This window comes from Bradyrhizobium sp. 197 (assembly GCF_023073375.1).
In the GTDB taxonomy this organism is placed as follows: domain Bacteria; phylum Pseudomonadota; class Alphaproteobacteria; order Rhizobiales; family Xanthobacteraceae; genus Bradyrhizobium.
Map to the genome: position 1 here is coordinate 56336 of NZ_JADPJJ010000010.1, position 56312 is coordinate 112647.

Consider the following 56312-nt stretch of genomic DNA (forward strand, 5'->3'; position numbering starts at 1 on the left):
CATGGGACCTCAGGGGATGATGGCAGTTGTCGAAGCAAGCTATTCCCTCACCGTCGTCCCGGCGAAGGCCGGGACCCATAGCCACCGAATGTGGTTTGGCGAGGACTCGGAGTTATCGGTTTTGCGCGACAACTCTCACTCTGGGTCCCGGCCTTCGCCGGGACGACATAGTAGATGCAGCGAGCCGTCGGGCCTAACCAACCGCCCCCTTCGACCGCAGCTGCTTGATCGCGGCCTCGTCATATCCCGCGCCACGCAAAATCTCGTCGCTGTGCTCGCCGACGCCGGGCGGCTTGCGTGGCTGCACTTTCTTGGCGCCGTCGATCCAGATCGGGCTGGAGATGGTTAGCATGGTGTCGTTCTCGAACGGCACCAGAACCTCGTTGTCGAGCATCTGCTTGTCGTTCGGGATGTCGTCCAAAATGCCGACGATGCCGAACACAAGGCCGTTGCCATCGAGGAGCTTGCGCCATTCGGCGAGATCTTTGGTCGCAAAGGTTTCGTCAAAAATCTTGATCAGCTCGACCGAGCGGGCGTGACGATCGGGTTTGGTGGCGAAACGCGGATCGGTGATGAGGTCTTCGCGGCCCAGACATTTGGCGAGCGTCGGAAACTGCTTCTCCTCGCTCAGCAGCGACAGGATCAGCCAGCGGCCGTCCTTGCACTGGTAGTGGTTGGCCACCGCGTTCAACGCGCGTTCGCGCGGCCGCCGCTCGGCGAACTTGGCGCCGCAGAGCTTTGCCTGCGCCAGCACGCTCGCAGCCCACACGCCATTCGCCATCAGGTTCGAGGCGACATGCGAGCCCTTGCCGGTCTTCTCGCGCTGATACAGCGCGGTGACGATGGCTCCATAGAACGCCATGGCGCAGGGATGGTCGCCCATGCCGGCGACCGAACGGGCCGGCGTCGTGTCGGTGTCGGCGCGGACGAGATCCATCAAGCCGGAGCGCGCCCAATAGGCGTTGCTGTCGAAGCCGGGTTTGTTGGCTTCCTCGCCCTTCTCGCCATAGCCGGTGAAGGAGGCGTAGATCAGCCGGTCATTGAGATGGGCGAGGTGATCATAGGTGATGCCGAGCTTTGTCCGCACCGGCGGCGGCATGTTGGTGATGAAGACGTCGGCCTCTTCCACGAGCTTGTAGAGCACGGCCTGCGCTTCCGCCTTGGAGAGGTCGAGCGCGATGCTCTTCTTGTTGCGGGCCTCCAGCAGCCAGGCGAAATTGTGCTCGCTGCTCGGATAGCCCGGAATGTTGGGCAGATTGCGGTAGGGATCGCCGGCGCCGGGCGGCTCGATCTTGACGACATCGGCGCCGAAATCCGACAGCACGGTCGCGGCCGCGGGCGCTGCGATGAAGCTCGCGCAGTCCAGAACCTTGAGCCCTGCAAAAATGCCCTTTTCCATCGCGGCGTTGCTCCCTCGCTCTTGTTGTTTCCGCGCGCTGGAATTGGCGCGGGGCACGTCATGGGCAGCATTAGACCGATGTTTTGCCGGGATGCAACGGCGCCGGGCGCAGGGCTTTGCTGCGGTGTCCCGTCACCCTGAGGTGGCCGCTTCTTTAGCGGCCCTCGAAGGGCGACGGCCCGGCTGCATCTAGGCCGTCCATCCTTCGAGGCTCCCCATGGTGCACTTCGCGCCCCACGGCTCGCACCTCAGGATGACGGAACTGAGGTCGCGCGTTGTTGTGAGGGCTCCAGAAGCAGCCTCACTCATCCCCTGCGAGCAGGGCGGCGTTGCCGCCGGCTGCTGCGGTGTTGATCGTCACGGTCTGCTCGGTCGCAAAACGCGCGAGGTAGTGCGGGCCACCGGCTTTCGGGCCGGTTCCGGACAGGCCGTTGCCGCCGAACGGCTGCACGCCGACCACGGCGCCGATCATGTTGCGGTTGACATAGATGTTGCCGATCTGGAGACGGTCGATGATCGCCTCGATCGTATCGTCGATGCGGGAATGGACGCCGAGCGTCAGCCCGTAGCCGCTGCGCTCGATGGCTTGCAGGACGCGTTCGAGATTTTCGGCTGGGTAGCGCACGACATGCAGGATCGGGCCAAACACCTCCTCGGTGAGCTGGCCGGCATCCGTAAGCTCGAAAATATGCGGCGCGACGAAGCAGCCCTCCGGGGCGGTGCCGGCAAAGTGCAGCCGCGCCGCGGTCTTCATTCGCGCGATATGCGCATCGAGGCGCTGCTTGGCCTCAACGTCGATTACCGGACCGACATGGGTCGCGACGTCGCTCGCGTCGCCGATCTTCAGCTCGCGCGCCGCACCCGCGATCATCTCGATCATGCGGTCGGCGACGTCCTCCTGCACGAACAGCAGCCGCAGCGCCGAGCAGCGCTGGCCGGCAGAACGAAACGCCGAGGTGACGACGTCGTCTGCGACCTGCTCGGGCAACGCAGTCGCATCCGCGATCATGGTGTTGATGCCGCCGGTCTCCGCGATCAACGGCAGGATGGGCCCATCCTTGGCCGCCAGCGCCCGATTGATGCTGCGCGCGACCTCGGTCGAGCCGGTGAAGACGATTCCGGCGATATCGGGGTGCGCGGCCAGCGCGGCGCCGATCCGGCCGTCGCCGGTGACGAGGTGCAGCGCGCTTGCGGGGATGCCGGCCTCGTGCAGCAGAGCTACGGCTTCGCGCGCGATGCGCGGCGTCTGCTCTGCGGGTTTTGCGACCACGCTGTTGCCGGCAATGAGCGCGGCCGTGACCTGGCCCAGGAAAATCGCCAGCGGAAAATTCCATGGCGAGATCGCCACGAAGACGCCGCGGCCGCGCAGGGCGAGCGCATTGCTCTCGCCGGTCGGGCCGCGCATCGCGACCTCGTTGCCGAACAGCTTGCGGCCCTGCGCGGCATAATAGCGGCAGAAGTCGGCGGCCTCACGCAGCTCCGACAGCGCATCGTCGAGCGTCTTGCCGCCCTCGCGTTGCAGCAGCGCGATGAAATGGGGCGCGCGGTTCTCAAGAAGATGCGCGGCCTGCTCGAGCGCTGCCGCGCGCGCGGCTGCCGGAGTCCGGCTCCAGGCGGCAAAGCCCGCGCGCGCCGCGGCCACTGCCGCGTTGGCCTGATCCGGCGTTGCCTCAGTGACAGGCTTGAGGTCGGCCGTCTCGGCCTCGACGTCCGCCAGCAACCGGTCGAGCGCTGCGCGCGCGCCGAATTCGACGCCGCGCGAATTGCGGCGCTCCGGCGCGTAGAGATCGCAGGGAAGCGGAATTTTTGGATGGGCCGCCTGCTGCGGCCGGACGATGGCGTCGGCCGGCCGTTGCAACAGCGCCGGGAGCGGCACACGATAATCGGCCGCTTGGGCTACGAAGGAGGAGTTGGCACCGTTCTCCAACAGGCGCCGCACCAGATAGGCAAGCAGGTCGCGATGGCTGCCGACCGGCGCATAGGTGCGGTAGGCAATGTCGGGGTGGTTCTTGGCATGATCCTTGGCAAGCTGCTCGTAGAGCGCCTCGCCCATGCCGTGCAGGCGCTGGAATTCGAAGCCGCCGCTCTCGCCGGCAAGCTCCAGAACGGTCGCGACGCTCAGCGCGTTGTGGGTGGCGAATTGCGGGAAGATCCGCGGCCGCAGACTCAAAAGCTTTTGAGCACAGGCGACGTAGTTCAGATCCGTCATCGTCTTGCGCGTGAACACGGGATAGCCGTCGAGCCCGCGCTCCTGCGCGCGCTTGATCTCGGTGTCCCAATAGGCGCCTTTCACCAGCCGCACCATCAGCTTGCGGTCATGCGCGCGGGCGAGCGCATCGACATAGTCGATCACGGCGCTTGCGCGCTTCTGATAGGCCTGGATCGCGAGCCCGAACCCGTCCCAACCGGCAAGGGAGGGATCGGCGAGCGTTGCCGCGATCACGTCGAGCGACAGCTCCAGCCGGTCGGCTTCCTCGGCATCGACGGTGAAGTTGAGATCATGGGCCCTGGCGCGCTGCGCGAGGTCCAGCAGTTGCGGCACCAGCTCGCGCATCACGCGGTCGCGGCTGATCGCCTCGAAGCGTGGATGCAGCGCCGAGAGCTTGACGGAGATGCCGGGCCGGTCGGGCAGGGGATGGTTACCGGCCGCCTTGCCGATCGTCTCGATGGCGCTGGCATAGGCGTCGAAATAGCGCTTGGCGTCAGTGGCCGTGCGCGCGCCTTCGCCGAGCATGTCGAAGGAATAGCGCGGTGTCTCGCCGGAGCGCGGCCGGCCCCGCTCCAGCGCCTGCTCGATGGTCTCCCCCAGCACGAAATGATTACCCATCAGCCGCATCGCCTGGCGCGTGGCGGTGCGCACGGCCGGCGCGCCCAGCCGCTTCACCAGTCGGCCGATGGTGCCGTCGGGCGTCTCGCCGGGCTGGATCACCCGTGCCGAGAGGCCGAGCGCCCAGGCCGAGGCGTTGACCAGGAAGGCGGTGGACCTGGTCTCGTGATGGATGAAGTCGCCTTCGCCGAGCTTGTCCTCGATGAACTGGTCGGCGGTGCGCGCGTCCGGCACGCGCAGCAGCGCCTCGGCCAACACCATCAAGGCGAGACCCTCCTTGGTCGAGAGCGCGAACTCCCGCAGCATGTCCTCGACCCCACCAAGCCGGTCGTCACGCTTGCGGATGGCCTCGATCAGCCGCGTCGCGGTGCGATCGATCCGCGCCTCCTGTGGCGGGTTGAGATGTGCAGCCGGCAAAAGACGCGCGGCGATCTCAGCATCATCGGGCGCGTAAGCGGCGGAGAAGGGAGGCGGAATGTTCGGCATGGCGTGTCCTGTGGCTGGAATCCAGGATAATGCCCGCGCTACCGTAGCTCGATAGACAAATGAGCTGATCTGCCTTAGAAAACGAAGTATACCAGCGACTTGGCCTTACAAAATATGGAACTTGATCGAACCGACCGGAAAATCCTCTCGATTTTGCAGCAGGATGGGCGCATCGCCAATGTCGAGCTCGCCGAACGCATCGGGCTGTCTCCGACCTCGATCGGCGAGCGGCTGAAGCGGTTGCAGCGCGAGGGCTTTATCGAAGGCTATGGCGCGCGGCTCAACCCGCACCGGCTCGGCCTCGGGCTCCTGGTGTTCGTCGAGGTGCTGCTCGACAAGACCACGCCAGACAATTTCGAGCGTTTTGCGCGCGCTGTGAAACTCGCGCCCGAAGTGCTGGAGTGTCACATGGTTGCCGGCGGCTTCGACTATCTTGTGAAGGCGCGGCTGGCGGACATGACCGCGTATCGGCGGTTTCTCGGCGAGACCTTGCTGTCGATGCCGGGCGTGCGCGAGACCCGAACCTATGCGGTGATGGAAGAGATCAAGCGCGACGCACCGTTGCCGGTGGATTAACGAAGTGCTGTCGCGATTGTCATTGCTGCGGCGTTGAACGAGCGGTGTTCGCGGGGAAAATAGTTCTCCGTGTGCAATCGCAACGCCTGTCGTCGAATGCACTGACCGTCTTCTAAAATTCTCTTGGCCCGGCTCCCGGATCGACCCGGGAGGTCGCAAAAGCTGGCGGGCTTATACTTTGAGGTTCTCTGCGGAGCTTTTGCCTCGGTTTGCGATCTCTTCGTATTCCACCGTCTGTCCTTCGTTCAGGGACGACAGACCGGCTTTCTGCACTGCCGAGATATGCACGAACACATCCTTGCCGCCCGACGCAGGCTGGATAAATCCATAACCCTTCGTCGGGTTGAACCACTTGACCGTACCTTTAGCCATCACGACTTCTCCGCGGGTCTTCCTCCGAGATATCGAACCGCCAGTCCCCGCCAACCGGCCGGTTCGGTCCTAACAGGATACGCGGAATGTGGCCGGCTTGGTAGATCAAACCACATCGGCCTTTCGCCGAATTCCGCTCAACTTCGCGGCGTTTTTACCGGTTTTGCCCGTTTCGCGGTCAATCGGTCCGCGCGCCGCGCGCCATCCGTCAATAAGTCGCGGCCAGGTAATCGACGATCTTGCCGACATCGGCATCGTCGATCGGCGCGCCATAGACCTTGATCATCTTTGTGACCTCGGCCTGCCAAAAACCTTTCTTGTCCTTCATCGGCGGCTGCGTGTTGATGTAGTCGGACGAGTGGCAGGCCGTGCAATTGCCCTGAACCACTTCAAGATTGGGCCCGGGCTTGAACGCCGCGACCTCATCGGGGGTCTTGTAATTGACCGGTGCTGCAAGTGCCGAGCCCACCACGGCGGCGAGGGCGAGCGTGATGGCGGGGAAAACGGTGCGCTGCATGATCATTCCCCTCAGGCCACGGTGACGCGGACGGTTTCGACGACGTTGCGTAGATAGCCCGCCGGATTCCAGCGCGGTGTATCCGGCTGGGTTTCGCCGCCATTGCCGGTGGCGCGTACCTTGAGCTCGTGGGAGCCGGCCGCGAGCTTCACCGGCAGCTTCCATTCACGGAACGAGTATTTGCCAAGATCCTTGCCGAGCCTGGCGCTGGTCCAGGTCTTGCCACCGTCGGTGGAGACCGCGACCTCCTTGATGCCCTTGCCGCCGTCGAAGGCGATGCCGCGCAGCGTCGTGCCGCCTGATTTCAGCTTGGCTCCGTCACTGACGCTGGTGATGAAGGAGCGGATGGTGAAGCGGTTGATCGGGATCGTCGCCTTCGGCGCTGTGCCGGGCTCGATCGCATTGTTCGGGGTGTCCGGAATGCGATAGGCCGACTTCATCCAGAAGCCGTCATAGACATTGTCGATGACGGTGATCTCGTTGAGATGCTTGACCCAGTAGGTGCCGTAATAGCCGGGCACGATCAGGCGCAGCGGGAAGCCGTTGAGGAACGGCAGATCCTCGCCGTTCATGCCATAGGCCAGCATCACCTCGCCGTCGGTGGCGTGGTCGAGGTCGAGCGCCTTGGCGAAATCCGGTGTCTTGTCGCTGACCGGGCCGTCCAAGCCCCCGAACACGACTTGCTTGGCGCCGGCCTGCACGCCCGCCATCTCCAGCACGGCCTTTAGCGGCACGCCGCGCCAGCGCGCATTGCCCATCGCGCCGTTGGCGAGTTGGCCGCCGGCGACGCGCGGCTCTACGAGGCCGCGGCTGTTGCCGGAGCACTGGTTGACTGCGACGATCTCGCTCGCCTTCATTTTCTTGATGTCCTTCAGCGACAGCTTGAGCGGCTTGTCGACCTTGCCCTTGATCTCGAGCGTGAACTTGTCGGGGTCGAGATTGTAGGGCAGGTCGGAAAGGTGATAGCGCACGAAGAACGCGTTGTTCGGCGTGATCGGGCCATCGTTGAACACCGCGAACGGCGTCTCGAGCTGCGGCGGCCGGGCGGTCAGGCCGATCATCGGCCGCTTCTGCGGATATTTCACCAACGGCCGTTCGCCATTGGCGAAGGGCAGGGTGACGGTGTCGAGTGCCAGCGCCTTGCTTGAGTTCAATGCGGCCGTAATAGCGGCAAGGCCCGCTCCTTTGAGCAGGTCGCGTCGATCGAACATGTGGTCTCCTCCCGGAGCTTGTCGTTGGATCGCGGTCATCACCGCGTTCCTGCGCTCATCTGTCGCAACGACTCAGTTGAAGTCAATTCGTGCTTTCGCAGCAGGCCCATGCCGCTGCGTTGCAGCAAGCCGGTGTTACGTTTGTAACGAGATTGAGCCGAGCCGTAGCCGCAGGCGGCGGTGCACCTCTCCCGCTTGCGGGAGAGGTCGCGCCGAAGGCGCGGGTGAGGGCTTTCTCCTCTAGGGGATCGTCCCTACGCGGAGACACCCTCTCCCCAACCCTCTCCCGCAAGCGGGAGAGGGAGCGCACCTCTCGCGCGGCTTACGCGGCCACGCGCTCGCTCCGGTCAACGAGCGCCGACAGCTCCCTGGCGTCCGCGACGACGCGCACGGCCATCGGTTCGTCGCGGCCACGGATCGCGACCTCCTGCTGCGGCAGCGCGTCGTCGGCGAGGCCCGCGGTGCGGCGGACTTCCTCCGAGACGATCGCTTCGCAGGCCAGTGTCTTGGTCATATCCTGGAGGCGGGCCGCGACGTTGACGGCATCGCCCAGTGCCGTGAAGACGATGTGATCCCGATAGCCGATGTCGCCGATGATGACCTCGCCGCCGTGAATGCCGATGCCGAAGCGGATCGGCTGGCGCAGATCGTGGCCCAGCAGCTCGTTGAGCTCGTCGATCTGCATGGCGATCCCGGCGGCGGCCTTCAGCGCCTGCCGGCAGGCGTTCTGCGGATCGGCGGAGAGCCCGAACAGCGCCAGCATGCCGTCGCCGACGAACTGGTTCGGCTGGCCGCCGTTCTCGATCACGGCCTGCGAGACGGCGCCGAGGAAGCGGTTGACGATGAACACGGTATCGAACGGCAGCCGCTTCTCGGCCAGCTGCGTCGAGCCGCGCATGTCCACGAACAGGCTGACGAGATAGCGCTCCTGGCCGATTCTGGCGGGCGTCGAGGCCTGCGCGTTCGCCGGTAGAGTGTACGAGGTGAAGAGCTGGAAGAAGGAGAGGTCCGATGTCGGCCGCAGCTGGCAGGCCAGTCTGATCGAGGGATCGCTGGTGCCGACACGGGTGAGCACGAACGCCTCGCGCTGCGACGGCTCGGGCAGGGCGCCATGATCGCCGATGATGCGGATGCGGCAGGTCGAGCAGCGGGCGCGGCCACCGCAGACGCTGGCATGCGGCACATTGTGGCGCAAGCTCGCTTCCAGCACGGAGAGGCCCTTGGGGACGCGCACCGTCTTGCCGTTGCCGTAGGACAGCGCGATCATGCCACCGCGCCGCTCGCGCAAGGCGCGTGCGCCGCGCGCCAGCAGCGCCAGGGCGAGCAGTCCGAGATAACCGGCGGTGAGGCCGCCGGTGACGCGGTCGAGCGTCGCGGCCTCGGCAGCGGTGCCGACCTGGCGGTGCGTGAGATTATGCGTCCGCCATTCCCCGTCGTCGGCCTCGACCTCGACGCTGCGGCCACCCTGGTAGACACCAAGCAGCGACAGCGTCGGGATCAGCACAGCCGCCGCGAGCAGATAGGGCGCCGCGCGCGTGAAGAATGATTTGAGGCGGAGCCAGAAAAAGATGCCGATGCAGCCGTGCACCCAGGCAATGATCAGCAGGATCGTCATGGTCCAGATTCGGTTCGACGCGACGAAGAACAGATAGAGTTCCTGCGGATAGAGTTTTTGGTGTCCGTAAAGCGTCTGGCCGAGCCGCACGCCGATCACATGCGCCATGACCAGCGCGGGGATGCTTAAGCCCAGCACGAGTTGCAGCGGCTCGACCGTCCGCCAGCGGAACTGCCGGCGCTGATACAGCGCGTAGATGCCGAGCCCCATATGCGTGAGCGCCGCCGCGTAGAACACGATCGCAACCGGCAGGAACTGCCAGAACAGCGTGTGGTAATAGACTCCGATCTCCATGGCATCGACCGAGATGTTGCCGAGCGCATGGTTGAGGAAATGGCTGACCACATAGGCGAACAAAATGACGCCGCAGACCAGCCGCACCTGCCGCAAGCTGATGGCGCGGGAAAGCTCGAAAAATCGCGAGGATGCGGTGGCGGCCATGATTCTGTTCTATCAGTTCATGAAGGAGAACAGCCAGCGTCGCGTTTAATTCCGGGGCTGGACAGCTTGCGGGATCACATACGCGGCACGGTTACGAAATCGTAGGTTGGGCCGAGGCGCCGTGGCGCCGTGCCCACCAATCGGCATTTATGGTGGGCACGCTTCGCTTTGCCCACTCTACGGTCTCCTCGTCGGGGCTGGGATCGTCGCTCGCTTGTCCGGCGCGACACCAGGTGCACGGTACCCCCGCATTGACTCCCCGTCCCAGGTTGGCGAAAAGCGCGGCCGTGACGACAGCTCCCGATATCACCGTGCTCCCCAATGGCGCCGCGCGCCGGCCGCTCGTCATGGCCGCTGCGATCATTGCCGCGATGACGCTGCTGCGCATCGTCTACGCCTCCGCAATCGAGCTGCGCACGGATGAGGCCTATTACTGGACCTGGTCGCAGGAGACAGCCCTCAGCTTCCTCGATCATCCCCCGGGCATCGCCTGGCTGATCCGGTTCGGCACCGCCATCTTCGGCGACACCACGCTCGGTGTGCGCTTCGGCGGCATCGTCGCGATGCTGGTGATGCAGCTCCTGCTCGCCGATATCGTCCGCCGCCTCACCCATGATGTGCGCGCCGTCGTGCTCGCGGTGCTGATGCCGGAGGCCGCGCTCTATTACGGCCTGCTGATGGCCAAGGTCGCGCCCGATGTCGCCATGATCCCGTTTGCGGTGGCGATGATATGGTCCCTGGTGCGGCTTGCGCAGGGCGGCGACGGCCGCTGGTGGCTTGCGGCCGGCCTGTTCGCCGGGTTGGCGATGCTGTCGAAATTCACCGTGATCATGTTCGCGCCGGCGGTTGCCGCCTTTCTGCTGGTGCCGGATTGGCGCTGGCGCTGGCTGCGCAGCCCCTATCCGTACCTCGCGGTCCTGATCGCAATCGCCGTGTTCTCTCCGGTCCTGATCTGGAACGTGCAGCACGACTGGGCCGCGATCCGCTTTCAGGGCGTGCGCGCCACCACCAGCTACGGCATCTCGCTCCGCACGGTCGGCGATTACATCGGCCTGCAATTCGGGTTGGTCGGTTTCGTCATGCTGCCGGTGGTGATGACAGGGCTGGTGCTGACGGCATGGCGCGGCTATCGCACGCGCGAGCCGGTCGCGATTTTGCTGTCGACCGCGGTCTTGGTGCCGTTTTTCTATTTCCTGGCGAAATCGCTGACGCTTCGGGTCGGCGACACCTGGCCGATGTTCATGTGGCCGGTCGGCTTCGCCGCTGCCGCTGTCAACCTCACCATGATGACGCGTGAAAAATGGTCGGCGCGGATGCTCAGATCGTCGCTGTTCTGGGTCAACACGGCGGTGGTGTCGGGCATCGCTTTCGTCGTGGTCGTGTTCCTCTATTACGTCGCCGCGCCCTGGAATTTGCTCGGCAAGATCGATCCGATCGGTGCCGAGTCCGGTTACGAGCAGGTCGCAGCGCGCGCGCAGGCCGCGCTGGATGAGACCGGCGCAACCTGGATCGCAACCACGGACTACCGCACCTACGCCATGATGCGCTGGCTGTTCAGGGGCCGCGTGCCCGTGATCGAGATCAACGAGCGCGGCCGCTTCCAGGATTTCCGCGATCCCGGCATGGACCGGATCAGAGAACACGCGGGCATTTATGTCGGGCGAGAGCCGGACAATCGCTCATCGCTATGGGATTCGATCCCGGCCAAGCGCGAGCAACTCGGTCAGGTCGAACGACGCTGGCGCGGCCTCGTGATGGACAATTATGTGGTAGAGAAGCTGACTGGCTGGACCCCGGAGCTGTCGCCGCCGAAGGACTCGCCGCTATTCCAGTGGCGCGTGCTGGCGGGCGAGTTCGAGAAGCGCGTGTTAGCCTGACGAGCGAAGCGAGCGCGCGCAAGCAAAGCGCTACTCCTCGTCGTCCCTCTTCCGCAACAGATCCGTCGCGAGATCCGACAACTTCGGCGGCGGCAGTGCCGCGAACGGCAGCGGCCGTGTGACGTCGATCGCAGCGAGGCCCAGCCGCGCCGTCAGCAATCCATTCAGCACGCCTTCGCCCAGCCGCTGCGATAGCTTCGCCGCAATTCCGTGGCCGAGCATCTGCTGCACCAGGCTGTCGCTAGCGGCCATGCCGCCGGTGATGGCGAGATGAGCGATGACGTGGCGGAGCAGGCGGATCATGCCGAGCGCGCCGGGGCGGCCGCCATAGAGCCGGGCAAGTTGGCGGATCAGGCGCAGCGACGCCACGAACACGAACAGCACATCGATCAGCGCGCGGGGCGAGACCGCTGTGACGATCGAGACTTTTTGCGCAGCCGACGACACCAGCCGCCGTGCCTCGATGTCCAGCGGCGACATCAATTCGCGCTCGGCAAGCCGGATCATGTCAGCGCCGTCGATGATCTCGCCGGCATGGCTCTCCAGCGCGGCGCGGGCGCGCGCGAGCCGCGGGTTCTGATGCGCGATCTTGAGCAGATCCTGCACGATGATGCGGCTCTCCTTGCGGTCGTCGCTGGCGAGCACGGCTGCTGCACGCTGATGCAGCTTCTCGATCGTTGCGAGGCGCGCCAGCCCGAACGCCTCGCGTCCGATCACCACCGCGAGCGCAAGCGCGGTGACAAACGCAAGAGCCAGTCCGACAAAGCCGAGGCTCTCGCTGCGCGCAAACAAATCCTCGATCAGATGCACCACGCCGAGCCCGATGCCGAGCAGCGTCAACCCGGCGACGCCCGACCAGAACAATGCGCCCCAGGGAAAGCCGCGTCGCGCCGGAAGCGCCGGCGCGATCGGCACCGGCAAGTTCGCCGGATCGGGCTCCGGCGTGATCTGGATGGTGGTGCGGCCGAGGCGCGCCGTCTCGTCGCCTTCGGTGACGACGACGCCGGGATCGTCGAGCCGGAACGTCGCCGGCCGCCGTGGCTTCGATCGGTTGTTCATGACAGCTTGTCTCCGATCAGGAACTGCAAGGCACGGTCGAGGCGGATGTGAGGCAGCACCGGCGCGTCGGAACCCTCGCGCTCGAGCTTTGGCGGGCGGAAGCGCAGAAAGCGAAAATCGCTCTTCGCGGCGGCCTCGGTCGAGAGCCCGCGAAACGCATCGATGCCGTTGAACAGCGGCTCGGGGTCGAGCGGCAGGTCGCCCGGAAAGGTCGCGACCTCGGTGTTGCCGTCGAAGAACTCGCCGCCGGCGCTTTCGCCCGCGGCCGGTGTCCCCAAAATCGACGGCAATTTGTCACGGCCATGCGCGACCTGCGCCTCGCGGGTAGCGCGGACGGCGGCGAGCGCGACGACGTCGATCTCCGCGCCGGTATTTTCCGCGCGCGCAACGGCACCCGAGACGGCGCGGCGCAGCACCGCCTCGAGCCGGTCGTGGCTGGAATGATGCAGATGGTCGGCCTTGGTCGCCGCGAACAGGATGCGGTCGATGCGCGGCCTGAACAGGCCGGAGAGGAACGTGCTGCGGCCGATGCGAAAGCAGTCGAGAATGCCGGCGAGTGCGGCTTCGAGATCGTGCAGCGCTTCGGGGCCGGAGTTGAATGCCGCGAGCGCATCGGCCAGCACGATCTGGCGATCGAGCCGGGCAAAATGATCCCTGAAGAACGGCCGCACCACGACGTCCTTGTAGGCCTCAAAGCGGCGCACCATCATCGCCCACAGCGATCCCTCCGGCGCCTGGCCGCCAATCGGAACGTCGAGCGGTGCAAAGGTCAGCGCCGGTGTGTCGGCGAGATTGCCCGGCATCAGGAAGCGGCCGGGCGGCAGCAGGCTCATCGCAAACCGCTCGTCGCGGCAACCTTGCAGATAGCCCCTGAAAAGCTTTGCGGCCGCCAGCGTCGCCTGCTCGTCCTCGCACGCGTCGGGCTTGAGCGTTGCGAGATGCGCGTGCCAATCCGCGGCCAGATGCGCGCGCGGCGCCTCGCGCGACAGCGCCAGGCTTTCGGCCGACCATTGCTCAAAACTCTTGTGGAGCAGCGGCAGGTCGAGCAACCATTCGCCGGGATAATCGACGATGTCGAGCGTCAGCGTGCGATCCGCGCCGTTCTGGCGCTGGTAGTCGATCACGAGCCTGAGCTCGCTGATGTCGACCGTCGAGTTCGGCCAGCGCCGCTCCTCGATCAGCGCGCGCAAATGGCTCTCATAGGCAAAGCGCGGCACGGCATCGTCCGGCTGCGGCGCCAGATGCGCCCGCGCGATCCGGCCCGATGAATAGGCCTCGAACACCGGAAACCGGCCGCCACGGGTGAGGCCGTGGATCAGCGCGGTGATGAACACCGTCTTGCCGGCCCGGGACAGGCCGGTAACCCCCAATCGTACCGTCGGATTGAAGAAATGCTCGCCGTAGTCGATCAGCGCCCGAGCCGACAGGCGCGCCTCCTCGACCATATCCTGGAAACTAAATGCCATATGAACGTCGGGAATCCCGGGCGAGGGCGAATACGCAAAAAGGACTAGTCACAAAAGTGGAAACTGTCTGAGGAAAATCAAGTTTCATACTTTCACCGCCTTTGTCGGCAAATCACCCGTTTGAACGACGCGCCGATCCCGAAACACCCATACCAGAGCGTATTGTCTCGCCTTGCGGATTGCCATGACCGTCTTCCAGTTGAAACAGCTCGCATCCACCTCCGTCCATGCCGCCGCCGACGCGATCGGCCGGAATTTTGATCGCGCCGAACTGATTGCCGATGGCGTCGTCCACGCGATCGGCGTGCTCTGCGGCATCATCGCCGCGACCGTGCTGGTGGTGCTGACGGTGCTCTATGCCGACGCGACCGACATCGTGGGGGTCTCGATCTACGTCGCCGGCCTGCTCTCGATGCTGGTGTTTTCGGCGTCCTATAATCTCTGGCCGGTCTCGCCGGCAAAATCGCTGCTGCGGCGGTTCGACCATTCCGCGATCTATCTCCTGATCGCCGCGACCTACACGCCGTTCATCCTGGAGGTGAAGGACAGCGGGTTCGCGCTGGTGCTGCTCGCCGGCGTCTGGTGCGTGGCGATGCTCGGCATCGTGCTGAAACTTCTCTACCCCGGCCGGTTCGACCGCGTGGCGGTCGGCATCTACCTCGCCATGGGCTGGAGCGGCGTGATGCTCTACGATTCCGTGGTCAAGGCGCTGCCTGCGCTGGTGCTGAGCTTCATCCTGGCGGGCGGCCTGCTCTACAGTTTTGGCGTGATCTTCCATACCTGGCGGCGGCTGCGCTTCCAGAATGCGATCTGGCACGGCTTTGTCTTGGCCGGGGCGGCGTGCCATTATACCGCGGTGCTCGACCTCGTGTTGAGCTGAGCAAGATCCGCGAAGCGGAATAAGCGAAGCGGTATAAGACAAGAGGAGACGTCGCATGCAGGTGACCGGCAAGGTCGTGGTCGTCACGGGCGGCGCCAACGGCATCGGCAAGGCGTTGTGCGAGGCGTTTCACAAGGCTGGTGCGGCCAAGGTCGTCGTCGCCGACATGGACGCCGCCAACGCGAGGGCGGTTGCAGCTACAATGAATGGCGCGGCCTTCAAATGCGACGTCGCGCAGGAAAAGGATATTTCCCACGTCATCGAGGAGACCGAGCGGCAGTTCGGCCCGATCGAATTGTTCTGCTCCAATGCCGGGATCGGCGGCGGTTTCGATCCGACGTCGGAAAATGCCGGCGGCGCGTCAGACGAGCCGTGGCAGCGAAGCTGGGCTATCCACGTCATGGCGCATGTCTATGCGGCGCGGCATCTGATCCCCCGCATGAAGGCGCGCGGCGGCGGCTATTTCCTCAACACGATCTCGGCCGCAGGCCTGCTGTCGCAGGTCGGCAGTCCCGCTTACTCCACCACCAAGCATGCGGCGGTCGGCTTTGCCGAAAACCTCGCGATCTCGCACAAGGCCCACAACATCCGCGTCTCGATCCTCTGCCCGCAGGGCGTCGACACCAACATGCTGCGCGCGATCCCCAAGGGCCCGCAATCCGGCGACGGCGATCTCACTCCGGAGCAGGTCGCGAAGGACGTGCTCGCCGGCCTCGATCAGGAGACCTTTTTGATCCTGCCGCACCCGCAGGTGCTCGGCTACATGCGCAAGAAGACCGAGAATTACGACCGCTGGATCGGCGGTATGGCCAAGATCCAGGCGAAGATGCGGGACGAATTCGGGACGTAGGGAGCGCGCACGACAACTTCAGTGTCGTCCTGGCGAAGGCCAGGACCCATACCGCGTGATCTAACTGGAGCGCGCGGTCGCAATACCAAATGAAAAGCCTTCGCCAAGCTACCTCTTGGGGTAATGGGTCCTGGCTTTCGCCAGGACGACGACATGAAATCGCAGCGCGCTGCTAATGCTTCTGCCCGTACAGCACCGGCACCGCCGAATCCACGACCACCTCCACAAGGCTCGTCCCCGCAAACGCCAGCCCGCGCTTCAGCGCCTCGCCAAGCTCCGCCGCCTTGCTCACCCGCACTGCATGGCAACCCATGCCTTCGGCGAGCCGCACGAAATCGATCCCCGGCAGCTCGAGCCCCGGCACGTTGCGCACCTGCATCACCTGGCTGAACGAACGCATCGCGCCGTAGCCGGAATTGTTGATGACGACGATCGTGAGCGGCAGCTTGCGCTGCGCTGCGGTCCACAGCGCCTGGATCGAGTACATCGCCGAGCCATCGCCGATCAGGCACACCGTGCGGCTCTTCGGCTTGCCGAGCGCCATGCCGACCGCGGCGGGCAGGGAGTGGCCGAGGCCGCCGCTTGCCATGGTGTAAAAGCTGTCCTGGCCGCGCATCGGCATGAATTTTTGCATCGCCGGCCGGTGCGAGGGCGCTTCCTCGACCAGTGACGCGCCTTCCGGCATCGCCTGCGACAACGAGTGCAACAGAAATTCGACCGGCAGCGGATCGGCAGCCTGTGGCGCCGGCGGCAGCGTGCGGCCGGTCGGCATGGCGCGTTTGCTCTCCGGCAACAGGTCGAGCAACGCGCTTAGCGCCGGCTTCATCGTCGCGATGATGCTGGTGCCGACCGGCGTCACCGCCGCGGCATCCGGGTCATCGGTGATCTGGAAAATCGCCGCACTGCCGTCGAAGATCGCGGCGTGGCCTTCGACGTGGAAGGTGAAAACCGGCGCGCCGATGACGACAATGAGATCGTGCTCGCGCAGCGCGTCCGATAATTGCGCCGGCGACGCATGCAGGAAACCTGCGAACTGCGGATGCCGCTCGGGGAACGAGCAGCGCGCCGAGAACGGGCTAACCCAGACGCTGGCCTTCGCCTTCTCGGCGACGCGCACCATCAGGTCGACGGCGCCGGCGCGGTCGACGCCGGGCCCAACGACGACGGCGGGGTGCTTGGCCGAGGCCAGTGCTGCGACCAGCGCCTTCATTGCATCAGGCTCGGGGCCGATCTCGCGGCTGACCTTGCGCGCTTCGACGGGAGCTGCCGCATGGGCCCAGTCGTCGACCGGGATCGACACGAAGGTCGGCCCGCATGGCGGCTGCATCGCTGTGTAATAAGCGCGCGCGATCGCCGCCGGCACGTCCTCGGGCCGCGCCGGCTCGACGCTGTACTTTACGTAGGGCCGCGGAAATTCGGACGCGCGCTCCGCAAACAGGAACGCCTGCAAGGGAAGGATCGAACGTGCCTGCTGGCCCGCGGTGATCACCAGCGGCGTCTGGTTGCGATGCGCGGTGTAGATGTTGCCCAGTGCGTTGCCGACGCCGGCCGCCGAATGAAGATTGACGAAGCCGGCATTGTGTGTCGCCTGCGCGTAGCCGTCGGCCATGCCGACGGCGCTCGCTTCTTGCAGCGCCAGCACGTAGTCGATGTCATCGGGCCAGTCGCTCAGGAACGGCAGCTCGGTCGAGCCGGGATTGCCGAACACCCTGTCGATGCCGAACGAGCGCAGCAGGTCGAGCGTCGCCTGCTTCACGGTGACGGATTTGCTGCCGGTCCTGCCGTTCTTGGACATTGGTTTCCGTCCCCTGTTATTTATCGACGCTCCCAGCCCCACGTCATTGCGAGGAGCCCTTGCGACGAAGCAATCCAGACTATCTCCGCGGAAAGATTCTGGATTGCTTCGCTGCGCTCGCAATGACGAGGATTACCACACCGCCGTGCCCTTCATGGTCGGCTGTCCCTCCGCGTTCGCGGTCCACAGCTCCATGCCGGCCTCGGTCTCGTTGGCGTTGATGGAAAACTCGCTGCCTTCGAACAGCGGCTGCACGCCGCGATAGGTGAACTTCGTCGGCGCCTTGCCGCCGCGCAGCTTCGCCGCCATCTCGATGATGAACGTGGCCTGCAACGGTCCGTGGAAGATCAGGCCCGGATAGCCCTCGACCGCAGTGACGTAATCGCGGTCGTAATGGATGCGGTGGCCGTTGAAGGTCAGTGCAGAATAACGAAACAGCAGCACGGGATCCGACACGTAGGTCTCGCGATGCTGCGCCTGCGCCTGCGCCTGCGGCGGCGGAGGCGGGGCCTTTGTGGTCGTGGCCTGCGTGGTTGTCATCTCGCGATAGACGATGTCCTGGCGCTCGCGGATGGCGACGCCGCGCGGCGAGGAGATGCTGTGCTCGACCGAGACGAAGCACAGCGTGCCGGTCGATCCTGTCTTTACCTGCACATCGACGATGCGCGAGGTCCGCGTCGATTCATCACCGACGCGCAGGGGCTGAAAAAATTCGATCTCGCCGCCGGCCCACATCCGGCGCGGCAGCGGCACCGGCGGCAGGAAGCCGCCGCGGGTGGGGTGGCCGTCTGGGCCGAGCATCGACATCGGAAACACCGGCTGGGCCAGGCACCAATGCACCGTGAACGGCGCCGCATCGCCAGCCTTGGGCGCGCCGACCTCCTGGAACAGCGTCGCGCGCAAACCCTTGACGAGCTGCGCGGTGACGGTGTCGGTCGCTTCTTCGCTGCGGCCGATCCATTGCCTGAGATGATCGATGTCGAGCTTCCCGGTCATGACGCCTCGCTCTGGTTATTTCCTGGATTGGGGATTTTCGCCGATGCCGGGCACCGCGCCATAGGCGCGCGTCTCGCCGACAATGATCGGCGCCGGCGCGGGATAGCTGACACGTCCCTGCGGCGTGTCGACCTCGATGCGGCGCAGATGCGGATGGTTGGTGAGGTCGGCCATGGTGTTGACCTCGGCAAAGGCGATATCGGCATCGGACAGCCGCTTCAGCAATTCATCGCGCGTCATCTTGCCGAAGGCATCCGCGACCGTCTGGTCGGTGAAGTCGCGGTTGCGCACGCGCTCGACCATATTGGCGACGCGGGGATCGGAGGACAAATCCGGTTGGTCCAGCACTTTTGCGCAAAGCGTCTTCCACTCGCGCTCGCTCTGGATCGAAATCAGAATGTCCTTGCCGTCGCTGGAGGTGAACACGCCGTAGGGTGCGATCGAGGGATGACGCAGGCCCATGCGCTTCGGTGGATTGCCGGCTTCGGAGTTGAGCAGCGGCACGGTGCACCAGTCCGCCATCACGTCGAACATGGAGATGCGGATGTCGGCGCCCTTGCCGGTGCGCCCGCGCCCGATCAGCGCTTCCAAAATCGCCGCATGCGCCGTGGCACCAGTTGCAACGTCGACAATCGACATGCCGACGCGCGAGGCGCCGTCGGGATTGCCCGTGATCGAAGCCAGTCCGCTCTCGGCCTGGATCAAGAGATCATAGGCCTTGCGGTGCGCGTAGGGGCCCTCGTCGCCATAGCCGGTGATCGTGCACGAGATCAGTTTTGGATAATCCTGCAGCAGCCGCTCGCGCGAAAAGCCGAGCTTGTCCATCGAGCCCGGCTTGAGGTTCTGGATCAGCACGTCGGCGCTCGCGATCAGCCTCTCGAGCTCAGCGCAGCCTTCCTTGGTGGCGAGATCGACCACCGCCGATTGCTTGCCGCGGTTGAGCCACACAAAGTAGCTGCTTTGCCCCTTGGCCGCCGCGTCATAGCCGCGGGCGAAATCGCCTTCCGGCCGCTCGATCTTGATGACTTCCGCGCCGGCGTCCGCCAGGCGCGACGAGCAGAACGGCGCTGCCACGGCCTGCTCGACCGCAATCACCCTGATCCCGTCAAGAGCTCCCATGATGCGGCCTCAATACGAGCGGGGCATACCGAGCACGTGCTCGGCGATGAAGGACAGCACGAGGTTGGTCGAGATCGGGGCGACCTGGTAGAGCCGCGTCTCGCGGAACTTGCGCTCGACGTCGTACTCCTCGGCGAAGCCAAAGCCGCCATGGGTCTGGACGCAGGCATTCGCTGCTTCCCAGGACGCATCGGCCGCCAGCATCTTCGCCATGTTGGCTTCAGCGCCGCAGTCGAGCAGGGCCTCGTATTTCCGCGTCGCTTCCTTCACCATCAGCTCGGCCGCACGCATCGCGGCGTAGGCCTTGGCGATCGGAAACTGGACGCCTTGATTTTGGCCGATCGGCCGGCCGAAAACGCTGCGCTCCTTGGCGTAGTTGGTGGCCTTGGCGATGAACCATTTGGCGTCGCCGACGCATTCGGCCGCGATCAAGATGCGTTCGGCATTCATGCCGGAGAGGATGTAGCGAAAGCCCTTGCCTTCCTCGCCGATCAGATTTTCCGCCGGCACCTTCATGTCGGTGAAGAACACTTCGGTGGTGGCATGGTTCATCATGGTGCGGATCGGACGGATCTCGAGACCCTTGTCCTTGGCTTCGCGCATGTCGACGATGAACACGGAAAGGCCGTCGGTGCGCTTCTTGACCTGGTCCTTCGGCGTGGTGCGCGCCAGCAGGAGCATCAGGTCGGAATGCTCGGCGCGGCTGGTCCAGATTTTCTGGCCGTTGACGATGTAGCCGGCATTGCCGTCCTTGCGCGCAAACGTCTTCAGCGAGCTGGTGTCGGTGCCGCTGGTCGGCTCGGTGACGCCGAACGCCTGCAGCCGCAGTTCGCCGCTTGCGACCTTCGGCAGGTATTTTGCCTTCTGCTCGTCATTGCCGTGCCGAAGCACGGTGCCCATCGTGTACATCTGGGCATGACAGCCGCCGCCGTTGCAGCCCGCGCGCTGGATTTCTTCGAGGATTGCGGCGGCCGCAGAAAGCTTGAGCCCTGCGCCGCCATATTCCTCGGGGATCAGCACCGAGAGATAACCGGCCTCGGTCAGCGCATCGACGAACGCCTTGGGGTAGGCCATCTCACGGTCGAGCTTGCGCCAGTATTCGCCGGGAAACTGCGCGCAGAGCTTTGCGACGGCTTCGCGGATGTCGGCATGATCTTCGCTGTGGTGTTCTTCACTCATGGCGTTTTCCGTTGGGTGCGGCAGTTAAGATAACGCCGGCCGATCCTCTGGCGTTGTGAAAACAATGCCAGCCCCCTATGCTCATTTGCTATAGCGTATGGAGTAGCCTTCCAGGATTGGCAAGCATGGATTTCCGTCAGCTCAGGACCTTCAGTTGTGTGGCGGAGCTCGGCAGCCTCTCCAAGGCGTCCGACACGTTGCGCGTGGCGCAGCCGGCGCTCAGCCGGCAGATCAAGCTGCTGGAACACGAGCTGCGCATCGAATTGTTCACTCGCAACGGCCGCGGCATGGTGCTCACGGACGCCGGCCGCCTGTTGCTGGCGCGCACCTCCGGCATCGTGCGGCAGATCGACCAGATCCGCGACGACATCCAGTCGTCCAAGGGGCCGCCATCTGGCCAGGTCGTGCTCGGCCTGGTTCCGACCGTGAGCTGCGTGCTGTCGGCGCGCTTCGCACGGCGCTGCGTCGAAAAATTTCCCGGCATTTCGCTGCGCATCGTCGAGAGCTACAGCGGTCATCTGGTCGAATGGCTGCATCGCGGCGAGATGGATCTCGCCATCCTCTACGGCCGCTCCGCCGATCTGCATCTCAACGTCGAAAGCCTCGGCCGCGACAACATCGTTGCGGTCGGGCCGCGCGGTTGTGGCTTGGCGCGCAAGAAGAGCGTCGATGTCGGCTGGCTGCTGCGGCAACGGCTGGTGCTGCCCAGTCATTCCCACGGCCTCCGCGCGCTGATCGAGCACGCGGCCGCCCAGCGCAAGATCAAGCTCAACATCCAGCTCGAGGCGGATTCGTTCCGCGTGCTCACGAGTCTCGTCGAGGAAGGCCTCGGCTTCGCGCTGCTGCCGCCCTCGTCGGTCCACGGCGAGGTCGCGGACGGGCGGCTGGAAACCGCTGTCGTCTCGAAGCCGATGACGCGCGAGCTCATATTCGCCTCTCCGATCGACCGTCCGGTTTCGACGGCCTCGCTCGCCGTCACCGCCCTCCTGCGCGAGGAGGTCACCGCCTGCCGCAAGGACGGCGTGTGGGACATCAAGTTGAGCTAGATGCTTTCAGTGCGGTTTAGGACAGAAGGCCGTGTGCGACCCATCGCATATTGTGCGAGCTGTCATGCCGGAATTTTATATCCGCGCGAAAGGTGTTCATCCTCATCCTGGGGAGCGCGCTCTTGCGCGCGTCTCGAAGGATGCAGGCCCCGCTCTCGGCCTCGCCCTTCGAGACGCCCGCTTCGCAGGCTCCTCAGGGTGAGGGGATAGAGTTGAACGCGCCGCAATGACGGCGTAGCCGCCTACCCCGGAATCCTTACCGGCAGCGACTCGTACCCCTTGATGAAGCTCGAATAGATCCGCTTCGGCTCGCCCACCACCTCGATGCGGTCGAAGCGCTTCAGCATCTCCTCCCAGACGATCTTGAGCTGCAGCTCGGCGAGGCGCATGCCGACGCAGCGGTGGATGCCGAAGCCGAAGGAGAGGTGGGTGCGCGGCCGCGGGCGGTCGATGACGAAATCGTTCGGCCTCTCGAACATCCCCTCGTCACGGTTGCCCGAGACGTACCACATCACGACGCGGTCGCCTTTCTTGATGTGCTTGCCGCCGATCTCGGTATCCTCAAGCGCGGTGCGCCGCATATGCGCGAGCGGGGTCTGCCAGCGGATCACCTCGGGCACCATGGAATCGATCAGCGCCGGATTCTGCCGCAGCATGTCATACTGGTCCGGGTTCTCGTTCAGCGCCAGCACCGAGCCGGTCATGGTATTGCGGGTGGTGTCGTTGCCGCCGACGATGAGCAGGATGATATTGCCCATGAGGTTGTCGGGGTCCATGAAGCGCGTGGCGTCGTTGTGTGCCATCAGCGACAACAAATCGTTGCGCGGCGCGGAGTTGACGCGCTCGTTCCAGAGCTTGGACATGTAGGCGTAGCATTCGTCCATCTCGCGGCGGCGCTCTTCGGCCGAGGCCACGATGCCGCTCTTGGGCAGGGCGGTCGCGACATCCGACCAGCGCGTCAGCTTGCGCCGTTCTTCCCAGGGGAAATCGAACAGGGTGGCCAGCATCTGCGTCGTCAGCTCGATCGAGACGCGCTCGACGAAATTGAAGGTTTCGTTGCGCGGCAGGTTGTCGAGCACGGTCTGCGCGCGCTGGCGGATCAATTTTGCCAGTTCGTCCAGATGCGTCGGCGTGAACATCGGCGACACCGTCTTGCGCTGCGACGAATGCCGCGGCTGGTCCATCGCGATGAAGCTGGGCCAATCATAACCCTCAGGCACGTCGCGGATTCCGATACCGCCGAGCGTCGAATCGGAAGAGAACAGGCTGTGGTTGGTGTCGACATGCATGATGTCGTTGTACTTCACCACCGACCAATACGGGTCGATCGGCGCATTGGTGCAGTAGTGCACCGGCTCTTCCTGGCGCAGCCGTTCGAACCACGGCCACAGGGTGTCGTCCTGGAACAGCCTGGGCGCGCCGGGATGGAACTGCGCCAGCGGTGTCGCATAGGCCTCCTCGCGGGCCCTGCGCATGCGTTCGGCCTTGTCCACGTTAACCGGCGCTTGGATGTTCATGGTCGTGGCTCCAGTTGGTTCTTCCTTCGCCTCACGCCGTAATCTTCACCGGCAGCGTCTCGAGTCCCTTCACGAAACTCGAATAGACCCGCTTGGGTTCGCCGACCACGTCGATATGGTCGAATCGCTTGAGGATCTCTTCCCAGATAATCTTGAGCTGGAGTTCGGCAAGCCGCAAGCCGACGCAGCGGTGGATGCCGAAGCCGAACGAGAGATGGGTGCGCGGACGGGCGCGGTCGATGATGAACTCGTAGGGCTTTTCGATCGCGTCGGCGTCGCGGTTGCCCGAGACGTACCACATCACGACCTTGTCACCTTTCTTGATCTGCTTGCCCCGGAACTCGAAGTCCGCAAGCGCGGTGCGGCGCATATGAGCCAGCGGCGTCTGCCAGCGGATCACTTCCGGCACGAAGCTGTCCAGCAGTGCGGGGTTTTCGCGCAGCTTGCGATATTGCTCCGGATGCTGGCTCAGCGCGTGGAGCGAGCCCGACATGGTGTTGCGAGTGGTGTCGTTGCCGCCGACGATCAAAAGGACGAGATTGCCGAGGAAGTTTTTCGCGTCCATGTCGCGCGTCGCGGCACCATGCGCCATCATCGACAGGAGGTCGCTCTTCGGCGGCTGTGCGATGCGCTCCTTCCAGAGCCGCGCGAAATAGCCCGCGCATTCGGTCAGCTCCGCCTGACGCTCGTCCTCGGTGGCGACGAGGCCGTCGGGTCCGGGAATGGTGGTCGCGATGTCCGACCAGCGCGTCAGCTTGCGGCGATCCTCCCAGGGGAAGTCGAACAGCACGGCGAGCATCTGCGTGGTGAGCTCGATCGAGACATGGTCGACCCAGTCGAACACCTCGCCGCGCGGCAGATTGTCCAGGCACTCGGCCGAGCGCTCGCGGATGCTCAGCGCCAGATTGTCCAGATGCGTCGGCGTGAACATCGGCGCCACGGTCTTGCGCTGCGCCGCGTGGCGCGGCGGGTCCATCGAGATGAAGCTCTCGCGGCGCAGTTCCGGATCGATGTCGCGAATGGTGATGCCGCCGAGCGAGGAGGCCGAGGAGAAGACCGAATGATTGGTCTCGATCTCCATGATGTCGTTGTAGCGCGTCACCGACCAATACGGCCCGAACATCGAGTCCTTGCAGTAGTGCACGGGATCTTCGCGGCGCAGGCGATCGAAATAGGGCCAGAACGTATCGGTCCTGAACAACTCAGGATCGCCCGGGTCGAATTGCTCCAGCGGCAGTGACGTCGCACGCTCGCGCAATGCGTCGAGCTTTGCCGCGCTCTCGATGGTCCCGTGCATGACCGTTCTCCCTGGCGTGAACCGCGCGTTCTCGTTGAATTCTGCGCTGCGGTATTTGATTTGCAATTACAGCCGGTTGTCTGCGTCGGAGCAAGGGAGAGTTTTGCCACATCCAACCTTCACGAAAGCGTCGGACGGCCGTCACGCCGCCCCGCGAACGTGATCTCGCGCACTCCGTTGGGCGGGGAATCGCGCAAGAAATCGACTGGAATCGAGCCAAATCGAACCCGGCCATCTTGGGGATCGACTAATCTCTGATCTATAGTTTGATCGAACCAGGTCCGCACCCCGAGGTTGCTGCCGTGAACGATATGCAATGGGCCCCCATCGGCTCCGAACCCTTACCGCCGCCGCTGCCGTCCACGCGGGTCGATTTCACCGGCAACCGCACCGAGTTTCGCAAATTGGTCACCAAGGGTGCCCTGCTGGAGCTCGTTACCTTCGGCTTCTACCGGTTCTGGCTCGTCACCGACATCCGCCGTCATCTGTGGGCGAACACCGCGATCGATGGCGATGCCGCCGAATATACCGGCCGGGCTAAGGAGCTGCTGGTCGGCTTTCTGTTCGCGCTCGCGATCCTGGTGCCGATCTATCTCGCCTATTTTCTCGTCGGCATCGAGTTCGAGCGCTGGCAGGGTTTTGCCTCGACGCCGCTGTTCATCAGTTTCTACGCCTTCGGCCAGTTCGCGATCTTTCGCGCGCGGCGCTATCGCCTGACGCGCACGGTCTGGCGCGGCGTGCGGTTTTGGATGGACGGATCGGGCTGGGCCTATTCGTTCCGCGCCATGCTGTGGGGCCTGCTGGTGTTTCTGACGCTTGGTCTCGCATTACCGTGGCGCGAGGCGTCGCTCGAACGCTACAAGATGCGGCACACCCATTTCGGCGATTTGCGCGGCGAATTCGCAGGCGACGGCTGGACGTTCTTCAAGCGGGGCTGGTGGCTGTGGCTGCTCAGCCCGATCGCGGTGGTGATCTTTCCGCTCGCGCCGTTCTTCTATGCCGAGTTCAAGGCGCGCGAATGGCGCTGGTGGCTCGACGGCATCCGCATCGGTGGCGTCAGCCTGTCCTCGGATTTGCCACACCACGCATTCTACGGCCTGTACTGGAAGGTGATCGGCTGGTGGACGCTGCTCTCCGCCATCTTCGGCGCCTATATCGGCGGAGCGACCATGCTCGTCGTCACGCTGAGCGGCCTTTCGGTCGAGCAGGCGTTGGGGCCCGGCAATGCCGCCAAGAGCATCCCGACGCTGGTGATGATGGTCGTCGGCTATTTCGCACTCGCCCTAGCGGTCAACATTGTCATGCGCGTCTATCTCCAGCGCGATCTCTGGGCCAAGGTGCTGGAAACCGTCGATGTGCACAACATCACGGCCGCGGCGGATGTGCGTGGGAGCGGCGAGCTCGCCAGCGCACTCGGCGAAGGTTTTGCCGATGGACTCGATGTCGCGGGATTTTGAGCTGTGAGTGAGTTGCCCACCGATGTCCCGGCGCAGTCCGCAAAGCCGACCATCTTCTTCGACGGCGTGTCGAGCCGCAGGCGGCAGGTGACGCTGGTGCTCGGCGACGCGCTGGAGATCCTCGAAGAGGGCGGGACGCCCGTTGTCTGGCCCTATACCGACATCCGTCGCGCCGACAGCCCGGCCGGCATTTTGCGGCTCGCCTGCGCTTCCGCGCCGCCGCTGGCACGGCTGGAAATTCGCGACGCTCTGCTCGCCTCAGACGTGACCGTCCGCTGCGTACGGCTCGACGAGCACCAGACTTCGCGCCGCGGCGTCGCAAAAATCGTCGGCTGGTCGATGGCTGCCGCCGTCTCCATCGTCTGCGTCGTGCTGTTCGGTGTGCCGCTCGCTGCCGACCGCCTCGCGCCGCTGGTGCCGAAACCAATCGAGCGGCGCATTGGCGATGCGTCGGAGGTTCAGGTCAAGACCATCTTCGGCCGCAATCTGTGCGAGGATGCGGCGGGGAAAGCGGCCTTCATCAAATTCGTCAATCGGCTGCGCGATGCCGCCGGCCTCGACGACGATTCCATGACCGCCGGCGTGCTGCCGACCCCGGTGCCGAACGCGTTCGCGCTGCCGGGCGGCAAGGTCTTCGTGCTGAAGGGCCTGCTCGACAAGGCCGAAAACCCCGACGAGCTCGCCGGCATCCTCGCCCACGAGCTCGGTCATCTCAAGCACCACGACAACATGCGCGGCCTGATCTACAACGGCGGCACCTCGTTCCTGATCGGCCTGTTGTTCGGCGACGTCACCGGCTCGAGCGCCGTGATCTTCGCCTCGCGCAGCGTGGTCGAGGCTTCCTATTCGCGCGAGGCCGAGACCGCTGCGGATACGTTTGCCATCGAGATCATGCACAAGCTCGGCCGCTCGCCGAAGCCCGCGGCCGAACTGATGTTCCGCATCACCGGCAAGGAAGGCGGCGGCCTCACGTCGATCCTCGCGAGCCATCCGCTGACCGAGGACCGCCTCGCCCGCATGACGAAAGAAGACCGCCCCGCCAGCGGCCCGCCGCTTCTCACGGATACGGAGTGGCAGTCGCTGAAGTTGATTTGCGGCAGCGGGAAGATCTGAGCTTCGCCTTATCGCGTCCCATAGGCGCGGTCGCCAGCGTCGCCGAGGCCCGGCAGGATAAAGCCGTTCTCGTCGAGACCTTCATCCACCCCGGCCGTCCAGATCGGGACGTCCGGATGCAATCCGCGCAGCCGTTCCAGTCCCTCCGGCGCGGCGATCAGGCAGGCCAGCCGAATATCCTTGGCGCCACGCTCCTTCAGCCGATCGATTGCGGCGACGGCCGTGTTGGCGGTCGCAACCACAGGCGTCACCACGATTGCGAGGCGTTCGCCGAGGTCGGACGGCGATTTGAAGAAGTATTCGACCGCGGCAAAACTGTGCGGCTCGCGGTAGAGCCCGATATGCGCGACGCGCGCGGTCGGCACCAAATCCATCATGCCGTCGACGAAAGTCGTGCCGGCGCGCAGCATGGGAACGAACACCAGCTTCTTGCCCGCGATCTTGGCCGAGTGCATCCGTGCCAGCGGCGTGTCGACCACGACGTCGGTGAGCGGCAGGTCGCGCGTCACCTCGTAGCACAGGAGCATGCCGATCTCCTTGATCAGTTCGCGGAATGACTTTGTCGAAATGGACTTGTCCCGCACCAGCGTCAGCTTGTGCTGCACCAGCGGATGATCGACGATCGTGACGCCTTCCATAGTGGATGCTCTTGCTTTTTCCCTTCTCCCCTTGTGGCAGAAGGTGGCGCGAAGCGCCGGATGAGAGGTCTGTTTCCGCGAATTCAAACGATCTGGTTATCAGAACACCGTGCCGTCGCTGATCACCTTGAGCGGCGGCGAACCGTCGGGCCGGCGGGAGAACGCGATGGCGCGGCCCGCGGCCCAGGTGCCGCCTTCCAGAATGCTGGCGAGCGGCAATGTATCGGGGGTGCGGCCGAGTTTTGCGCGAACCAGTTCGGCAAGCCGGTCGAGCAGCGCCACGGTCAGCGCGCGCCACTCCACGACGAGAGCTGAATCCACCGCATGCGCGCGCTCGGCGTCAGCCGCATCGCGCAGGCGCAGCACCTCGTGATCGACGAACAGGCCGCCATTGCGGTATTCGGCAAGCCCGGTCAGGCCGTCGATGTCGGTGACATTGAATCCGGCGCGCTGGAGCGGCTCGATCAGCGAGTAGCTCAGCCATTGCGATAGCTTGTGCAAGGGCACAAGGCCCGCAGTCGCATCGTCCGTCTTGATTGCAGGATGGCGCCAGCAATCTCCGAGCGGAATTCCCGCAAGTTCCAGCCGCGAAGGCCAGATCGGTCCGAGCTGGTTCAGCACGGCGGACAGGATCGCGGGTGCGGGAAGCGCGCCGCCATTCGCCTGCGCCGCGATGTGATCGAACAGGCCCCCCGGCCGCGGCGTGTCGTGCGAGCCGAACACGTCCGCTCGCTCCGCCACCAGCTTGCCCAGACGCCGCAGCAGATCGGTGCGTCCTTCGAGCCCGAGCAGCGGATTGGCATCGCTCACCTGAAAGGCGGCTGTGAGCGCGGCGAGCGGCAGTTTTGCGAGCACGTCAGCATCGGTCCTGAACGGTACGCTGGCATCGCGGGAAAAGAGGCCGCTCGCGAACATGTCGAGGCTTGCGATCGCAAGCCCTTCGGATCGGCCAATGCCCTGTCCCGTCACGGCGTCGCGGTATCGCCACGCCGCACCCGCGCCGGCATCGAGCAGCACGCTGACGATGGCAAGGTCAAACTCCGCACGCGCTCGCGCCGCGCGATCGGGCCATGAGGCCGCGTCCGCAAGTCGCGCCCAGCGGTCGATGCCACCGAACACGAAATGCCGCCACCGCGCGTGGAACGGGATCTCAAGCGTCGGATAAGCTTTTCGCGTGACCGCGAGCACGGCCTCCGCAACGCCGTCCATGCGATCGAGATCGATCGTGAAATGCGTCAGCCCGCCGTTCAGGCCGATCTCGAGCATCTCGCCGGCACGCGCGCGAACCGCTGCTGCGCTGAGCAGCGAACGGGCCTGAAATTCCAAAGCGTCTGCCATCAATTGATCAGTATTTTTCCAACGAACGCCCGACCACGTCGTCGACGTCCTTCGCCGGCCCGATGTCGTCCGAATAATAGCCGGCGGCCTTCTTCGCGGCGATCTCGACATAGGCGTCGGCCGGGATCAGCTCTGGTGGGATCGGCACGCGCTCGACGATGTCGATTCCCTGCGAGGTCAGCGCGTCGTGCTTCATGTCGCTCATCGACAAGAAGCGGTCGATGCGCTTCAGGCCGAGCCAGTGGATCGTGTCAGGCATCAATTGCTGGAAGCGCGCGTCCTGGACGCCGGCGACGCATTCGGTGCGCTCGAAATAGGCGGCGGCCGCATCGCCGTCCTCCTGGCGCTTGCGCGCATTGTAGACCAGGAATTTCGTGACCTCGCCGAGCGCGCGGCCTTCCTTGCGGTTGTAGATCACGAGCCCGAGCCCGCCCTCCTGGGCGCCGCGCGCGGATTCCTCGATGCCGTGGATGAGATAGGGACGGCAGGTGCAGATGTCGGAGCCGAACACGTCGGAGCCGTTGCACTCGTCATGGACGCGGCAGGTGATCTTGGTGCGATGGTCGGGCAGCTTGGTGACGTCGCCGAACATGTAGATCGTGGTGCCGCCGATCGGCGGCAGAAACACCTTCATGTCCGGCCGCGTCACCAATTCGGGGAACATGCCGGCAGTCTGCTCGAACAGCGTGCGCCGCAGCTCGGTCTCGTTGGTCGCAAAGCGTTCCGCAAGGCCGGGCAGATACCAGACCGGATCGATCGCGATCTTCACCACCGACACGCTGCCATTGGCGTGGACGACATCGCCGTCGGCGCGCAGGCGTTTTGCGGCGAGCGCCTCGCGGATCTCCGGCAGGTCCAGCCGCGCGCGCGTTACCGCGATGCTCGGTCGAATGTCGATGCCCTCGGCGATGTCCTTGCCGAAATTCTCGGCGACGAGATGCCCCCAGGGATCGAGCGCGACGATTTTTGCGGGATCGCTCCATTGCGGAAACGGCCCGATGGTCGCCGCGGGAAAGGTGTTGGTGAGATCGGGACGCCGGATAGGATCGAGCGCGCCGGCGGACACTGCGAGCGCCCGGTACATCGCATAGGAGCCGCCATGGCTGCCGATCACGTTGCGATCCCCTGCGCGCGACACCGTGCCGATGATCGGCCCGCGGGCGCGTGCGTCGGCGGCGCCCCAGTGGATCGGGAAGGCGGCCTTCCGGCCCGGCTCCGGATGGGAGGTCAGGCGGATGTGTTCTGTACGGTTCGCGCGGCTCATGACCAAACTCCTAAAAAACCAACGGCCCGCCGCTCGGACGGGCCTGGCTCGGTCGCGTTGCCGGTCCGGTCACCGGCGGCGCAAGATCAATCCAACATATTGTAGCGGTGAGCTGCGATAGACAAGTTAATCGTGCCCGCGCAGGCTCGCCCTTGCCGATGCTGTTCATACAGGTATTCGCGCGCTATGACCGGCGCGCGACGCCGGCACGGGCCACGGGCTGTGAGCTATATCTATGTAATTGTTTGTGTTTTTAAAGGGGCGGGCGTCCCGTGGTGCGCCTAAGCCAGTTGCCGCTCGCCCCCGGGCGTCCGGATCACCGCGCGAAACGACGGCTCGGGCTCACGGCTGAAACGGATACGCGGATCGTCCAGAAAGCCCGTCAGCGACGACCGGATCGTGTCCGCCTCGGGGTGCCATATCTCGAACGCCAGCAGCGCGCAGCCGAGGTCGGGCATGCGCGAGGCCGGATGCGGGCCGGCCGGCCACTCAATCACGGTCGGAAACGCGCCATCGAACGGCATCGAGCCGTCGGGCGGGACGGAGATCAGCCATTCGAGATTGCCGCGCGTCACAGGGATCGCCGGCCGGGCGGCTTGCGGGATCTTCGCAAGCGCTGATGCGATATCGGATGTGCTCACGACCCAGGTCATCAGCCGCGGCGAGGATGCGAGCGCTGCATGCGTTCGCGGATCGTCCATCGCGAACCAGCGCGGCCGGGTCGGCGCCGGGGCCGACGGGTTCGGCGCGATGACTTCGAGGAACGCCGTCTCGCTCAGCCGCAGCAGATGATTATGCGTTCCCATCAGCGGATGCGCACCGCCGGCCGGCGGCGCGATGCCGAGCGCCTGCTCGACATAGGCAACGCCCTCGGCAAGGTCGTTGGCGGCGACGGTGATGTGGTCAAGACGAAGCATGGTCAACATCTTGCACAAATTGGCCGCGTCTACACCATCCAAACAGGTGACTGGATAAAACCGGCATATTCGGACATATCGACAGATCGGCTCTGTCTCCGGAGAACGCCATGCCTGCCGCCAGCTACGTAGACCCCCGCAACGCAAAGCTCTATCCGCTGGACCAGCCGCGCTGGTGCTCGGACGAGCGCACGCCTCTGCTGGTGACGCCGGGGGCGGGCATATCGCGCGAGGACATTGAGCCCCGCACCCGATCGCTCTGGCGCTACCGGGCGGCGTTGCCGGTCGAGATCGCAAAGCCGATCACGCTCGGCGAAGGCTGCACGCCGCTGGTGCAGCAGGATTGGGGTGACCTGCGCCCGTTCTTCAAGCTCGAATGGTTCAACCCGACCGGCAGCTTCAAGGACCGCGGCTCGGCGGTGATGCTGTCCTTCCTCCGCCAGATCGGTGTCGACGCCATTCTGGAGGATTCATCCGGCAATGGCGGCTCGTCGATGGCGGGGTTGGGTGCCGCCGGCGGCATGCGCGTGAAGATTTTGGCGCCGGCATCCACGTCGCCAGCCAAGATCGCGCAGGTGCGTGCCTATGGTGCGGCGGTGCAGCTCGTCGAGGGCCCGCGCGAGGAGTCCGAGGCGGAAGCCATTCGCCAGTCCAGCCAGACCTTTTACGCCAGCCACAATTGGCAGCCGTTCTTTCTCGAAGGCACCAAATTGCTCGCCTATGAGATCTGGGAAGATTTCGGCTTTCGCGCCCCCGACAACGTCATTGTCCCCGTCGGCGCCGGCAGCTCGCTTCTCGGTTGCGCCTTCGGCTTCCGCGAGTTGCTGAGGGCAGGCCAGATCGCAAAGCTGCCGCGGCTGTTCGCGGCGCAGCCTCAAAACTGCTCGCCGATCGATGCGAGTTTTCAGGCGGGCGTTGACACGCCTGTCGCGCGCGAGGTGAACAAGACCATCGCCGAAGGCACCGCCATCAAGAATCCCTTGCGCCTGCGCGAGATCATCGGCGCCTTACGCGAGAGCGGCGGCGGCACCGTTGCGCTCACGGAGGATGAGATCGTCGCCGCCCTGCGCCGCCTGGCACGGCAGGGCCTGTTCGGCGAGCCGACCAGCGCCAGTGCGGCCGCGGCCCTGGAAAAACTATCCGCCACAGGCGCCATCAAGGCGAACGAGACCACGGTCGCGGTGCTGACCGGCACCGGCCTGAAGGCCGCGACCACAGTTGCCGATCTCGTGCAGTAGGGCTGGCGCGACCGCCTTTGCGGTGCGTTGAACCTTTGGCATCCTTGGTTAGCCTCATGAAAACTGACGTCGAGCGAAGGGAGAGTTCCATGACCGCACAAGACCCGTTTGCTGGTTTCAAGGCAGTCCAGAAGGAGGCCTGGTCGCTGTTCACGCCAATGGAAGTGTTCACGACGCCCGCGGCGGCCAAGCTCGTGAGTTTCGCCGGGGTCGCTACCGGCCAAAGGCTGCTGGATGTCGGATGCGGCACCGGCGTTGCCGCGATCACGGCGGCGCGCCGCGGTGCAAAGGTCAGGGGCCTCGACCTGTCTCCGGTCCTGATCGAGCGCGCCCGCGAGCACGCGCAGCTGGCGAACCTCGATCTCGACTTCGCCGAAGGCGACGCGGAAAGCCTGCCCTATGGCGACAACGAGTTCGACGTGGTGCTCAGCCAGTTCGGCCACATGTTCGCGCCGCGCCCCGAGGTCACCATCGGCGAGATGCTGCGCGTGCTGAAGCCCGGCGGCACCATCGCCTTCTCCACCTGGCCGCCGCATCTCTATGTCGGACGGATGTTCGCGCTGATCGGCCGCCATCTGCCGCCGCCCGAGGGCGTGGCCTCACCGGTGTCGTGGGGTGATCCGAAGATCGTCGCCGAACGTCTCGCGGGGAAGGTGAAGGATATCTCCTTCGAGATGGACATCATGAATCCGTCCGCACTCAGCCCGCAGCATTTCCGCCGCACCATGGAAACGACGATCGGGCCTTTGATCAAGCTCGTGGCCCAGTACAAGGACGAGCCGGACAAGCTGCGAAGTTTGCGCAGCGAGTTCGACGCGCTGATCTCCGAATATTTCGACGGAAGCAACAACGTGATGCGCCAGCAATTCCTGATGACGAAGGCGAGGAAAGTGTGACTGCTTTCTCTTCTCCCTTTGTGGGGAAGGCGCCTCACTCTTTCAGATCATTCACGCGCGTCACCCAAATGCGCACATCGGTGAGCACGTCGGGCAGCACCGCCTTGACTTCCTGTATGGTCATGCCGGCCTTGATGCGGGGATCATAGAGCAGATTGAGGATGTACTGGTCGTAGACGTCGAAATACCCCATCGAGACGTTGTCGTTGAACATGGTCCAGGGCACGCTCGCGGTGTCGTTGATCGGGCCGAGCGATTGCAGCAGCTCCTCATAGGCGCAGTCGAGGAAGGTGAAATCGCCGTTGTCGACGGTGAGGATGACGTCGGAATGCTCGATCTCGTAATTGTCGTTCTTGCGAAAGCCGGACAGGCATTGCGGATCGAGCGAGGTGCGGATCTCGCGGGCCTTCGCCGCGCCGTAGAAGCTCGAGATGGTGCGGAACAGATCGCTGTCGCGCACGAGCTTCACCCGCACATTCGCCGCCTCGCTGGTGTCGATCATGGCGATGTCGAGATGCTGCACGCGCTTGCCGATGTCGGCCACGACTTTTGCGAGCTGCGCCTTGCGGTCGGCGCGGTCGCTCTCGGCGAACACGCGTACCGGCCCGTCGAACTTGCGGATGCGGTCGACACGGCCGGCAAGGTGGTATTCGGCGCCGAACGCCGTCTTCAGAAAGCCATCGACGATCTCGCCGTCGGTAAAGCTCTTCTTCTCGGCGCGCTGGCGCGAGGCGATCGCGGGCAATTCGCCCGCGACGGCGATGGTAGCGGTGTCAGGGACGAACGCGACGGTGGCGAGCGCCAGCAGGGCGATGCGAAAGCCGGACGAAGACGGGGCCAATGCGCTCATTGCCGGGCGACGCTGCCGTATTCGCAAGCGACGCACAAGACCTCATATTCACGCGCTCGCGGTTTCGCGCGATTCGTCGCCCATTAGTTGTTGAGCACGACCACGGTGGTGCCGACCCCGACGCGGCCGTAGAGGTCGCTGACGTCGTCATTGGTCATGCGGAAGCAGCCTGAGGACACCGCCTGGCCGATCGTCTCCGGCTCGTTGGAGCCGTGGATGCGGTAGAGCGTCGAGCCCAGATACATCGCGCGTGCGCCGAGAGGATTCTCGATGCCGCCCTTCATGTGACGCGGCAGGTCCGGCCGGCGGGCCAGCATCTGCGACGGTGGCGTCCAACCCGGCCATTCCTTCTTGGCGGTGATCCTGTGCACTCCGCCCCAGCGGAAGCCGTCGCGGCCGACGCCGATGCCGTAGCGCAGTGCCTGGCCGTTCTGGAGTACCAGGTAGAGCCGGCGCTCGCTGGTGTTCACGACGATCGTGCCGGGGGCGTATTTGCCGTTATACATGACGGTGGTCCGGGGGACCGGGCTCGAGCCGCCGCGGAAGAAGTTCGGGCCGCCGCCCATGATGTCGCGCGTGTCGAACTCTTCGGCGAAGGCGCCGCCGGCGGTGGCCGACAGCAGTGCGATGGCGGCGATCGGTGCGGCAAAAAACCGGATCATTGTTTCCCCCAGCAAAAATCGATTCAACTGAAGTCACAGGCCATATTTGCGGGCTTTCCGCAAGCCACGGCCCCGTGAGGCAGGCATCCTTAATGAAGGAAGTTACCAAATCGGCAACCACGCCAATTTGGCGAAAAGCATTAGCCAAACCGGCGCATCGACGCGCGGGGCAGGGCGGCGATGCCGGCTATTGCTTTGACGAGACGAGCGAACAATGATTGATCGGACGGATTGTTGGAAAATTGCCGGTTACGGGAGCTGACGGATGAACGGTGCGGAAAGTCTGGTGCGGACGATGGTCAAGGGCGGGGTTGACGTCTGCTTCTCCAACCCCGGCACCTCCGAGATGCATTTTGTCGCAGCGCTCGACCGCGTGCCCGGCATGCGTTGCGTGCTCGGCCTGTTCGAGGGCGTGGTGACCGGCGCTGCCGACGGCTATTTCCGCATGAAGGGCACGCCGGCCTCGACGCTGCTGCATCTCGGTCCCGGTCTCGCCAACGGCCTTGCCAATCTGCACAACGCCAAGAAGGCGAATTCCGGCATCGTCAACATCGTCGGCCAGCACGCCGTCTACCACATCGCCTACAACGCGCCGCTGACCTCCGACATCGAGGGCTTGGCCCGGCCGATGTCGTCCTGGGTGCGTACCTCGCCGAACTCCAAATCGGTCGCTGCCGATGGTGCCGCGGCGATCGCCGCCGCCAGAAGCGCGCCGCCGCAGATCGCGACCCTGATCCTGCCCGCGGACACTGCGTGGAACGAGGCCGACGGCATCGCCGAGGTTCCGGCCGAGCAGCAGCGCGCGAGCTATTCGCCGCAGGCGGTCGAGCAAGCCGCAAAGATCCTGCACGGCGACGGAGAGGGTACGCTGCTGCTGATGACCGGCAGTGCGCTGAGCGAGCAGGGGCTGGCGCTGGCCGAGCGCATCGCCGCCAAGACCGGCTGCACCGTGATGGGCCCGACCTTCCGTCCCAGGATGGCGCGCGGCCGCGGCCGCTTTTCGATTGATCGGATCCATTACGTGATCGACAACGCGCTGCAGATGCTGGCGAAGTTCCGTCACATCGTGCTGGTCGAGTCCGACGATCCCGTGGCGTTCTTCGCCTATCCGAACAAGCCGAGCATACTTAAGCCTGAGGGCTGCGACGTGCATCGCATGACCTCCTGGGGTGAGAATTCGGTCGCAGCGCTGGAAGCACTTGCGGGCGCGGTGAAGGCCAGTGCGAAGGACGTCAAGCCGCAGGCCGCGCAGGAGCTGCTCAAGCCGACCGGCGCGCTCACCCACGCCTCGATCGCGCAGTCGATCGCCTACGCGATCCCCGAGAATGCGATCCTGATCGACGAATCGCTGACCACCGGCCGCGCCTTCTTCCCGCCGACGGCGGCCGCCGCTCCGCACGACTGGCTCCAGAACATGGGCGGCTCGATCGGCTTCTCGACGCCGCTCTCGATCGGTGCCGCGATCGCCTGCCCGGACCGCAAGGTGATCTGCATGGTCGGCGACGGCAGCGCGATGTACACGATCCAGTCGCTGTGGACGCAGGCCCGTGAAAACCTCAACATCGTCACCATCGTGTTCGCCAATCGCATCTACCAGATCCTGCGCGGCGAGTTCGACAATGTCGGCGCCGGCGAGCCCGGCCAGCGCGCCAACGACATGCTCCGCCTCGACCGGCCGACGCTGGATTTCGTGGCGCTGGCCAAGGGCATGGGCGTCCCAGGCCGCGCAGTCACCAACGCTGACGAGTTCAACAAGGCGCTGGCCGAAGCCGTCGCCGAGCCCGGACCGCGGCTGATCGAAGTCCAGATGTAGGATCTGGTCGATCGCGCCGCGAATTCCGGCCTCATCCTGAGGAGCCCGCGTTACGCGGGCGTCTCGAAGGATGGTGACAGGCGGGATACGGGCCTTCATGGTTCGAGACGCGCGTTCCGCGCTCCTCACCATGAGGGTCTGGTGACGGCGCATCGGAATGCGCGTGATGGGCCGGGGAGCACGATGCAGACCGAGCTGAACAAGGTGATCGCGGCGCTCCGGGACTTTTACGCGCACGAAGGATTCCTGTTCGAGAAGGATATCGGCGAGCGTGCGGTCACGCACCGCTTCGCCGTGCATCTGGAGAAGCAATTCTCGGGCTGGTCGGTGGACTGCAACTACGACCGGCTCGGCGAGCGCACGCTGCACCTGCCGCACGGCACCATCATCTCGACCGACGATCATCTGGGCAAGTCGATCTATCCTGACGTCGTCGTGCATCAGCGCGAGATCCCGAACAATTTGCTCGCCGTGGAGATCCGCAAGGCGAGCAATCACACCCCGCTCGATCACGACCAGCACAAGCTGATGGCGCTGACCGATGCGCATGTCTGGTTCGCCTACTGGATCGGCGTGCTGCTGGTGCTGGACAGGCACCATGTGACGATCTCGGAGGTCTATGTCAGCGGCGTCGTCGATCAGCCGCTGTCGCGCTGGTTCGCGACGCGCCTCGCGGAGAGCGGCCTCGGGACGGCGCGTTAAGTGGGACGTGACGTGCAACTGCGACGCGATCGGCTGGCGTCGAGCGAAAGTGATCGTGCTTCCGCCAACCGCTGCCCGCCGGCCATTCCAGCCACGACGCCGCTCTCCGATTGCCGGACCCGGCATCGCCGTCGAAACGACTCTCGGCAGCTAACGCGCAGATGCCGTCATCCGGACCGAAGATCGCCGAGGCCCGGTCATTCGGTCCTCCGTCCTCGGTCTGCAGCTGAGGCGTCGGTGCCGAACAATTGAGGCCTCGCGCCTAGCCCTTCGCTGCGGGTACGGGCGGCACCGGCAGAATGATTTCGGAAGCGACCTTCCAGTCCTTCCCGACGCGAAGCCAATTGATGATCATCAGAAACGGCCTCGCTGTTCCATCCTGCCCCGCATAAGAGACCGTGATGTTCGTCGGCACGTAGGACTCGGCGACGTCGCGCGTCAGGCCGACAACCCGCAGCTTCGCATAATCTGGCTCGAGCACGACCGGACCGGAGCTGCCGATATCATGCAGCTTTTGATCAATCGCCTCGTTGCCCCAAAAGCCGGCCCAGTTTCCCTCGGACGGAATCGCGCTCTTGGCCACCAGCAGGGTCGAGGGCGATTGCCAGAACATCTCATGCAGAGCCTTGAAATCATGCTTGTTGGCCAATTCCATCAGCCTGCCGAACTTCGATTTGATCGCGCTGAGGGTCGCAGCATCCAGCGGCTCTTTGCTGACGGCGGGAGCGGACACGACAGGCCCGATGGAAAGAGCCGCGACAGTCAGAGTGACAAGAAGCGTCTTGTACATGCAGGAATTTCCCTTCCAATGTCTGGCCCACGTCATGACAACGTCCATCGCGCCGCGATGGGTATGAGTTACCCACTCCATCGGCCGAAGACGTCATAAGGACGTTTTAGCTTGCACATTCGCTTAGCAAGGTTGTGATCTTCGCATCGAGATTTCGAGCGACGGCCAAGGCGTCCGAGTTGCCATTATGCAGGAGATAACTCTCCATTTTGTCATAGGAGACGTGCACGCCATCGGGACGTTCGTCGATAAGCACGGTGACCGGAGCGTAAGATCCGGCATCTGGCACGTGCTTGACCATCTCTTTCATGATGAGTGGATTGCCGACCACAAGCCGTATGATCCTGGGTGTCCTGGATCCGGTTTCACGACGCAGAATGTCGCCGAGGTCGAATTCCGCGAAGAGCATGAGGTTCGTTCGGCCGAGGCCGCTTTGTACGACGTGCTCCAGGTCCGCGAAGGAATTCGTTGCCCTCGTCTCCTTGAAAAATTCGATCATGTCGGGTTGCCCGACCGCCGACTTGAACGCGGCCACGACAGTGTCGAATGGTTTCGAGCTCGTGAGGCTGAAACGCTCCACCTCGAATTTGGCGATTGTCATCTGTCCTCCGTAACAACTCTCAGGGATGATCGCGTCGGAACGTGCCGGGTGTTACGTAGAAGCGGGCTGTGCATCCAGGAAGGTTCGGACGTGGCTGACAAAGGTCTCGTGGTGCTGAAACAGCGCGCCGTGTCCTGAATCGGGATAGAGGACCAGCTGAGCGTTGCCGAGTTCCCTAGACATTGCATAGGCGTTGTTTGCGGGCAGCATGGTGTCGTGGCTGCCGCTGACCACGAGAGCGGGCTGGCGGATGGCGCGCAGAATGGCGTGCTCGGGATCAGGGGTTGCGCACCAGGTGATCAGCGCCTTGGCCTGCGGATCGGTGACCGCGCTGCCGTTATCGGTGTCGCGGTCGTCCTTCCGCACTTTCGTGCGCTTCAGGAACGCCAGGCCGGACGACCGGCTGGCGGACGAATTCGTGAAGAACAGTGGCAGACGTGGGTCCGGCGCATCGGTCTGGGAAAACGCCTGCTGCAGAACCGCTAACAGGTGTTCTTCCCCGCCTTTCGGCGCGGTGCCGACGAGGATGAGCTTCCGGACCAGCCGTTGGTGCTCGACGGCGATCTGTTGGGCGACGCAGCCGCCGAGCGAAAAGCCCAGCAGGTCGACTTCGGAGAGGCCGAGCAGGTTGATGAAGGCGACTGCATCTCTCGCCATCGCTGCGATGTTGTCAGGCGTTTGGCCCGTCGAGCGACCGACCCCGGCGTTGTCGAATGCGATAACAGGGCGATCGCTGGCGATGGCGTTGACGACCGCGGGATCCCATGCATCGATGTTGCCCGAGAAATGCTGCAGGAGAACCAGCGGCGTTCCGGTAGTGGGGCCGAGGCGACGATAGGCGAAGCGGATTCCGTGGCCTTCGATGTAACGGGTCGGCGCCGCTTCGAGCGTGGCGGCGTCCTGGCTCGCGATGTCGAGTTGAGTCATGTCATCCTCCGGATGCTTGGCACAAATAATCGAGTGGGGAGACTGGTGTGGCGCAGCGACCGAGGCCTTCCTCTGTAGGCCTCTGAGCGAGCGTGCACGCTCCCGGCGCAAAAGCGCCGGGAGCGGTACCGTCACTTCGCGAGCGCCGCCTTTTCGATGACCTCAGCGACTTGCTTGGCATGGACGACGAGCGAGGCATGGCTGCCGGCGACTTCCGTCGTCTGAGCCTTGATCCTGGCTGCGAACGACTTCTGGGCCTCGGGAGCGAGGACCTTGTCCTTCGTGCTGATGACATAGAACGTCGGCTTGTCATGCCAGGCCGCAACGTCGACGGGGGCTTCGAACGCAACGTGGTTCAGTGGAAGCTGCGAGTTGGCGAGGTGCGTGGCGATCTCCGGAGGAAGGTCAGCCGCGACGGCCGACGGAAACACCTTTGGATCGATGTACAAATTGCCCTTCGCGTCGGGATGGATCGCATTGCCGCCTTCGGTCGGCGGGCCGGCCTTTGCCAGCGACGCCAGGGATTCACCGACCTCCGGCGCGAAGGCGGAGACATAGACCAGCGACGCAACCTTGGGATCGTTGCCGGCTTGCGTGATCACCACGCCGCCCCATGAATGGCCGACCAGAACGGTCCTGCCGTCCTGCTTCGCGAGCGCCTGTTTGGTGGCATCGACGTCGGCGGCGAGCGAAGTGAGCGGATTTTCCACGAGCGTGACGCGGTAGCCTTTCTTTGTGAGAATATCGGCAACGGGCTGCCAGCTGGTCTGGTCCACGAAAGCGCCGTGCACGAGCACGATGTTGTGGGCTGCTCCCTTGGGTAGTTCGGCGGAACGAGCGGAGCCGACGAATGTCGTTCCGGCCAGGAGCACGCTGGCGGCTGAGAGAAGGATATGTCGCATTGATTGTTCCTGTTGGCATGTCGGACGAACAGAGTCCGGAGGAATGGACAGGCGTTTCCAGCAAAAGCGCGGTTCTTCCATCTGCCGTTGGCGAAATGGTTGGCGCACGTAACGTCGGCCCGCCGCGACATGAACTATTCTGCGGTCCTTCCGGACGATAGGGATCAATCGTCCGGATGTTGTGTCCAATCGTCCACCGGTCTAATCTCGGCGGCATGGACATCCTCGCTCAAGTGCTCGATCGCGTTCGTCTCGGCGGGACGCTGCTGTTTCACTTCGAGCTCGGCCATCCCTGGAGTCTGGAGTTGCCGGCGCGCCCCTACGCCCTGTTTCACTATCTCAGCCAGGGCTCGGCAACCCTCGCGCTCGCGGGTCAGGAAATCCAGATGAGCGAGGGCGATTTTGTCGTGATCACACGCGGCGAGCCCCATGTGTTTTATTCGGACCGCCGGGCGAAGCCTTTGCGAATTGCGGATATCGATCGATCGTCGCCGCGTCTTGGCGTCGTTCGACATGGCAGCCGTGCAAAGCCGCTCTCGACCATGATCTGCGGCAATTTCACGGTGTCACGGCCGCTGTTCGGCAGCGTGCTGGAGCTGCTGCCGCCCGTGCTCCTGTTGAAGCCGACGGCGGAGCGTGGATGGCTTGAAGCAATCCTGAGCCGCATGGTCGGCGAGTCCGCGCATCAGCGTCCCGGCCAAAGCGTCGCGCTCTCACGGCTGACGGAAGTGCTCTTTGTCGAGGTGCTCCGAAGCTGGATTGCGTCTCTCAGTCCCGGACAAGGCGGCTGGCTCGGCGCGATATCGGACCCGCATATCGGACCGGCGCTCAAGCTGATTCACGAGAACCCGGAGCGGCCCTGGACCCTGAGCGACCTTGGCCACCGCGTGGGGCTCGGCCGCTCGGTATTTTCGGCGCGCTTTACCAAGCTCGTCGGCCAGTCCATGCACCGTTATGTGATCGAACGCCGGATGGCGGAAGCGGCGTTCCTGCTCGAAACCAGCGGTGAGCCGATCGCACGGATTGCGAGCCAGGTCGGTTACGAGACGACCGCGGCGTTTTCAAAACTGTTCCACCGGCATCACGGATTGTCGCCCGGCCGCTACCGGGCCAACCGACACCTTGACGGAAGCCCCCCGCAACCGGACGGCTCGGCGGTAACAGTGTCCGATTGACCTCGACGAGGCGCGCCGGCCGACGCGGCGCGGTGGGCCACGAGGCCGCTCGCATGACACGAGCGGCCTTGCGTCACGTCCGTCACCCGCTCAATGCAGCGGATCGCCCTGGCCGAGCGCGTAGGCGACGATATCCTTCAGCGCGAAGCTGGATCCGGTCACCGGCGTCCATTGCGGGTCGAGCGACAGCATAGAGGAGTTTGCGCCGAACATCATACCGAGGAAGACCTCCGCGACGATGCGACCGCCGACGGGGCCGAGCTGCGGCGTGTTGATGGGGCCGGGCGCGCCGGTGACGGGGATCGTGACGGCGGTCTGGAACTGCCGCGCCTCGGCCAGGATGTAGGCCCAGAGCGGGCAATTGCCGGCAAATGCGCCGTTCGCGATGGTCGCGATCTTGACTTGCGGATCGCCCGTGCCGGGCTCGTCGACGGCCTTGCCGATGATGATCTCGTCGTCCGTCAGCGGGATCAGATTCATCGCCTTGGCGACGTCCTGGCCGGATGGCAATCCGAGCCGCCAGCTGCGCTCGAGATTGCGCAGCGCGAGCGACGACGGATTGGACGCGACTTCCGGCGGCAGCTTGCGCAGCGGGTCCACCAGCGAGGCATCGATGCGATAGGCGAACTGAAGCCGCCTCTTGTTGTCGGCATTGGTGTCGTCGTCCTCGACGCCATAGGCGCGCGTGTCCAGATCGATGAAGCGGCCCCAGTCCATGGCGCGTCCCGGGCCCATGGAACGGAAACCGGTCAGCGCGTTGTGGTCGGGATTGTTGGGGTCGGGGAAAATCTGCAACAGCATGTTGGCCGCATCGTTCATCCGGTAGCCGGGGCGGATCATGGAGTGCCCGAGCCGATAGGCCGCGACCGAGAACTCGACCGGCATGAACGGATAGGTCTTCCAGTGGTAGTAGGCGAGCTTGCTGCGGTCGTAGCGGCCCGCGGTCTTCAATTCGTCCAGCACGCTGGCATGAACGATGCGTGGCAGGAAGTCGTTCAGCACGACGTACTGATAGTGGAATCGAACGCGCTGCTGCACGTCCTCGAACGACAGGCTGTCATTGTCGTCGACCATGCGGTTGTGAAAGCGTAGCATCAAGGCCTGGAACTGCGAGACGATGCTGTTCTCGTCGTTGCGGGGATCGCCGATCAGCGCGCGGCCCTTGAAGCGCGGCAGGTCGCTGGCATCGGGCACGCCCGCGCCGGTCACCTTCTCGCCGAGGCGGAATTTGATGCCGTCATACATGTAGGGCTGGTCGTTCGGACCGCGGCCGTAGAGATTATCCAGATCGAGCGACGGCGTGCGGAAATCGACGAGCCCGTCGGGGTCCTGCTGTTTGGTCAGCGAGCTTACCGGATCGAAGGTGATGTCGTGATCGATGAACTGGCCGAAATAGGTGTAGAGCGCGGGAATGCCGCTCTCTTCGGCGTCCGGGCCGTCCTTCGGTCCATCGAAGCCCGCGACCATCTTGTCGGCCAGCGCCGACAGGTTCGCAACATTGTCGGAATCGTTCGGGCCGAATGTCGCCGGTTTGATCTTGCGGAACATGCGGCCGAAGCGGCCTTGCGAAAGCGGCGAACGCGTTGCGTTCAGACCGCGCGGGACAATTGCGTGGCGGCTGCTCATTGAAACACCTCCCTGAAGAATCGAATGAAACGGGCTAGTTTCTTGCGCTGGAGTTTGCAGCCTAAGCGCGATCACGCGTGCCACGAGCGAGATGGATCACAATTGCCGGGCATCGGAATCTTCGCAGGAGCCGCCTTGCCCGCAAGCCACGGCCGCGCATCGTGAATTTCTCCGTCACGGCGACGGATAACATTCTCGTCATCGACGGACGCAGGCGGCTTCGCACAGTTTCAATTCGCCGGGGCGTTGGCGAAGCGGATCGGCTTCACGTAAAAATTGTAGCGGCGCGCGCGTGGTGCGCGCACGCCGCGAACCTGTCAGTAGTCGCGCTGCTGCGAGAACGCGTAGCGCGGATTGACGCCGCAATAAGCGGACGTCCCGGAGGCGGTGGCCTGGCACTGCTGATAGCTCGTGAACTGGCAGTTGCCGGGATAGCCCCACATGCGCCCCTGCAGGCAATATCGATCGTTTGCAGGATGTGCCTGGGCGGCCGGGGATGCCACGGCGATCAGGGCCGCGAGCGATGCGAGAGTGAGGATGGTGCGACGCATTTCAGTCTCCTTCGAGAGCGAGTGGATAGGACTATGAGCTCGTCTGATGCAGGATCATGCCTGTGTTGGTGTCGGCGGAACGCCTTGCGTTCGCGACAAGGTACATCATGACGCAGCCGGCCACCGGCAATGTGATCTCGGCCACAGTTCACGATGGGGTTCCGGCCTATTGTGAGCGGACTTGCACGCATCGATCCCGGCGGACTACGCTTGCCTCATTCGGATCAGGAATTTTGGAGATTATGATGCAAAGGTCATGCTTGCTGGCTGCGACAGCAGCGCTGGCGCTTCTCATGCAAACACCGCTCGCGCTGGCGCAGGGCGCACCGGCTGCCGGCGGAACCGCGGCACCCGCGGCGACAACCGCCGCGCCGGCAGCGACGACGACAGCGCCGGGCGCAACCAATGACGCTTCCAGCCAGCCGACCGACCCCAAGAAGAGTGCGTCGAAGAAACCGGCGAAGAAGAAGATGACGCGGCAGCAGGAGATCGATCACTCGGTCGACAGCGGCACGGTGCCCGCGCGCTACCGCAGCTCGGTGCCCAAGCAGTACCAGCAATACGTTCCGTTCGATAAACGGTGACGGATCGCACGACCGCGCGAGGTGATCAGCCGTTGCGCCGCCGCTGCCATCCGCGTGACAGTCTTGAAACCAGGACCTTGGCCGGGCGGAATCCGGTCATACGTCCCCAGTGGCGGTCCGTGCGAGCGGTGCTAGAGTAGGCCGAAGCCTGGGGGGAGTAATGAGTGACGACGTGAAGGATGCTGGCCTTGTGGCCATGATCAGCAGCATCCTGGGAGGCAACAAGCGCGCAGCAGACAGTGCACCGCCGCCGCTCATTGAGGTTCCGCCGACGGCGCCGACGAACGGGTTTGAACTGGCCGAGCCGTCAACTCCCGATCTTGCGCCGGCCAAACCCGAGAACGAGCCCGATGCGGTGCCGGCTGTCACCAAGCCGGCCGAGCCGCCGGCGAAGATCGCCACCACGCCTGACGGCAAGCAGTTGCTGCCGGCCGAAGCGATCGCCGATCTCGTCCTGGGCGAGCTGCGCAAGCTCGAGAATTTTCCGGCGACCGGCGCCTCCGTGACGGTCTACGGTTACAGGCACTGGAACGCGATGATCACCTTCGCGCCGTTCTCGACCACGTTCCGGAATGCAACGCGGTTCCGCCAGGCCATGCCGGACCTCGTCTTCAAGCTGCGCCGGTTCGTCGAACTTGAGATATAGTCCGGGATAATCGCCAGCGGTCGTCCGGGGCGATTCCTCGCGGCGGGAAAGCGCAAGCGGTGAGCCCCAACAGTTCGACAGGATTTTCGACTTGAGCGTCGCCTTTACCAAAGAAGAGAGCGCGGAAACCGCCGCCGAGACGCTATTGCCGGATCGGCCGATCTCGCCGCATCCAAATCTCGTGACGGAAGCAGGCTTGCAGGCATTGCAGACGCAGCTTCAGGATGCGCGCGAGGCCTATGAAGCCGCGCAGCGCATCGAGGACGTCAACGAAAAGCGCCGGCAGTCGGCGGTGCCCTTGCGTGACGCCCGCTATCTCACCGAACGGCTGCGCACGGCGCAGGTCATTCCCGCCCCGGTGTCGACCGATATCGTCGCCTTCGGCAGCACCGTGACCTTCAGCCGCACCGATGGCCGCGTGCAAACCTATCGCATCGTCGGCGAGGACGAAGCCGATCCCAAGGCCGGCTCGATCTCGTTCGTCGCGCCTGTCGCGAGGTCGCTGATGGGAAAGGCCGTTGGTGACGTCGTGGGGGCGGGCGCGCAGGAGATCGAGATTCTGTCGATCGGGTAGGGATGCGATCTGAGGCCTAATGGTGGGCGTATAAGGATCGAACCCCGACAGCTCTGGCTTCGGACCGGTTTCGCCAACTCCGAGGCGCCGCTGGGTCAGTCGCGCTGCCGCGATTCACTTCGCTGTTCAAAAGCCGCGAACGTCATATAGTGAGGGCCATCAAGACCAATACATTGCGTGTCAGGCAAAGGGAGGGATCCATGCGAAAGTCCCTGTTCCTCGTCATCGTAGCCGGTCTCGGCCTATCAGGACCACAGGCTCTGGCCGCGCAAGATGATGTAGATCAGCAGCTCGGCAGCGTTCATTTCCAGACCTCTTGCAACGATGTGGCCCAGCGCCGCTTCGATCGCGGGATGCGCTATCAGCATTCCTACTGGTATCTCAACGCCAAGGAGATCTTCGAGGATGCCATCAAGGCTGACCCGACATGCGGCATGGCCTATTGGGGCATTGGGCTCACCTACATGGACAATCCGCACAATGCGATTCCAAAGCCGAACCTGGCGCCGGGCCTCGCCGCGATCATGAAGGCCAAGGAGATCGGAGCCGCGACCGAACGCGAACGCGATTACATCGATGCGTTGATGGTGATGTATGCCGATTACGACAACATCCCTCACGCCCAGCGGATGCGCATGCTGCGTGACGCGCAGGCGCGCGTCGCGGCAAAATATCCAGACGACGACGAAGCCCAGATCGCCTACGCCATTACGCTCAATACGTCGGCGGATCTGAACGACAAGACTTACGCGCAGCAGACCAGGGGCGCGGCGATCCTCGAGCCGATTTCCAGGCGGCTGCCGCAGCATCCGGGCGTGACGCATTATCTGATCCACCTCTACGACTACCCGGCGCTGGCGCAGAAAGGGCTCGATGCAGCCAATCGTTACGCCAAGATCGCACCGGCCGCGCCGCACGCCCAGCACATGCCATCCCACATCTATACACGCGTCGGCTATTGGAAGGAATCGATCGACTCCAACACCGCTTCCGTGAAAACCGCGATGGCCGAAAAGTCGGTCGGCAACTACCTGCACGCGCAAGACTACATGGTCTATGCTCACCTGCAGCTCGGCCAGGACAAGCAGGCGCGCGCCATCATCGACGACATGATCAAGGAGACCGACTTCAAGGCGACAGTCGCAGCGGCAGATTACGCGCTGGCGGCTTCGCCGGCGCGTTATGCGATCGACCGTAGCGATTGGGATGATGCATCGCAGCTGCCGGTCAGGCCGAGCGGCCTCAACTTCGCGATGGCAGTATCGCATTTCGCGCGCGCCCTCGGCGCGGCACGGTCGGGCAAGCCGGAAGCCGCCAAGGCCGACATCCAGAAGCTGGCGGAATTGCGCGACAAGCTGCAGGACGCCAAAGACAATTATTGGTCCGGAATCGTCGACATCCAGCGTCAGGTCGCCGTCGCCTGGGTGCTTTACGCCGAGGCCAAGTATGACGAGGCCCTCAATGCGATGAGTGCCGCGGCGGATGCCGAGGACAAGACGGAAAAGCACGTGATCACGCCCGGACCACTGGCGCCGGCGCGCGAGCTTTACGGCTTCATGCTGCTCGATCGCGGCATGGCCAGGGAGGCGCTTGCTGCATTCGAGGCAACCAAGGCGAAAGAGCCGAACCGCTTGCACGCTTTCGCGGGGGCGGCCAAGGCGGCCGAAGCCCTTGGTGACAAGGAAGCGGCACGACAGAACTGTCAACAGCTCGTAACGCTGACGGCCAGTGCCGATTCGGAGCGCCCCGAGGTTGCGGCGGCGAAGAGATATCTCGCCAGCAACTGAGCCGGAACGAGAACGGTGGAGTGATGAGAAGGGCAGCCGCCATCGCCGTCGCCGCAATCGCGCTGGGAAGCACGCTGGCGGCATCGCTGTTGTGGCTCTATGTGCCACGGCATGCCGCCGCAAATTCCGCCACGCCGGTGTGGCAGGAGGTGACGTGGCTCTTCTCGATTGACCAATGGGGCAAAGGAAAGTCGTTCCGCTGCAAGGCGGCCGACTGCGGTGTCGAGGTGACGCTGTACCTGCGTGCCAAGATAGGTTTCTGCAATTGCACGACGGGCGTCGCCGATGATGATGACCTCGATCGTATGGGCGATACCGTTCTCCTGGGCGAAGTCTCTCCACTCGGTTCCGGCCATCCCATCACGATTGGGTGGATGAAAGGTCGCAGCCGCGCCTACACGCTCAACTCACGTGGCGCTCCCGGCAAAACGCTGGTGTCGGTCGTCTACAACGAGCGTTGCGACATGATCGCAGCGACCGCGGTCATTGGCCACGATCGGCCGGAGACCATCGAACCCCGCGTGATCGAGTTTCTGGGCGGCAGCACTGCGATGCACTGGGCCGAAGTCACACTGGGTCTGTGATTGACTGCGCCTTCCCGATCGGCGGGCATTTCAATGCGGCGAATGGCCCGCGCAGCTGAGGCGAGGATTGCTATCGACAGGGGCAATCTCATTCGCCTAAACATAAACCATGCGTTTCCGTTGTCTTGTGCTGATATCAAAGGTCTCCGCCGTGTCCGCGAAGCAAAGCATGGCGGCTGGATGAGACGATTTCTCTCGGGGGCGTTGCCGTTCTACGCGCTGGCCGGATTGGCCATGTGCATGTACCTCGTCCTGTACAAGACTGACCTCTTCGACTTGAACGCCATCGTCCACGATGCAACGGCTTCGTCATGGTTTCCGGTCTTCGTGTTCGTCTGCGTGCTCCTGGAGTCGGTCTTCCCGTATTTTGGCTATTTTCCCGGAACCGCCCTCATCCTGATGTCCGTGGCGCTCAATCCGAAGCCCGCTGATGTCTCGGTTTTTATCGTGGCGTGGCTGGCCATCATCGTGGGCGCCGCTCTGAGTTACGGACAGGCTCGTTTTTTCAGACCGCTCCTGCAGCGGGTGGCCTCGAAGGCGGCACTGAGACGGTGCGGGTCCCTCCTCGACGCCTACGGTCCTTACGCGCGCGTTGCCCTGTTCGTTCATCCCAACGCTTGCGCGATGTATTTCACCGCACTCGGACTTCTCGGCCGCGACCTGACGCGGGAGCTCGCCTATCTCAGCGTGGGTGCCGCGGCCTCCGTGGGCGTTCTGTTCGTCGTCGTGACCAGACTTGTGTCGTCCGTAGGCACGACCGACGATGGGGAATTGCAGCTGCTGCTGGCGGCAGGACTGGTCGCCATTGGGACCCTGGTCGGTCTCTGTGCGGCCAGGCGGCCGGAGCGGACCGCCTGAAGCTTGCTCCGGAAGAGCGCGGAGCGATTTTGCGACGCCCCACCCAGCCGCGTGGGACATATCGGGATGACGCCATCCTGCCCGTGTTTTGCCCGACGGAGCAAGCGGATTCGGAAAAGGCGCAACCTATTGATCCGGCTAGCGTCGGCTACTGTGCATGGGGTTGTTTTCGACATTTTTGATTGAGACGGTCCCGAAACGCCGCCAGGCGCCGACGATGGGTCCGCAATCACGATGGTTCAGGAAGGTGAATGGTGGGCGCACAAGGGATCGAACCTTGGACCTCTCCCGTGTGAACCACAACTGGTGGACTGTAGCCAACCTAATCCAGCCATAGTTTTATTGCAAAAGTCCTTGTAAGGTAAGGACTTGTGGCCATATTGGACCATCCGTGGCCTCGGTTGGCCTTACCACATGTTGTATGTCCCTGCTGTGCCCTTCGGAGGATTTCCCGCAGGGCACATTAACTGGGAACGCGAGGGCAATGGCTTGTGGTCCATTTCTTCTAGGATCGCCGCGACCCGTCTCAGGGCGCAAGGAGCGAGAGCACAAACGATGGAAAAGAGTAAAGAATCTCTCAGAGCTGAAGGAACGACGAACTACCTGAGACTCACTGACGCGGCCATCCGTGCGGCGACGCTGCCGCCGGGCAAATCGCAGCACTATCTGCACGACACAGAGCAGCCGGGGCTCGCGATCAGGATGCGCGCGACGGGTGGCAGGACCTGGGTCTTCATGTTCACAAAGCCTGGGACGAAAGGCACCCAACGCAAGACGCTGGGTGCATGGCCCAAATTCAATGAGAAGGCCGCGCGCAGGGCCGCCACCGTCGTCGCTGGGGAGGTGGTCATTGGGATCGATCCCAATGAGGGCAAGCGCGAGGCGAAGCGGCAAGCGCTGGCCGAGCGGCAGTGCACGACACTGGCGACCTTGATCGTTGAAGATGGCCCCTACGAAATGTCCCTGACCGGGCGCCAGGTCGTCAACTGGAAACCGGCTATGTCGGCACTCCGACGCGGTCTGAAAGATCATTTCGACCTCGCCATCGCCGAGCTCACGCGACGGCAAATCATGGCGGCGGTGGACAGGATCGGCAAGACCGGCAAGCGCGGCGCAGCAAAGGACTTGCGCAAGCACACGCACACGTTCCTCGAATGGTGCGTCGGCGAAGGCTACGTCGAGCACAACGTGCTCGCCGGCTATCGCGTGCCCAAGGAGACGCGCGCGCAGCGGGTCGGGCGCCGAACGAAGGGCCGGGCGCTGCCCGACGAGGAGATCATCAAAGTCTGGCACGCATCCGGCAAGCTTGGGACGTTTGGGCTATTGACACGAATGTGCCTACTTGGCGGCCCGCGCCGCAGCGAGCCAGCCATGATCGAGTGGCAAAATCACGTCATGGATGACCGCATCACTTTCGAGGCAGCATGGACCAAGATGGGCGTTTACCACGACGTGCCGCGTACCCACCTCGTTGACGAGGTGCTTACGGCCGCAAAACATTTCCAGCGTGCGACGTCGGACTATGTCTTCCCGTCACCGAAGACCGGCGGCCAGATGTCGGGCTTCACAAACTTGGTCGACCGCCTGGTCAAGGAAGCGGGTGTCGCCAAGTTCACAATGCATGACTTAAGGCGCAGCTTGCGAACCATCATGTCACGCTGCGGCTATGACAACGAAATCCAGCGGTTGTGTGTCGGGCAAAAGCCGCGCGGGATCGATCAGGTCTACAATCACGACGAACAGTGGATCATCCGCAAGATGGCGTTCGAAGCTGCTCATGACTACATCGCGGAGTTGGTCGGCGCTAAACGGGGAGGCAAGGTCGTGCGCCTGCAGCGGACGAATCCGCTCGATCCCATCAAGGCCGAATTGCTTGGCCGTCTTCGCGAGCATTATGCGGCTGCGACGACTTAGTTGTCTCATCGCGTCCGGCCAGATAGTCGCGCACCGCATCAACTCGGTAAAGCGGGCGGCCATCGACGTAGCGCCATTTCAGCGGGTGGTTCGGATTGCGCCGCCATAGCTCCAGGGCTCCAGGCGTGCGCCGGATCACGGCGGCCGTTTCTAATGCCGTTAAGTTTGAGCTGCCCGGCAGCGAATCGATATCGAACGTCGCGGGCGGCGGCATGCCGCGATTCTTCCGAGGTCGCTTCATGGTGCGGAGCGTCTCCTTCAAGTGGCCCATCGTCAACTCTCACGATTGAAGCGAGCGAGGCTCTTGTGTATTCGCCTGGTCGCTTCTTGGGCGGGGACGTCAAGAGAATCAACGCAGTCGTCGAACTTTCCCTGTCGAGTGCCGCCGATTTGACCATCATGCTCCGGTTGATGTTGCATAGGAACACGTTAATTGCGCGTCGTAGGATTGGATATCAACGCGAATAGAAGAAAAGTTGCTGATACTAGCCGAGACCACTCCGCTCGCATTGCGGCCCTGCGAGTGGCCACCTCAGCGGCCCGGTCACGCCCGCAGGCTATTGGCCGTCATGGGAAGCATGTCGAAGAATGAAAAACGAATTGATAGGTAGTTCGACGCTTCGTAGCTACATCGAGGCGGGCCGGCGGACATCGGAATTGATTTGGCAATCTTGCTTGGCGCCAAAGGCGCCTCACGGAAACGACTCGGCACGACGCCACTAGAACGGCGCGTCATGGAAGAACTTCGATGATCCATCTACCGACCGCTTTCAACTGGCGTTCCATAAAAGCGACGCACCGCGTTCCAGGATCGGGTTCGTTCGCTGGCGGCCATTCCTATGCGCCCAATGCACGCGAGCCATGGGAATCTGTGTCAACCTGGCGATAAGATCTGGCTCCTTCATCGCGTCGGGCGCATTAGCCCCAAGGGCCATTCTGGCAGCAGAGTCAACAGTTCAGACGACATTGCCGCTGGAACAAGATATGTTTAAGGATCATTATCGATAAGAAGATCTGTTCACGTTTCGCTTGACTGCGATTTTTGATCTGTTTACATATCATTTCGATGTTAATGATCCGATAACATATCATGGCTTCGGCTCCAAACCCGCTGCTCGAGGAACTTGGCCTGCACTTTCGCAGAGCGCGAAGGGCTGCTGGCCTCTCCCAGGAGCAAGTCGCCCTCCGGGCGAACATTAGCAGGCCCCGCTATCGCGACATTGAAACGGGTGCCGCTGCAGCGCGCGCAACGACACTCGTCAACGTTGCTCGCGCCCTTGGCATGGAAATGATGCTGATTCCGCAAGCGATGGTACCGGCTATTCAATCAATGCTGCAGCCAGCTACGGGCGATGATGACCATCCTGCGTTCACGTCAGATGTTGAGGAGGAGCATGAATAAGCCTGTCCTCGCGGCTGAACGTATCCAATCGCTCGACATCTCATTAAACGATCTTGCCGTCGGCACGCTCGTGCGAACGCCGGGCGACTACAGCGCATTCAATCTCTTGCCCGCGTATCGGAGCTTGAACGACCCTCCGATCTTCAGCCTGTCGCTTCGCTCGGCGGATGGCAGCCTCCGCCGGGATCCCAAACCCATACGCGGCGCGCTGCCGCCGTTCTTCGCGAACTTGCTGCCCGAAGAGAAACTGCGCGAAGCAATGGAAAAGCACCACGCAGCGTCAGTAAGACCTGGAAACGACTTCGATCTCTTGGCAGCACTGGGGACAAATCTACCGGGAGCGGTACGAGCGTTGCCGAGCGACGGCGTTCCCGTTCCGGCCGGGCCAGAATCAGAAGGCAAGAAGAAGGCGCGCTTTTCGCTCGCCGGTGTCCAGATGAAGCTCTCCGTCATCAAAAATACCGGAAAAGGGGGGATCACGCTCGCCGTCGACGATGAGCAAGGGCAGTACATCGCGAAATTTCCCTCCCTCACCCACATTGGGCTTTCGGAAAACGAATTCGCGATCCTAGCCTTAGCGGAAGCGCTAGGGATGGAAGTGCCTGCACGTGAGCTCGTCGAAAAGACGGATTTCGCCGGCATTCCGGAAGAGCTTAACACCATGTCCACGGGCAAAGTGCTTCTTGTCCGTCGCTTCGATCGCGGTGCCGATGCAGCGCGCGTGCATATGGAGGACTTTGCACAGGTCTTCGGCCGCTATCCCTCCGAGAAATATACCGGTGCGGCGTATCACAATATCGCGGCCGCGCTGAACAGCGGTGTCTCGTTCGATTCCGCGATCGAATTTGTCCGTCGTCTTGCGCTCTCCGCGATCACGGGCAATGGCGACATGCATCTCAAGAATTGGTCGTTACTGTATCCTCGAGACGGACGGAGGCCTACGTTGGCGCCAATCTACGACGTGCTCTCAACAGTTTCCTATATCCCGAAAGATGGTCTAGCATTGAGCCTTGCGGGCGAAAAGTCATTCAAGGCCCTGACTCCAGAGCGCTGGCGCAATTTCGCGAACCGCAGCCGTCTTCCAGAGGGGGCAGTGGTGACGGCTGTAGCTGAGACCGCGGCGGCCGTGCGCGACAAGTGGTCAGTTCTTCCAGAACGCGACGTCGTGCCTGGGCAGGTTCTCGAACGGATCGATTCACATATCGACGAAATGGTACCCATCCTTGACCCTTAGGCGCGGCACTGATTGCAGCACGACCTGGGCTGATCAAGAACCAAGAATAGTATGAGGATTGCTGGATGCGAAACAATTCAGCATCACATGGATTGTGGGCTCTCACCGCGCCACCGGCGCCAGACACTGTTTCCCTCGCCAGTGACACCGCAGCGGATGTGATCGTGATTGGCGCTGGATATACCGGGCTGTCGTCTGCACTTCATCTCGCCGAAGGAGGGGCGCGCGTCGCGCTGTTGGAGGCGTCCGAAATTGGGTTCGGCGGTTCGGGCCGGAACGTCGGTCTGGTTAACGCGGGCATGTGGGTGATGCCTGACACCCTTCCGGATACGCTCGGCGTCCCGTTCGGCGAACGGTTGATTGAACAACTCGGCCGTGGACCGCAAAAGGTGTTCGACCTCATCCAAAAGCATGGCATCGAATGTGAAGTGGAACGTGCCGGTACCCTGCATTGTGCCGTCGGACGTAAGGGCTTGCAAGAGATCGAGGCCCGCGCCGAACAGTGGCAGAAGCGTGGCGCCCCTGTCGTAGTGCTAAATGCAGATGAGACACGCAGGAAAGTCGGCGGTGGCGAATACAGCGGGGCGCTGCTCGATAAGCGCGCCGGGACGATACAGCCGCTGGCCTATGTGCACGGTCTAGCGAGAGCCGCGCTTGCAGCGGGGGCTAGGATATTCACACAGAGCGAGGCTGTTACTGCGCAACACAACGGCCTGCGCTGGAGGATTAGCACAGAAAGCGGATCGGTAGATGCGGAATGGGTGATCGTTGCGACGGATGCCTATGCTAAAGGACTTTGGTCGCAGGTACGGCAGGAGCAGATCCATCTGCCCTACTTCAACTTTGCTACAGGTTCTCTGCCGGATGGTCTGAGGAAGTCGATCCTGCCTGAACGGCAGGGAGCGTGGGACACTCGAGAGGTCCTCTCTTCATTTCGCTTGGATCGCTCCGGGCGCCTCGTGTTTGGCAGTGTTGGTGCCCTTGAGGGTATTGGCGCATCCGTTCACCGGGCATGGGCTCAGAGATCGTTGCGCAAGCTGTTTCCGGGACTTCAGCATGTCGAGTTTGAAACCGGCTGGTTCGGAATGATTGGAATGACCTCGAACAACCTGCCGCGCTTTCACGAGCTCGACCGCAACGTCGTTGCTTTCAGCGGTTACAACGGTCGCGGCATCGCACCTGGCACAGTCTTTGGCAGTGTGTTGGCTTCGTACGTTCTGGGTCAGATCGCGGAGAACGATCTTCCGCTGCCGGTCACTGCCGTTGAACGGCGACGCTTTCGTGCCGCGCGGGAAGCCTTCTACATCGCGGGGTCCCAACTTGTTCACCTAATGGATACCCGGTTCTGATTACTCAAACGAGTTCGCCAAGTATGGGACTGTCATCGGCATGCTCATGACTCAACTTCGCGCTCCGACGGCCATTGACCTCGATCTGTTGCTACGAGGCGAGAGATTTTGTGTTCTGTACGTTCAGTCGAGCTTCACACGGAATTTAAACGCTGGCGACGGCCTCTCTTTGGCGGCGGTATAGACCGTGCTGTCATCGAGCGACGGGTGCTAAACTCGTCCGAACTTCGAATGAAAACGAGGAAATCATGTCGCGTTATTTCTCCGCCCAGAGGTAGATGCCGGCCTCGACTATCCCAGGTTGATCGATGCCTTAAGCGAAGCCGTCCGGCGCGGCGGAGAAGCGATGCCAGTGCGGCAGAGCTATAATGTTGGTACCGCTGCAAGCCCAGGTCGTCTCCTGACAATGCCGGCTTGAGAGCGGGGCAAGGCACTCGGCGTGAAGCTGGTGACCGTGTTTCCGAAGAGCGGGGCATGCGGTCTCCCTGCCTTTCCTCGCTTTACATGCTGTTCGACGGCAACCGGCCGGCCGCGCGCAATGATCGATGGCGAAACACTCACTAATCGGCGTACAGCCGCCGCCTCCGCGCTCGCATCACGACATCTCTCACGCCCCGACAGCCGCACGCTGCTGCTGATTGTAACCGGCCTGCTCGCCTCCTATTTGGCCGTTGCCCATCGCGCAGTTAGGCCGATTGAAGCCGTGCTGGTCTGGGGATGCCATGCGCAACGTGTCCAAGCTCTCGCGGACACGCTTGAGCATCAGGGTCTCAAGGCGAAACCGGCTGCTGATCTGACGGACGCTCTCTCGGTGGCGGACATCGTTAGCTGCGCCACCACGTCACGTGAGCCGCTGATCGTAGGCCAGCACCTCAGGCCAGGAACACATCTCGATCTCGTCGGCGCATTCACGCCAGAAATGCGTGGACCGACGACGATGCTGTTTGCCGCAGCCGCGTGTTCGTAGATACTATGCGGGTGCCCCCAAAGAAGCCGGTGATCTGCTCCAGCCGATTGCGGGTGGCCGGTGGGACGCCTCAATGATTTGTGGGGGATCTTCATGAGTTAACCAATGGTTTGAAGTCTGGCCGCCTTTCGCAGCAAGAGATCACTCTCTTCAAGTCTGTTCGGGCCGCAATCGAAGATCTTGCGGCTGCGAATCTTCTTACATGAGAAATAATGGTTTTGAAAAAACACGAGATCGCGTATTAACACTGATGTGCGCCTTCATGCGAGGTTGCCGACTCTGAAGTGTTTCGCCGAAGTCAGATCGAGGCATGTAAGCGCGAAGAATGCTGACGCCCTAGGCGAATCACTGTTGACGCATCATGTAGCTGATAGCGCGAATCATCCTGTACGCAGATTTTCTGCCGATACCTCGCCTGAGCTGCCAGT

General features: G+C 63.5%; 53 protein-coding genes and 1 pseudogene (1 of these 54 cut by a window edge). 26 read left to right on the top strand and 28 right to left on the bottom strand.

Annotated features, from left to right (window positions below; genetic code table 11):
• The 3 genes from IVB27_RS04010 to putA all read right to left on the bottom strand — a co-directional run.
• A protein-coding gene (locus tag IVB27_RS04010) for a glutathione S-transferase family protein (protein ID WP_247441579.1) crosses the window boundary here: on the bottom strand, nt 1-3 show its 5' portion. 645 nt of this gene lie to the left of the window's left edge; the window shows 3 of its 648 coding nt (coding positions 1-3); it begins with the start codon at nt 1-3; its stop codon lies off the left edge, out of view.
• 190 nt (nt 4-193) lie between these two features.
• A complete protein-coding gene (locus tag IVB27_RS04015; RefSeq protein ID WP_247441581.1) occupies nt 194-1399 on the bottom strand; it encodes a CaiB/BaiF CoA transferase family protein in 1206 nt (401 codons plus the stop codon).
• A 301-nt stretch (nt 1400-1700) separates the two neighbouring features.
• Nucleotides 1701-4712 carry a bifunctional proline dehydrogenase/L-glutamate gamma-semialdehyde dehydrogenase PutA gene (gene putA / locus IVB27_RS04020; protein WP_247441586.1) on the bottom strand — a complete coding sequence of 1004 codons (3012 nt, stop codon included), beginning with the start codon at nt 4710-4712 and terminating at the stop codon, nt 1701-1703.
• Nucleotides 4713-4826: 114 nt separating this feature from the next.
• On the opposite strand from putA, the gene IVB27_RS04025 reads away from it, so the two are divergent.
• Complete coding sequence (locus IVB27_RS04025; RefSeq protein ID WP_007596520.1) at nt 4827-5288, top strand: Lrp/AsnC ligand binding domain-containing protein; 462 nt, start codon at nt 4827-4829, stop codon at nt 5286-5288.
• Between the two features lie 171 nt (nt 5289-5459).
• On the opposite strand, the gene IVB27_RS04030 is transcribed toward IVB27_RS04025, so the two are convergent.
• From IVB27_RS04030 to IVB27_RS04045, 4 genes are all read right to left on the bottom strand, one after another.
• Nucleotides 5460-5660 carry a cold-shock protein gene (locus IVB27_RS04030; RefSeq protein WP_007596519.1) on the bottom strand — a complete coding sequence of 67 codons (201 nt, stop codon included), beginning with the start codon at nt 5658-5660 and terminating at the stop codon, nt 5460-5462.
• Between the two features lie 208 nt (nt 5661-5868).
• Nucleotides 5869-6177 carry a SorB family sulfite dehydrogenase c-type cytochrome subunit gene (gene sorB, locus IVB27_RS04035; protein ID WP_247441589.1) on the bottom strand — a complete coding sequence of 103 codons (309 nt, stop codon included), beginning with the start codon at nt 6175-6177 and terminating at the stop codon, nt 5869-5871.
• 11 nt (nt 6178-6188) lie between these two features.
• Complete coding sequence (sorA, locus tag IVB27_RS04040) at nt 6189-7388, bottom strand: SorA family sulfite dehydrogenase catalytic subunit (RefSeq protein ID WP_247441591.1); 1200 nt, start codon at nt 7386-7388, stop codon at nt 6189-6191.
• A gap of 322 nt (nt 7389-7710) precedes the next feature.
• On the bottom strand, nt 7711-9444 hold the full coding sequence (locus tag IVB27_RS04045) for an adenylate/guanylate cyclase domain-containing protein (protein WP_247441593.1): 1734 nt from the start codon (nt 9442-9444) through the stop codon (nt 7711-7713).
• A gap of 347 nt (nt 9445-9791) precedes the next feature.
• Between IVB27_RS04045 and IVB27_RS04050 the strand changes: the two genes are divergently transcribed.
• On the top strand, nt 9792-11321 hold the full coding sequence (locus IVB27_RS04050) for a glycosyltransferase family 39 protein (RefSeq protein WP_247441667.1): 1530 nt from the start codon (nt 9792-9794) through the stop codon (nt 11319-11321).
• A 30-nt stretch (nt 11322-11351) separates the two neighbouring features.
• Here IVB27_RS04050 and IVB27_RS04055 read toward each other — a convergent pair whose 3' ends face one another.
• Together IVB27_RS04055 and IVB27_RS04060 are read right to left on the bottom strand one after the other, a co-directional pair.
• Complete coding sequence (locus IVB27_RS04055) at nt 11352-12380, bottom strand: YcjF family protein (protein ID WP_247441595.1); 1029 nt, start codon at nt 12378-12380, stop codon at nt 11352-11354.
• The gene (locus IVB27_RS04060; RefSeq protein ID WP_247441597.1) at nt 12377-13846 is read right to left on the bottom strand and encodes a YcjX family GTP-binding protein; all 1470 of its coding nucleotides are present in this window, start codon (nt 13844-13846) and stop codon (nt 12377-12379) included. The genes IVB27_RS04055 and IVB27_RS04060 overlap by 4 nt, the downstream gene beginning before the upstream one ends.
• Nucleotides 13847-14030: 184 nt before the next feature.
• Here IVB27_RS04060 and trhA point away from each other — a divergent pair, with 184 nt between their 5' ends.
• Nucleotides 14031-14726 carry a PAQR family membrane homeostasis protein TrhA gene (gene trhA / locus IVB27_RS04065; protein ID WP_247441599.1) on the top strand — a complete coding sequence of 232 codons (696 nt, stop codon included), beginning with the start codon at nt 14031-14033 and terminating at the stop codon, nt 14724-14726.
• Between the two features lie 55 nt (nt 14727-14781).
• A complete protein-coding gene (locus IVB27_RS04070) occupies nt 14782-15576 on the top strand; it encodes an SDR family oxidoreductase (protein WP_247441602.1) in 795 nt (264 codons plus the stop codon).
• 172 nt (nt 15577-15748) lie between these two features.
• Here the strand turns inward: IVB27_RS04070 and mdlC are convergent, their stop codons facing one another.
• The 4 genes from mdlC to IVB27_RS04090 all read right to left on the bottom strand — a co-directional run bounded on the left by mdlC (nt 15749) and on the right by IVB27_RS04090 (nt 20665).
• A complete protein-coding gene (mdlC, locus tag IVB27_RS04075) occupies nt 15749-17371 on the bottom strand; it encodes a benzoylformate decarboxylase (protein WP_247441604.1) in 1623 nt (540 codons plus the stop codon).
• A gap of 132 nt (nt 17372-17503) precedes the next feature.
• Complete coding sequence (locus IVB27_RS04080) at nt 17504-18367, bottom strand: HTD2 family dehydratase (RefSeq protein ID WP_247441606.1); 864 nt, start codon at nt 18365-18367, stop codon at nt 17504-17506.
• A 15-nt stretch (nt 18368-18382) separates the two neighbouring features.
• Nucleotides 18383-19486: a CaiB/BaiF CoA transferase family protein gene (locus IVB27_RS04085; RefSeq protein ID WP_247441608.1), complete on the bottom strand. Its 1104-nt coding sequence runs from the start codon at nt 19484-19486 to the stop codon at nt 18383-18385.
• Between the two features lie 9 nt (nt 19487-19495).
• Entirely contained in the window at nt 19496-20665 is a 1170-nt protein-coding gene (locus tag IVB27_RS04090) for an acyl-CoA dehydrogenase family protein (protein WP_247441610.1), read from the bottom strand.
• Between the two features lie 125 nt (nt 20666-20790).
• On the opposite strand from IVB27_RS04090, the gene IVB27_RS04095 reads away from it, so the two are divergent.
• Entirely contained in the window at nt 20791-21711 is a 921-nt protein-coding gene (locus IVB27_RS04095) for a LysR substrate-binding domain-containing protein (RefSeq protein ID WP_247441613.1), read from the top strand.
• A 242-nt stretch (nt 21712-21953) separates the two neighbouring features.
• Here the strand turns inward: IVB27_RS04095 and IVB27_RS04100 are convergent, their stop codons facing one another.
• Together IVB27_RS04100 and IVB27_RS04105 are read right to left on the bottom strand one after the other, a co-directional pair.
• Entirely contained in the window at nt 21954-23228 is a 1275-nt protein-coding gene (locus tag IVB27_RS04100; protein WP_247348778.1) for a cytochrome P450, read from the bottom strand.
• Nucleotides 23229-23259: 31 nt separating this feature from the next.
• Nucleotides 23260-24525, bottom strand: coding sequence for a cytochrome P450 (locus IVB27_RS04105; protein WP_247441615.1), 1266 nt, complete (start codon nt 24523-24525; stop codon nt 23260-23262).
• A 311-nt stretch (nt 24526-24836) separates the two neighbouring features.
• Here IVB27_RS04105 and IVB27_RS04110 point away from each other — a divergent pair, with 311 nt between their 5' ends.
• Both IVB27_RS04110 and IVB27_RS04115 read left to right on the top strand, forming a co-directional pair.
• Nucleotides 24837-25982, top strand: coding sequence for a YjgN family protein (locus IVB27_RS04110; RefSeq protein ID WP_249811143.1), 1146 nt, complete (start codon nt 24837-24839; stop codon nt 25980-25982).
• Between the two features lie 3 nt (nt 25983-25985).
• Nucleotides 25986-27095, top strand: a complete 1110-nt coding sequence (locus IVB27_RS04115) for a M48 family metallopeptidase (protein WP_247441619.1) — start codon at nt 25986-25988, stop codon at nt 27093-27095.
• Between the two features lie 8 nt (nt 27096-27103).
• On the opposite strand, the gene upp is transcribed toward IVB27_RS04115, so the two are convergent.
• From upp to IVB27_RS04135, 4 genes are all read right to left on the bottom strand, one after another.
• Nucleotides 27104-27733: a uracil phosphoribosyltransferase gene (gene upp, locus IVB27_RS04120; RefSeq protein WP_247348786.1), complete on the bottom strand. Its 630-nt coding sequence runs from the start codon at nt 27731-27733 to the stop codon at nt 27104-27106.
• Between the two features lie 99 nt (nt 27734-27832).
• Nucleotides 27833-29071, bottom strand: a complete 1239-nt coding sequence (locus IVB27_RS04125; protein ID WP_247441621.1) for a URC4/urg3 family protein — start codon at nt 29069-29071, stop codon at nt 27833-27835.
• A gap of 7 nt (nt 29072-29078) precedes the next feature.
• On the bottom strand, nt 29079-30335 hold the full coding sequence (locus tag IVB27_RS04130; protein ID WP_247441624.1) for a GTP cyclohydrolase II: 1257 nt from the start codon (nt 30333-30335) through the stop codon (nt 29079-29081).
• A 281-nt stretch (nt 30336-30616) separates the two neighbouring features.
• A complete protein-coding gene (locus IVB27_RS04135; RefSeq protein WP_247441626.1) occupies nt 30617-31252 on the bottom strand; it encodes a VOC family protein in 636 nt (211 codons plus the stop codon).
• 110 nt (nt 31253-31362) lie between these two features.
• Between IVB27_RS04135 and IVB27_RS04140 the strand changes: the two genes are divergently transcribed.
• On the top strand, nt 31363-32490 hold the full coding sequence (locus tag IVB27_RS04140) for a threonine synthase (RefSeq protein ID WP_247441628.1): 1128 nt from the start codon (nt 31363-31365) through the stop codon (nt 32488-32490).
• 89 nt (nt 32491-32579) lie between these two features.
• The gene (locus tag IVB27_RS04145; protein ID WP_247441630.1) at nt 32580-33386 is read left to right on the top strand and encodes a class I SAM-dependent methyltransferase; all 807 of its coding nucleotides are present in this window, start codon (nt 32580-32582) and stop codon (nt 33384-33386) included.
• Nucleotides 33387-33420: 34 nt separating this feature from the next.
• On the opposite strand, the gene IVB27_RS04150 is transcribed toward IVB27_RS04145, so the two are convergent.
• Together IVB27_RS04150 and IVB27_RS04155 are read right to left on the bottom strand one after the other, a co-directional pair.
• On the bottom strand, nt 33421-34236 hold the full coding sequence (locus IVB27_RS04150; RefSeq protein WP_247441632.1) for a DUF2927 domain-containing protein: 816 nt from the start codon (nt 34234-34236) through the stop codon (nt 33421-33423).
• Nucleotides 34237-34319: 83 nt separating this feature from the next.
• Nucleotides 34320-34898 (bottom strand): L,D-transpeptidase, encoded by a 579-nt coding sequence (locus IVB27_RS04155; protein WP_247441633.1) that lies wholly within the window; start codon nt 34896-34898, stop codon nt 34320-34322.
• Nucleotides 34899-34990: 92 nt separating this feature from the next.
• On the opposite strand from IVB27_RS04155, the gene IVB27_RS42945 reads away from it, so the two are divergent.
• The 4 genes and pseudogenes from IVB27_RS42945 to IVB27_RS04170 form a co-directional block, all read left to right on the top strand.
• Nucleotides 34991-35116 (top strand): hypothetical protein, encoded by a 126-nt coding sequence (locus tag IVB27_RS42945; protein WP_256467659.1) that lies wholly within the window; start codon nt 34991-34993, stop codon nt 35114-35116.
• A gap of 47 nt (nt 35117-35163) precedes the next feature.
• Nucleotides 35164-36711, top strand: a complete 1548-nt coding sequence (locus IVB27_RS04160; RefSeq protein WP_247348794.1) for an acetolactate synthase large subunit — start codon at nt 35164-35166, stop codon at nt 36709-36711.
• A gap of 183 nt (nt 36712-36894) precedes the next feature.
• Nucleotides 36895-37413, top strand: a complete 519-nt coding sequence (locus IVB27_RS04165; protein WP_247441635.1) for a hypothetical protein — start codon at nt 36895-36897, stop codon at nt 37411-37413.
• A gap of 43 nt (nt 37414-37456) precedes the next feature.
• Nucleotides 37457-37643 (top strand): annotated as a pseudogene (locus IVB27_RS04170) (hypothetical protein); the annotation flags it as partial.
• A 32-nt stretch (nt 37644-37675) separates the two neighbouring features.
• On the opposite strand, the gene IVB27_RS04175 reads toward IVB27_RS04170, so the two are convergent.
• The 4 genes from IVB27_RS04175 to IVB27_RS04190 form a co-directional block, all read right to left on the bottom strand.
• Nucleotides 37676-38203 carry a hypothetical protein gene (locus IVB27_RS04175; RefSeq protein ID WP_247441637.1) on the bottom strand — a complete coding sequence of 176 codons (528 nt, stop codon included), beginning with the start codon at nt 38201-38203 and terminating at the stop codon, nt 37676-37678.
• Between the two features lie 106 nt (nt 38204-38309).
• The gene (locus tag IVB27_RS04180; protein ID WP_247441638.1) at nt 38310-38804 is read right to left on the bottom strand and encodes a DUF302 domain-containing protein; all 495 of its coding nucleotides are present in this window, start codon (nt 38802-38804) and stop codon (nt 38310-38312) included.
• Between the two features lie 51 nt (nt 38805-38855).
• Nucleotides 38856-39731, bottom strand: a complete 876-nt coding sequence (locus IVB27_RS04185) for an alpha/beta fold hydrolase (RefSeq protein ID WP_247441641.1) — start codon at nt 39729-39731, stop codon at nt 38856-38858.
• A gap of 131 nt (nt 39732-39862) precedes the next feature.
• Nucleotides 39863-40633 carry an alpha/beta fold hydrolase gene (locus IVB27_RS04190; protein ID WP_247441643.1) on the bottom strand — a complete coding sequence of 257 codons (771 nt, stop codon included), beginning with the start codon at nt 40631-40633 and terminating at the stop codon, nt 39863-39865.
• A gap of 215 nt (nt 40634-40848) precedes the next feature.
• Between IVB27_RS04190 and IVB27_RS04195 the strand changes: the two genes are divergently transcribed.
• The gene (locus IVB27_RS04195; protein WP_247441669.1) at nt 40849-41808 is read left to right on the top strand and encodes an AraC family transcriptional regulator; all 960 of its coding nucleotides are present in this window, start codon (nt 40849-40851) and stop codon (nt 41806-41808) included.
• Nucleotides 41809-41898: 90 nt separating this feature from the next.
• Here IVB27_RS04195 and IVB27_RS04200 read toward each other — a convergent pair whose 3' ends face one another.
• Entirely contained in the window at nt 41899-43434 is a 1536-nt protein-coding gene (locus IVB27_RS04200) for a peroxidase family protein (RefSeq protein WP_247441645.1), read from the bottom strand.
• Nucleotides 43435-43751: 317 nt separating this feature from the next.
• Nucleotides 43752-43985, bottom strand: a complete 234-nt coding sequence (locus tag IVB27_RS04205; protein WP_247348800.1) for a DUF3551 domain-containing protein — start codon at nt 43983-43985, stop codon at nt 43752-43754.
• Nucleotides 43986-44230: 245 nt separating this feature from the next.
• On the opposite strand from IVB27_RS04205, the gene IVB27_RS04210 reads away from it, so the two are divergent.
• The 7 genes from IVB27_RS04210 to IVB27_RS04240 all read left to right on the top strand — a co-directional run bounded on the left by IVB27_RS04210 (nt 44231) and on the right by IVB27_RS04240 (nt 50932).
• A complete protein-coding gene (locus tag IVB27_RS04210) occupies nt 44231-44569 on the top strand; it encodes a hypothetical protein (protein ID WP_247441647.1) in 339 nt (112 codons plus the stop codon).
• Nucleotides 44570-44729: 160 nt separating this feature from the next.
• Nucleotides 44730-45215 carry a hypothetical protein gene (locus IVB27_RS04215; RefSeq protein WP_247441648.1) on the top strand — a complete coding sequence of 162 codons (486 nt, stop codon included), beginning with the start codon at nt 44730-44732 and terminating at the stop codon, nt 45213-45215.
• Between the two features lie 91 nt (nt 45216-45306).
• Entirely contained in the window at nt 45307-45789 is a 483-nt protein-coding gene (greA, locus tag IVB27_RS04220; RefSeq protein ID WP_247441651.1) for a transcription elongation factor GreA, read from the top strand.
• 200 nt (nt 45790-45989) lie between these two features.
• Entirely contained in the window at nt 45990-47576 is a 1587-nt protein-coding gene (locus IVB27_RS04225) for a hypothetical protein (RefSeq protein ID WP_247441653.1), read from the top strand.
• A 23-nt stretch (nt 47577-47599) separates the two neighbouring features.
• Nucleotides 47600-48160 carry a hypothetical protein gene (locus tag IVB27_RS04230; RefSeq protein WP_247441655.1) on the top strand — a complete coding sequence of 187 codons (561 nt, stop codon included), beginning with the start codon at nt 47600-47602 and terminating at the stop codon, nt 48158-48160.
• 180 nt (nt 48161-48340) lie between these two features.
• On the top strand, nt 48341-49018 hold the full coding sequence (locus tag IVB27_RS04235) for an SNARE-associated domain-containing protein (protein WP_247441657.1): 678 nt from the start codon (nt 48341-48343) through the stop codon (nt 49016-49018).
• A 555-nt stretch (nt 49019-49573) separates the two neighbouring features.
• Nucleotides 49574-50932, top strand: a complete 1359-nt coding sequence (locus tag IVB27_RS04240; protein WP_247441671.1) for a tyrosine-type recombinase/integrase — start codon at nt 49574-49576, stop codon at nt 50930-50932.
• Here IVB27_RS04240 and IVB27_RS04245 read toward each other — a convergent pair.
• Nucleotides 50877-51194, bottom strand: coding sequence for a hypothetical protein (locus IVB27_RS04245; protein ID WP_247296105.1), 318 nt, complete (start codon nt 51192-51194; stop codon nt 50877-50879). The two genes, IVB27_RS04240 and IVB27_RS04245, sit on opposite strands and share 56 nt — an antisense overlap.
• Nucleotides 51195-52022: 828 nt before the next feature.
• On the opposite strand from IVB27_RS04245, the gene relB reads away from it, so the two are divergent.
• The 5 genes from relB (at nt 52023) to IVB27_RS43195 (ending at nt 56090) form a co-directional block, all read left to right on the top strand.
• Entirely contained in the window at nt 52023-52334 is a 312-nt protein-coding gene (relB, locus tag IVB27_RS04250) for a type II toxin-antitoxin system RelB family anti-toxin (RefSeq protein ID WP_026232580.1), read from the top strand.
• Nucleotides 52327-53568 (top strand): type II toxin-antitoxin system HipA family toxin, encoded by a 1242-nt coding sequence (locus IVB27_RS04255; protein WP_247441659.1) that lies wholly within the window; start codon nt 52327-52329, stop codon nt 53566-53568. The genes relB and IVB27_RS04255 overlap by 8 nt, the downstream gene beginning before the upstream one ends.
• A gap of 65 nt (nt 53569-53633) precedes the next feature.
• Nucleotides 53634-54917: an NAD(P)/FAD-dependent oxidoreductase gene (locus tag IVB27_RS04260; RefSeq protein WP_247348824.1), complete on the top strand. Its 1284-nt coding sequence runs from the start codon at nt 53634-53636 to the stop codon at nt 54915-54917.
• 454 nt (nt 54918-55371) lie between these two features.
• Nucleotides 55372-55884, top strand: coding sequence for a hypothetical protein (locus tag IVB27_RS43190; protein ID WP_345946823.1), 513 nt, complete (start codon nt 55372-55374; stop codon nt 55882-55884).
• Between the two features lie 80 nt (nt 55885-55964).
• Nucleotides 55965-56090: a hypothetical protein gene (locus tag IVB27_RS43195; RefSeq protein WP_345946822.1), complete on the top strand. Its 126-nt coding sequence runs from the start codon at nt 55965-55967 to the stop codon at nt 56088-56090.
• Nucleotides 56091-56312: the final 222 nt, after the last annotated feature.

Excerpts from the sequence above, each read along its gene's own strand:
- IVB27_RS04015 (WP_247441581.1), bottom strand. The coding sequence starts at position 1,399 with ATGGAAAAGGGCATTTTTGCAGGGCTCAAGGTTCTGGACTGCGCGAGC.
- putA (WP_247441586.1), bottom strand. The coding sequence starts at position 4,712 with ATGCCGAACATTCCGCCTCCCTTCTCCGCCGCTTACGCGCCCGATGAT.
- IVB27_RS04025 (WP_007596520.1), top strand. The coding sequence starts at position 4,827 with ATGGAACTTGATCGAACCGACCGGAAAATCCTCTCGATTTTGCAGCAG.
- IVB27_RS04030 (WP_007596519.1), bottom strand. The coding sequence starts at position 5,660 with ATGGCTAAAGGTACGGTCAAGTGGTTCAACCCGACGAAGGGTTATGGA.
- sorB (WP_247441589.1), bottom strand. The coding sequence starts at position 6,177 with ATGCAGCGCACCGTTTTCCCCGCCATCACGCTCGCCCTCGCCGCCGTG.
- sorA (WP_247441591.1), bottom strand. The coding sequence starts at position 7,388 with ATGTTCGATCGACGCGACCTGCTCAAAGGAGCGGGCCTTGCCGCTATT.
- IVB27_RS04045 (WP_247441593.1), bottom strand. The coding sequence starts at position 9,444 with ATGGCCGCCACCGCATCCTCGCGATTTTTCGAGCTTTCCCGCGCCATC.
- IVB27_RS04050 (WP_247441667.1), top strand. The coding sequence starts at position 9,792 with ATGGCCGCTGCGATCATTGCCGCGATGACGCTGCTGCGCATCGTCTAC.
- IVB27_RS04055 (WP_247441595.1), bottom strand. The coding sequence starts at position 12,380 with ATGAACAACCGATCGAAGCCACGGCGGCCGGCGACGTTCCGGCTCGAC.
- IVB27_RS04060 (WP_247441597.1), bottom strand. The coding sequence starts at position 13,846 with ATGGCATTTAGTTTCCAGGATATGGTCGAGGAGGCGCGCCTGTCGGCT.
- trhA (WP_247441599.1), top strand. The coding sequence starts at position 14,031 with ATGACCGTCTTCCAGTTGAAACAGCTCGCATCCACCTCCGTCCATGCC.
- IVB27_RS04070 (WP_247441602.1), top strand. The coding sequence starts at position 14,782 with ATGCAGGTGACCGGCAAGGTCGTGGTCGTCACGGGCGGCGCCAACGGC.
- mdlC (WP_247441604.1), bottom strand. The coding sequence starts at position 17,371 with ATGTCCAAGAACGGCAGGACCGGCAGCAAATCCGTCACCGTGAAGCAG.
- IVB27_RS04080 (WP_247441606.1), bottom strand. The coding sequence starts at position 18,367 with ATGACCGGGAAGCTCGACATCGATCATCTCAGGCAATGGATCGGCCGC.
- IVB27_RS04085 (WP_247441608.1), bottom strand. The coding sequence starts at position 19,486 with ATGGGAGCTCTTGACGGGATCAGGGTGATTGCGGTCGAGCAGGCCGTG.
- IVB27_RS04090 (WP_247441610.1), bottom strand. The coding sequence starts at position 20,665 with ATGAGTGAAGAACACCACAGCGAAGATCATGCCGACATCCGCGAAGCC.
- IVB27_RS04095 (WP_247441613.1), top strand. The coding sequence starts at position 20,791 with ATGGATTTCCGTCAGCTCAGGACCTTCAGTTGTGTGGCGGAGCTCGGC.
- IVB27_RS04100 (WP_247348778.1), bottom strand. The coding sequence starts at position 23,228 with ATGAACATCCAAGCGCCGGTTAACGTGGACAAGGCCGAACGCATGCGC.
- IVB27_RS04105 (WP_247441615.1), bottom strand. The coding sequence starts at position 24,525 with ATGCACGGGACCATCGAGAGCGCGGCAAAGCTCGACGCATTGCGCGAG.
- IVB27_RS04110 (WP_249811143.1), top strand. The coding sequence starts at position 24,837 with ATGCAATGGGCCCCCATCGGCTCCGAACCCTTACCGCCGCCGCTGCCG.
- upp (WP_247348786.1), bottom strand. The coding sequence starts at position 27,733 with ATGGAAGGCGTCACGATCGTCGATCATCCGCTGGTGCAGCACAAGCTG.
- IVB27_RS04125 (WP_247441621.1), bottom strand. The coding sequence starts at position 29,071 with ATGGCAGACGCTTTGGAATTTCAGGCCCGTTCGCTGCTCAGCGCAGCA.
- IVB27_RS04130 (WP_247441624.1), bottom strand. The coding sequence starts at position 30,335 with ATGAGCCGCGCGAACCGTACAGAACACATCCGCCTGACCTCCCATCCG.
- IVB27_RS04135 (WP_247441626.1), bottom strand. The coding sequence starts at position 31,252 with ATGCTTCGTCTTGACCACATCACCGTCGCCGCCAACGACCTTGCCGAG.
- IVB27_RS04140 (WP_247441628.1), top strand. The coding sequence starts at position 31,363 with ATGCCTGCCGCCAGCTACGTAGACCCCCGCAACGCAAAGCTCTATCCG.
- IVB27_RS04145 (WP_247441630.1), top strand. The coding sequence starts at position 32,580 with ATGACCGCACAAGACCCGTTTGCTGGTTTCAAGGCAGTCCAGAAGGAG.
- IVB27_RS04150 (WP_247441632.1), bottom strand. The coding sequence starts at position 34,236 with ATGAGCGCATTGGCCCCGTCTTCGTCCGGCTTTCGCATCGCCCTGCTG.
- IVB27_RS04155 (WP_247441633.1), bottom strand. The coding sequence starts at position 34,898 with ATGATCCGGTTTTTTGCCGCACCGATCGCCGCCATCGCACTGCTGTCG.
- IVB27_RS42945 (WP_256467659.1), top strand. The coding sequence starts at position 34,991 with ATGAAGGAAGTTACCAAATCGGCAACCACGCCAATTTGGCGAAAAGCA.
- IVB27_RS04160 (WP_247348794.1), top strand. The coding sequence starts at position 35,164 with ATGAACGGTGCGGAAAGTCTGGTGCGGACGATGGTCAAGGGCGGGGTT.
- IVB27_RS04165 (WP_247441635.1), top strand. The coding sequence starts at position 36,895 with ATGCAGACCGAGCTGAACAAGGTGATCGCGGCGCTCCGGGACTTTTAC.
- IVB27_RS04175 (WP_247441637.1), bottom strand. The coding sequence starts at position 38,203 with ATGTACAAGACGCTTCTTGTCACTCTGACTGTCGCGGCTCTTTCCATC.
- IVB27_RS04180 (WP_247441638.1), bottom strand. The coding sequence starts at position 38,804 with ATGACAATCGCCAAATTCGAGGTGGAGCGTTTCAGCCTCACGAGCTCG.
- IVB27_RS04185 (WP_247441641.1), bottom strand. The coding sequence starts at position 39,731 with ATGACTCAACTCGACATCGCGAGCCAGGACGCCGCCACGCTCGAAGCG.
- IVB27_RS04190 (WP_247441643.1), bottom strand. The coding sequence starts at position 40,633 with ATGCGACATATCCTTCTCTCAGCCGCCAGCGTGCTCCTGGCCGGAACG.
- IVB27_RS04195 (WP_247441669.1), top strand. The coding sequence starts at position 40,849 with ATGGACATCCTCGCTCAAGTGCTCGATCGCGTTCGTCTCGGCGGGACG.
- IVB27_RS04200 (WP_247441645.1), bottom strand. The coding sequence starts at position 43,434 with ATGAGCAGCCGCCACGCAATTGTCCCGCGCGGTCTGAACGCAACGCGT.
- IVB27_RS04205 (WP_247348800.1), bottom strand. The coding sequence starts at position 43,985 with ATGCGTCGCACCATCCTCACTCTCGCATCGCTCGCGGCCCTGATCGCC.
- IVB27_RS04210 (WP_247441647.1), top strand. The coding sequence starts at position 44,231 with ATGCAAAGGTCATGCTTGCTGGCTGCGACAGCAGCGCTGGCGCTTCTC.
- IVB27_RS04215 (WP_247441648.1), top strand. The coding sequence starts at position 44,730 with ATGAGTGACGACGTGAAGGATGCTGGCCTTGTGGCCATGATCAGCAGC.
- IVB27_RS04225 (WP_247441653.1), top strand. The coding sequence starts at position 45,990 with ATGCGAAAGTCCCTGTTCCTCGTCATCGTAGCCGGTCTCGGCCTATCA.
- IVB27_RS04230 (WP_247441655.1), top strand. The coding sequence starts at position 47,600 with ATGAGAAGGGCAGCCGCCATCGCCGTCGCCGCAATCGCGCTGGGAAGC.
- IVB27_RS04235 (WP_247441657.1), top strand. The coding sequence starts at position 48,341 with ATGAGACGATTTCTCTCGGGGGCGTTGCCGTTCTACGCGCTGGCCGGA.
- IVB27_RS04240 (WP_247441671.1), top strand. The coding sequence starts at position 49,574 with ATGGAAAAGAGTAAAGAATCTCTCAGAGCTGAAGGAACGACGAACTAC.
- relB (WP_026232580.1), top strand. The coding sequence starts at position 52,023 with ATGGCTTCGGCTCCAAACCCGCTGCTCGAGGAACTTGGCCTGCACTTT.
- IVB27_RS04255 (WP_247441659.1), top strand. The coding sequence starts at position 52,327 with ATGAATAAGCCTGTCCTCGCGGCTGAACGTATCCAATCGCTCGACATC.
- IVB27_RS04260 (WP_247348824.1), top strand. The coding sequence starts at position 53,634 with ATGCGAAACAATTCAGCATCACATGGATTGTGGGCTCTCACCGCGCCA.